58 protein-coding genes, 1 rRNA gene and 1 riboswitch (1 of these 60 only partly in view) are annotated in these 57,671 nt (G+C 45.7%); of the genes, 3 read left to right on the top strand and 56 right to left on the bottom strand.

The features are described from left to right. From AC787_RS16805 to AC787_RS16705, 22 genes are all read right to left on the bottom strand, one after another. Positions 1-7, bottom strand: the 5' end (the start) of a protein-coding gene (locus tag AC787_RS16805; RefSeq protein ID WP_054025831.1) for an ABC transporter permease. The gene continues 956 nt to the left of window position 1, outside the view; the window shows 7 of its 963 coding nt (coding positions 1-7); the start codon lies at positions 5-7; its stop codon lies beyond the left edge, outside the window. A gap of 1 nt (position 8) precedes the next feature. Further along, positions 9-1,091, bottom strand: coding sequence for an ABC transporter permease (locus tag AC787_RS16800; protein ID WP_054025830.1), 1,083 nt, complete (start codon positions 1,089-1,091; stop codon positions 9-11). A gap of 5 nt (positions 1,092-1,096) precedes the next feature. Then, the gene (locus tag AC787_RS16795; protein ID WP_054025829.1) at positions 1,097-2,641 is read right to left on the bottom strand and encodes an ABC transporter ATP-binding protein; all 1,545 of its coding nucleotides are present in this window, start codon (positions 2,639-2,641) and stop codon (positions 1,097-1,099) included. A gap of 163 nt (positions 2,642-2,804) precedes the next feature. Then, complete coding sequence (locus AC787_RS16790; RefSeq protein ID WP_054025828.1) at positions 2,805-3,860, bottom strand: BMP family lipoprotein; 1,056 nt, start codon at positions 3,858-3,860, stop codon at positions 2,805-2,807. A gap of 345 nt (positions 3,861-4,205) precedes the next feature. After that, entirely contained in the window at positions 4,206-6,203 is a 1,998-nt protein-coding gene (gene ftsH, locus AC787_RS16785) for an ATP-dependent zinc metalloprotease FtsH (protein ID WP_054025827.1), read from the bottom strand. A 98-nt stretch (positions 6,204-6,301) separates the two neighbouring features. After that, positions 6,302-6,841: a hypoxanthine phosphoribosyltransferase gene (gene hpt / locus AC787_RS16780; protein WP_054025826.1), complete on the bottom strand. Its 540-nt coding sequence runs from the start codon at positions 6,839-6,841 to the stop codon at positions 6,302-6,304. 50 nt (positions 6,842-6,891) lie between these two features. Further along, positions 6,892-8,304 (bottom strand): tRNA lysidine(34) synthetase TilS, encoded by a 1,413-nt coding sequence (gene tilS, locus AC787_RS16775; RefSeq protein ID WP_054025825.1) that lies wholly within the window; start codon positions 8,302-8,304, stop codon positions 6,892-6,894. A gap of 39 nt (positions 8,305-8,343) precedes the next feature. After that, positions 8,344-9,267, bottom strand: a complete 924-nt coding sequence (locus AC787_RS16770; RefSeq protein ID WP_054025824.1) for a serine/threonine protein kinase — start codon at positions 9,265-9,267, stop codon at positions 8,344-8,346. Beyond that, entirely contained in the window at positions 9,251-9,976 is a 726-nt protein-coding gene (locus tag AC787_RS16765) for a vWA domain-containing protein (protein WP_054025823.1), read from the bottom strand. The genes AC787_RS16770 and AC787_RS16765 overlap by 17 nt, the downstream gene beginning before the upstream one ends. A 696-nt stretch (positions 9,977-10,672) precedes the next feature. Beyond that, positions 10,673-13,165: a stage II sporulation protein E gene (spoIIE, locus tag AC787_RS16760; RefSeq protein WP_054025822.1), complete on the bottom strand. Its 2,493-nt coding sequence runs from the start codon at positions 13,163-13,165 to the stop codon at positions 10,673-10,675. 503 nt (positions 13,166-13,668) lie between these two features. Further along, complete coding sequence (locus AC787_RS16755) at positions 13,669-14,196, bottom strand: S1 domain-containing RNA-binding protein (protein ID WP_054025821.1); 528 nt, start codon at positions 14,194-14,196, stop codon at positions 13,669-13,671. A gap of 148 nt (positions 14,197-14,344) precedes the next feature. After that, on the bottom strand, positions 14,345-14,653 hold the full coding sequence (locus AC787_RS16750; RefSeq protein ID WP_054025820.1) for an FtsB family cell division protein: 309 nt from the start codon (positions 14,651-14,653) through the stop codon (positions 14,345-14,347). A gap of 8 nt (positions 14,654-14,661) precedes the next feature. Then, entirely contained in the window at positions 14,662-15,270 is a 609-nt protein-coding gene (yabQ, locus tag AC787_RS16745) for a spore cortex biosynthesis protein YabQ (protein WP_054025819.1), read from the bottom strand. After that, positions 15,267-15,554: a sporulation protein YabP gene (yabP, locus tag AC787_RS16740; RefSeq protein ID WP_054025818.1), complete on the bottom strand. Its 288-nt coding sequence runs from the start codon at positions 15,552-15,554 to the stop codon at positions 15,267-15,269. The genes yabQ and yabP overlap by 4 nt, the downstream gene beginning before the upstream one ends. Before the next feature lie 170 nt (positions 15,555-15,724). Continuing rightward, positions 15,725-16,468: a hypothetical protein gene (locus AC787_RS16735; RefSeq protein ID WP_054025817.1), complete on the bottom strand. Its 744-nt coding sequence runs from the start codon at positions 16,466-16,468 to the stop codon at positions 15,725-15,727. Between the two features lie 129 nt (positions 16,469-16,597). Then, positions 16,598-16,888 (bottom strand): RNA-binding S4 domain-containing protein, encoded by a 291-nt coding sequence (locus AC787_RS16730; protein ID WP_054025816.1) that lies wholly within the window; start codon positions 16,886-16,888, stop codon positions 16,598-16,600. A gap of 3 nt (positions 16,889-16,891) precedes the next feature. Continuing rightward, entirely contained in the window at positions 16,892-17,164 is a 273-nt protein-coding gene (locus tag AC787_RS16725) for an HU family DNA-binding protein (RefSeq protein WP_053373361.1), read from the bottom strand. A 181-nt stretch (positions 17,165-17,345) separates the two neighbouring features. Beyond that, on the bottom strand, positions 17,346-18,842 hold the full coding sequence (gene mazG, locus AC787_RS16720) for a nucleoside triphosphate pyrophosphohydrolase (protein ID WP_054025815.1): 1,497 nt from the start codon (positions 18,840-18,842) through the stop codon (positions 17,346-17,348). A 366-nt stretch (positions 18,843-19,208) separates the two neighbouring features. Further along, positions 19,209-21,164: a polysaccharide biosynthesis protein gene (locus tag AC787_RS16715; protein ID WP_054025814.1), complete on the bottom strand. Its 1,956-nt coding sequence runs from the start codon at positions 21,162-21,164 to the stop codon at positions 19,209-19,211. A gap of 128 nt (positions 21,165-21,292) precedes the next feature. After that, positions 21,293-21,835 (bottom strand): stage V sporulation protein T, encoded by a 543-nt coding sequence (spoVT, locus tag AC787_RS16710; RefSeq protein WP_054025813.1) that lies wholly within the window; start codon positions 21,833-21,835, stop codon positions 21,293-21,295. A gap of 356 nt (positions 21,836-22,191) precedes the next feature. Then, positions 22,192-22,365 carry a hypothetical protein gene (locus tag AC787_RS34475; RefSeq protein WP_162839313.1) on the bottom strand — a complete coding sequence of 58 codons (174 nt, stop codon included), beginning with the start codon at positions 22,363-22,365 and terminating at the stop codon, positions 22,192-22,194. 12 nt (positions 22,366-22,377) lie between these two features. Then, on the bottom strand, positions 22,378-23,250 hold the full coding sequence (locus AC787_RS16705; RefSeq protein WP_054025812.1) for an SPFH domain-containing protein: 873 nt from the start codon (positions 23,248-23,250) through the stop codon (positions 22,378-22,380). 462 nt (positions 23,251-23,712) lie between these two features. Between AC787_RS16705 and AC787_RS16700 the strand changes: the two genes are divergently transcribed. Next, positions 23,713-24,189, top strand: coding sequence for a DUF4830 domain-containing protein (locus tag AC787_RS16700; protein ID WP_054025811.1), 477 nt, complete (start codon positions 23,713-23,715; stop codon positions 24,187-24,189). Positions 24,190-24,367: 178 nt separating this feature from the next. Here AC787_RS16700 and urtE read toward each other — a convergent pair whose 3' ends face one another. From urtE to AC787_RS16585, 23 genes are all read right to left on the bottom strand, one after another. Beyond that, positions 24,368-25,063: an urea ABC transporter ATP-binding subunit UrtE gene (gene urtE, locus AC787_RS16695; RefSeq protein ID WP_054025810.1), complete on the bottom strand. Its 696-nt coding sequence runs from the start codon at positions 25,061-25,063 to the stop codon at positions 24,368-24,370. Continuing rightward, positions 25,041-25,814: an urea ABC transporter ATP-binding protein UrtD gene (gene urtD, locus AC787_RS16690; RefSeq protein ID WP_054025809.1), complete on the bottom strand. Its 774-nt coding sequence runs from the start codon at positions 25,812-25,814 to the stop codon at positions 25,041-25,043. The genes urtE and urtD overlap by 23 nt, the downstream gene beginning before the upstream one ends. Beyond that, on the bottom strand, positions 25,786-26,868 hold the full coding sequence (gene urtC / locus AC787_RS16685; protein WP_054025808.1) for an urea ABC transporter permease subunit UrtC: 1,083 nt from the start codon (positions 26,866-26,868) through the stop codon (positions 25,786-25,788). Before urtC ends, urtD begins: the two co-directional genes overlap by 29 nt. Before the next feature lie 21 nt (positions 26,869-26,889). After that, complete coding sequence (urtB, locus tag AC787_RS16680; protein WP_054025807.1) at positions 26,890-27,795, bottom strand: urea ABC transporter permease subunit UrtB; 906 nt, start codon at positions 27,793-27,795, stop codon at positions 26,890-26,892. Between the two features lie 125 nt (positions 27,796-27,920). Further along, positions 27,921-29,195: an urea ABC transporter substrate-binding protein gene (gene urtA, locus AC787_RS16675; RefSeq protein WP_054025806.1), complete on the bottom strand. Its 1,275-nt coding sequence runs from the start codon at positions 29,193-29,195 to the stop codon at positions 27,921-27,923. Positions 29,196-29,648: 453 nt separating this feature from the next. After that, positions 29,649-30,722, bottom strand: a complete 1,074-nt coding sequence (locus tag AC787_RS16670; protein ID WP_054025805.1) for a peptidylprolyl isomerase — start codon at positions 30,720-30,722, stop codon at positions 29,649-29,651. 71 nt (positions 30,723-30,793) lie between these two features. Next, positions 30,794-34,321 (bottom strand): transcription-repair coupling factor, encoded by a 3,528-nt coding sequence (mfd, locus tag AC787_RS16665; RefSeq protein ID WP_054025804.1) that lies wholly within the window; start codon positions 34,319-34,321, stop codon positions 30,794-30,796. Between the two features lie 109 nt (positions 34,322-34,430). Beyond that, positions 34,431-34,661 carry an anti-sigma-F factor Fin family protein gene (locus tag AC787_RS16660; protein WP_054025803.1) on the bottom strand — a complete coding sequence of 77 codons (231 nt, stop codon included), beginning with the start codon at positions 34,659-34,661 and terminating at the stop codon, positions 34,431-34,433. A gap of 63 nt (positions 34,662-34,724) precedes the next feature. Further along, positions 34,725-35,285, bottom strand: coding sequence for an aminoacyl-tRNA hydrolase (gene pth / locus AC787_RS16655; protein WP_054025802.1), 561 nt, complete (start codon positions 35,283-35,285; stop codon positions 34,725-34,727). Between the two features lie 205 nt (positions 35,286-35,490). Then, entirely contained in the window at positions 35,491-36,141 is a 651-nt protein-coding gene (locus tag AC787_RS16650) for a 50S ribosomal protein L25 (protein ID WP_054025801.1), read from the bottom strand. A gap of 354 nt (positions 36,142-36,495) precedes the next feature. Continuing rightward, a complete protein-coding gene (gene glmU, locus AC787_RS16645; RefSeq protein ID WP_054025800.1) occupies positions 36,496-37,893 on the bottom strand; it encodes a bifunctional UDP-N-acetylglucosamine diphosphorylase/glucosamine-1-phosphate N-acetyltransferase GlmU in 1,398 nt (465 codons plus the stop codon). Positions 37,894-38,213: 320 nt separating this feature from the next. Further along, positions 38,214-38,495, bottom strand: coding sequence for a septation regulator SpoVG (gene spoVG / locus AC787_RS16640; protein WP_028609566.1), 282 nt, complete (start codon positions 38,493-38,495; stop codon positions 38,214-38,216). Between the two features lie 130 nt (positions 38,496-38,625). Further along, on the bottom strand, positions 38,626-39,024 hold the full coding sequence (locus AC787_RS16635) for a RidA family protein (protein WP_235560998.1): 399 nt from the start codon (positions 39,022-39,024) through the stop codon (positions 38,626-38,628). A 51-nt stretch (positions 39,025-39,075) separates the two neighbouring features. Continuing rightward, positions 39,076-39,903, bottom strand: a complete 828-nt coding sequence (purR, locus tag AC787_RS16630) for a pur operon repressor (protein WP_054025799.1) — start codon at positions 39,901-39,903, stop codon at positions 39,076-39,078. A gap of 83 nt (positions 39,904-39,986) precedes the next feature. Continuing rightward, positions 39,987-40,841, bottom strand: a complete 855-nt coding sequence (gene ispE, locus AC787_RS16625; protein ID WP_054025798.1) for a 4-(cytidine 5'-diphospho)-2-C-methyl-D-erythritol kinase — start codon at positions 40,839-40,841, stop codon at positions 39,987-39,989. 137 nt (positions 40,842-40,978) lie between these two features. Then, complete coding sequence (locus AC787_RS16620) at positions 40,979-41,164, bottom strand: small, acid-soluble spore protein, alpha/beta type (RefSeq protein ID WP_054025797.1); 186 nt, start codon at positions 41,162-41,164, stop codon at positions 40,979-40,981. A gap of 212 nt (positions 41,165-41,376) precedes the next feature. Continuing rightward, on the bottom strand, positions 41,377-41,652 hold the full coding sequence (veg, locus tag AC787_RS16615; protein ID WP_053373389.1) for a biofilm formation stimulator Veg: 276 nt from the start codon (positions 41,650-41,652) through the stop codon (positions 41,377-41,379). 282 nt (positions 41,653-41,934) lie between these two features. Then, a complete protein-coding gene (gene yabG, locus AC787_RS16610) occupies positions 41,935-42,819 on the bottom strand; it encodes a sporulation peptidase YabG (RefSeq protein ID WP_054025796.1) in 885 nt (294 codons plus the stop codon). Between the two features lie 70 nt (positions 42,820-42,889). Continuing rightward, positions 42,890-43,813, bottom strand: a complete 924-nt coding sequence (rsmA, locus tag AC787_RS16605) for a 16S rRNA (adenine(1518)-N(6)/adenine(1519)-N(6))-dimethyltransferase RsmA (RefSeq protein WP_054025795.1) — start codon at positions 43,811-43,813, stop codon at positions 42,890-42,892. A 4-nt stretch (positions 43,814-43,817) separates the two neighbouring features. Continuing rightward, positions 43,818-44,366, bottom strand: coding sequence for a ribonuclease M5 (gene rnmV, locus AC787_RS16600; RefSeq protein WP_054027110.1), 549 nt, complete (start codon positions 44,364-44,366; stop codon positions 43,818-43,820). A 125-nt stretch (positions 44,367-44,491) separates the two neighbouring features. Then, positions 44,492-45,640: a 3D domain-containing protein gene (locus AC787_RS16595; protein WP_054025794.1), complete on the bottom strand. Its 1,149-nt coding sequence runs from the start codon at positions 45,638-45,640 to the stop codon at positions 44,492-44,494. 248 nt (positions 45,641-45,888) lie between these two features. After that, positions 45,889-46,069, bottom strand: a riboswitch (cyclic di-AMP (ydaO/yuaA leader). Positions 46,070-46,253: 184 nt separating this feature from the next. Next, complete coding sequence (locus AC787_RS16590; protein ID WP_054025793.1) at positions 46,254-47,027, bottom strand: TatD family hydrolase; 774 nt, start codon at positions 47,025-47,027, stop codon at positions 46,254-46,256. Between the two features lie 17 nt (positions 47,028-47,044). Beyond that, positions 47,045-48,343, bottom strand: coding sequence for an HD domain-containing protein (locus AC787_RS16585; protein ID WP_054025792.1), 1,299 nt, complete (start codon positions 48,341-48,343; stop codon positions 47,045-47,047). A 271-nt stretch (positions 48,344-48,614) separates the two neighbouring features. Here AC787_RS16585 and AC787_RS16580 point away from each other — a divergent pair, with 271 nt between their 5' ends. After that, positions 48,615-48,869: an AbrB/MazE/SpoVT family DNA-binding domain-containing protein gene (locus AC787_RS16580; protein ID WP_054025791.1), complete on the top strand. Its 255-nt coding sequence runs from the start codon at positions 48,615-48,617 to the stop codon at positions 48,867-48,869. Between the two features lie 131 nt (positions 48,870-49,000). Here the strand turns inward: AC787_RS16580 and rsmI are convergent, their stop codons facing one another. The 10 genes from rsmI to AC787_RS16530 form a co-directional block, all read right to left on the bottom strand. Beyond that, a complete protein-coding gene (rsmI, locus tag AC787_RS16575) occupies positions 49,001-49,882 on the bottom strand; it encodes a 16S rRNA (cytidine(1402)-2'-O)-methyltransferase (RefSeq protein WP_054025790.1) in 882 nt (293 codons plus the stop codon). Next, positions 49,879-50,547: a tRNA1(Val) (adenine(37)-N6)-methyltransferase gene (locus tag AC787_RS16570; protein ID WP_054027109.1), complete on the bottom strand. Its 669-nt coding sequence runs from the start codon at positions 50,545-50,547 to the stop codon at positions 49,879-49,881. The genes rsmI and AC787_RS16570 overlap by 4 nt, the downstream gene beginning before the upstream one ends. Before the next feature lie 127 nt (positions 50,548-50,674). Next, positions 50,675-51,076 carry an initiation-control protein YabA gene (locus AC787_RS16565; RefSeq protein WP_054027108.1) on the bottom strand — a complete coding sequence of 134 codons (402 nt, stop codon included), beginning with the start codon at positions 51,074-51,076 and terminating at the stop codon, positions 50,675-50,677. A 62-nt stretch (positions 51,077-51,138) separates the two neighbouring features. After that, positions 51,139-51,942 carry a stage 0 sporulation family protein gene (locus tag AC787_RS16560; protein ID WP_053373398.1) on the bottom strand — a complete coding sequence of 268 codons (804 nt, stop codon included), beginning with the start codon at positions 51,940-51,942 and terminating at the stop codon, positions 51,139-51,141. 3 nt (positions 51,943-51,945) lie between these two features. After that, positions 51,946-52,923 (bottom strand): DNA polymerase III subunit delta', encoded by a 978-nt coding sequence (holB, locus tag AC787_RS16555; RefSeq protein WP_054025789.1) that lies wholly within the window; start codon positions 52,921-52,923, stop codon positions 51,946-51,948. Between the two features lie 33 nt (positions 52,924-52,956). Continuing rightward, positions 52,957-53,400: a YaaR family protein gene (locus AC787_RS16550; protein ID WP_054025788.1), complete on the bottom strand. Its 444-nt coding sequence runs from the start codon at positions 53,398-53,400 to the stop codon at positions 52,957-52,959. Positions 53,401-53,415: 15 nt separating this feature from the next. Next, a complete protein-coding gene (locus AC787_RS16545; RefSeq protein ID WP_054025787.1) occupies positions 53,416-53,745 on the bottom strand; it encodes a cyclic-di-AMP receptor in 330 nt (109 codons plus the stop codon). A gap of 129 nt (positions 53,746-53,874) precedes the next feature. Further along, complete coding sequence (gene tmk / locus AC787_RS16540) at positions 53,875-54,531, bottom strand: dTMP kinase (protein WP_054025786.1); 657 nt, start codon at positions 54,529-54,531, stop codon at positions 53,875-53,877. A gap of 113 nt (positions 54,532-54,644) precedes the next feature. Continuing rightward, positions 54,645-56,174, bottom strand: coding sequence for an aminotransferase class I/II-fold pyridoxal phosphate-dependent enzyme (locus tag AC787_RS16535; RefSeq protein WP_054025785.1), 1,530 nt, complete (start codon positions 56,172-56,174; stop codon positions 54,645-54,647). A gap of 103 nt (positions 56,175-56,277) precedes the next feature. Further along, positions 56,278-56,469, bottom strand: coding sequence for a sigma factor G inhibitor Gin (locus AC787_RS16530; protein ID WP_054025784.1), 192 nt, complete (start codon positions 56,467-56,469; stop codon positions 56,278-56,280). 232 nt (positions 56,470-56,701) lie between these two features. Here AC787_RS16530 and AC787_RS16525 point away from each other — a divergent pair, with 232 nt between their 5' ends. Then, on the top strand, positions 56,702-57,232 hold the full coding sequence (locus AC787_RS16525; RefSeq protein ID WP_054025783.1) for a hypothetical protein: 531 nt from the start codon (positions 56,702-56,704) through the stop codon (positions 57,230-57,232). Between the two features lie 110 nt (positions 57,233-57,342). On the opposite strand, the gene rrf is transcribed toward AC787_RS16525, so the two are convergent. Further along, positions 57,343-57,459 (bottom strand): 5S ribosomal RNA (gene rrf / locus AC787_RS16520). Positions 57,460-57,671 lie beyond the last annotated feature (212 nt).

The raw sequence follows: 57,671 nt of genomic DNA, 5'->3' as shown, positions 1-57,671 counted from the left end.
CGTTCATCCTACACCGCCTCCTTCCGCTTGCTTGCACGTTTATTTAGAAAAGGCTTCAAGAACCACTTCACCAATCCATGCGAAGCAACGAAGAAAATAACGGCGCCGATTACGATACGTACGACCTCAGGAGGAACACCTGCACCAAAGCTCATACCTGCAGAACCGTAACTAAGTCCACCGAATAGAGCTGCGCCAAGGAACACACCAATCGGTGTGTTGCCGCCAAGCAGCGCTACCGCAATTCCATCGAATCCGTATCCAGGAGAAGCGGCCATAACCGTCTGATTGCCGAAAACGCCTAAAATTTCAAATACGCCGCCCAGACCAGCGAATACACCGCTTATAAACATCGACTTAACCATCGTTACGTTAACGTTCATTCCAGCATATAGCGCTGCATCTGGATTATACCCGACAGCACGCAGCTCATAGCCTTGTTTCGTACGCCATAGTATGAAATAAAACACAACGATGCAAATGAGCGCAACAATCGTTCCCCAGTGCATACGAGCGTTGTCTGTCAATTTGATAAGCCAGTCTATTTTCACCATAGCAGATTCATGAATCGGCATCGATTTCTGCTGGCCTTTCTCAACAAGAAACTTTGCAACGATAAAATTCGAGAGAAATAATGCGATCCAGTTCAGCATAATGGATGAAATAACTTCATTTACTCCGCGCTTCGCTTTTAAGTAACCTGCAATACCTGCCCATAAGCCACCGAATACTGCACCCGTAACCACAGCTAGAGGCGCATGTATATACCAAGGCAAATCAAGCAGCACGCCTACGATCGTCGCGCCAGTCATCCCCATTACAAATTGTCCCTCTACACCGATATTGAAAAGACCGGTACGGAAAGCGAAGGAAACGGCTAAACCTGTGAAAATCAAAGGTGTAATCGCTCGAACCGCTTCTCCCATATTGTAAGGAGTGCTGAACAGCTTATCGATTAAAGAAGAGTACGCTAGAATGGGGTCGTACCCTCCAGCAAGCATGGCAATGGCGCCAACCACAAAACCAAGAATGATCGATACAATAGGAACAAGGATAGACGATTTATTAAATACTTTCTTCAATGTTTCCATATACGCTATCCTCTCCCCTCTGATGCAGGTACGGCTAATTTGTTACCAGCCATCATAAGTCCAAGCTGCTGATCATCTCTTTGCTCAGCATCAACCTCACCCATTAGCTTGCCTTCATACATGACAGCGATCCGATCGGACAATGCGTATAGTTCATCAAGCTCAAATGAAACGAGTAAAATCGCTTTCCCTTCGTTTCGAGCTTGTACTAAACGCTTATGCACAAATTCTATCGCGCCGATGTCGAGGCCGCGAGTTGGCTGCACCGCAATTAGCAAATCCGGGTCCTTATGCAGTTCCCTAGCAATAATAGCCTTCTGCTGGTTGCCTCCAGACAGCTGGCGTGCATGCGTATGAATACCGGATGAGCGAACATCAAACTCATTAACGAGCTTATCAGCCAGCTTGTCCATACTGTTGTAATCAATAAACAAAGAACGGCCAAATTCGGGCTTAAAGTACGTATTCAAAATCATATTTTCGCTAACGGAGAACTCAAGCACTAGCCCGTGCTTATGCCGATCCTCTGGTATATGTCCTACTCCCGCAACCGAAATTTCACGCGGCGAGTTATTAGTCATATTCTTTCCATTCAGCTTAATACTGCCGCCTTCGACCTTGCGCATCCCCGTAATGGCATAAATGAGCTCACTCTGCCCATTGCCATCAACACCGGCTATACCAAATATCTCTCCTGCACGAATATTGAAGCTAGTGCCATCCAGTACATTTTTACCTTGATCACCCTTCATCTGCAACCCATCCACAGATAAAATAATTTCACCAGGCTCGCGCTTCGTCTTCTTCACCTCGAAGGATACGTCCCTGCCGACCATTAACTCAGCAAGCTGCTGCTCATTTGTTTCATCCGTGGTAACTGTCTTGATTACCTTGCCGCGTCTAATAACGGTTACAGCATCAGCAAGAGCCATTACTTCTTTCAATTTATGCGTAATGATAATAATCGATTTTCCTTCAGCAGCCAGGTTTCGAATGATATCGATTAGCTCCTCTATTTCTTGCACCGTTAAAACAGCTGTCGGTTCATCGAAAATAACGATTTCAGCACCACGATACAACGTTTTCAGAATTTCAACACGCTGTTGCATGCCAACTGTAATATCTTTAATTCGCGCCTGAGGATCTACATTCAGACCGTAACGTTCAGATATCATCCGAACCTTCTCATTAGCGAGCTTGTAGTCGATTTTCATTCCTTTGACAGGCTCATTGCCAAGCACAATATTTTCAGCAACGGTAAAAGGCTGTACGAGTTTAAAATGTTGATGTACCATGCCGATGCCAAGGTCAATCGCTTTAGAGGCACCTTCAATGACTGTTTTCTCGCCATTAACCCAAATTTCACCTTCGTCCGGTTGATACAATCCGAACAAAATGTTCATTAAAGTCGATTTACCTGCGCCATTCTCACCAAGAAGCGCATGAATCTGACCTTTCTTTAATTCAAAATTTATGGAATCGTTAGCTACCAACCCGGGAAACCGTTTTGTTATTCCCTTTAACTGTACAGCCGTCAAGCTCCGGTCCATTCCTCATCATCTCCCCGGTATTTACCGCTATAATAAGCATAAAAAATATTTACATTAAAAGCACTTTCTTATCCTAACAAAGAACAAAGACCGGCCGAAGCCGGTCTTGTCTGATTCATCAACAAACGATCCTCAATCAAAGGATACCATTGAATGGAGAAAACTATTCAGTAGGTACTTTAATATCGCCGCTAACGATTTTTGCTTTGTATTTCTCTACTTCAGCAAGAACGTCAGCTGGAACGTTTTTCTTAGATGTTTCTGGCAAGCCTACAGCGTTGTCTTTCAAACCTAGCTCTTGTACTGTTCCGCCAGCCCATGTTCCAGCGATTAGATCTTGGGATACTTTATGAACCGCAGTCTCAACGCCCTTCATCATGGACGTTAGTGTAATTTCATCACCAAACTCAAGTGATTGGTCTTTATCTACGCCGATAACCCAAACGTTTTCACCATTGTCTTTACGTGCTTTACCTTCATTGAACACACCATTACCCGTTGCGCCTGCAGCGTGGAAAATAATATCAGCGCCGCCATCGTACATTGTCGAAGCAGCCAATTTACCAAGGTCAGGTTTACCAAAGTCACCTGCATAGTTCACTTCAACCTTCACATCCGGTTTAACCGCAGCAACGCCTGCTTTAAAGCCTGCTTCGAATTTCTTGATAACCGGAAGCTCCATACCGCCTACGAATCCAACTTTATTTGTTTTTGTCATCAAACCTGCAACAACACCAACAAGGAAAGAGCCTTCGTTCTCAGCGAAAGTAATGGAAGCAACGTTTGGCGCTTCAATTACGCTGTCAATTACAGCTAGCTTAGCATCTGGATTTTCTTTTGCCACTTTGCTTAGTGCATCATTAAACAAGAAACCGATACCCCAAGTAAGGTCATATCCTTCTTTAACAAAGCTGTTCAGGTTCGGCTCCATGTCTGCTTCGCCTTTACTTTCCAAGAACTTCGTCTCCGCACCAGTCTCAGCAGCTACTTTCTGTAGAGCTTCCCATGCGCTTTGGTTAAATGATTTATCGTGGACGCCGCCAACGTCAGTAACCATACCAATTTTTTTGCCTTTTCCAGTACCATCACTCTCAACAGCAGCACCTTCATTTTTGTTCCCGTTCGCGCCGCCCTCGTTATTTTTCTTTGCTCCGCAAGCCGACAACACTAGTGTCAACGCGATCATCATCACAAGCATAAAGCTAAATGTTTTTTTCATGCGTGTTTTCTCCCCTACTTTAGTTTTTGTGTAGCACTGCAACCCCTGTTTACCTTCTTATTCTTGCTGATACTGGCCGCTATTATTTCATTATAGTTACAAAAAAATAAACGTCAATAACACATGTCAATATAATTGACATGAAAAACGTTACCGTCGTTGTTATGTAACATATATGTAATATCTGGCCAATAAAAGACAAGCCTTCATGTAAGTATTTCTATTTTTTAAATGAGGTTTATACACGTATTATAGGCTAAATCCGAACATTAATAAAGAAAAAAATAGTCGCCCGCTACTCTACAAGTAGCCAAGCGACTATCTTTAACAATTAAGCATAAAATACTATTCGTTCTTATCTGGATCTTCTGTTTGATCCCGTTTCTCAAGGTTTGGAGCTTTCGCTTCGTCTTGATCACGAGTTTGGATACGCACTTTCACGTCTCCAACAGTCTCAACAATAGGCTCGGTAGTCGGCTCATTCGTTTCAGCTGTATCCGTAGAAGGACCGCCTTCCAAAGTGCCAGTCTCAACCAAACGTTTGATTTGATCCATTTCAAGCGTCTCTTCGCTAAGAAGCGTTTGAGCAATCAAATGCATTTCCTTGCTCTTCTCTGTCAGTAGCTTCTTCGCACGATCGTAACAGCCCGTAATAATGGATTGCATTTCTTGATCTATCTCGTATGCAATAGCATCGGAATAGTTCTGTTCATGACCAATATCACGTCCAAGGAATACTTGGCCTTGTGAGCTGCCGAACTGCATCGGTCCAAGCTTGTCACTCATACCGTATTCCATAATCATGCTGCGAACGATACCCGTCGCTTGTTTAAAGTCACTGTAAGCACCTGTTCCGATTTCGCCGATAAACAGCTCTTCCGCTACACGGCCTGCAAGCAATCCAGTGATTTTGTCAAGAAGCTCCTGCTTCGTTACAAGCATACGATCTTCTTTCGGCAGCATGATGACGTATCCGCCAGCACGGCCGCGAGGAATAATCGTAACCTTGTGTACCATATCCGCATGCTCCAAGAAGAAGCCTGCAATGGTGTGTCCCGCCTCATGGTAAGCAACAATACGTTTCTCACGATCACTGACAACACGGCTTTTCTTCTCCGTACCGACAATAATCCGATCAATCGCATCATCAACCTCAACCATAGCGATATCTTTCTTATTGCGACGAGCAGCTAGGAGTGCTGCTTCATTAAGTAAGTTCTCTAGATCAGCACCACTGAAACCTGTCGTACGTCTTGCGATGACTTCAAGCTTAACATCCTTCGCAAGCGGCTTATTGCGTGCATGAACTTTAAGCACCGCTTCACGGCCTTTCAAGTCAGGACGATCAACCGTAATTTGACGGTCAAAACGACCCGGACGAAGAAGGGCTGGATCAAGAATATCTGGACGGTTAGTTGCTGCAATAATAATAATGCCTTCGTTAGCACCAAAGCCGTCCATTTCAACGAGCAATTGGTTGAGCGTTTGCTCACGTTCATCATGTCCGCCGCCAAGACCGGCTCCACGTTGACGACCTACCGCATCAATTTCATCGATAAAAATGATACAAGGAGCATTTTTCTTCGCGTTCTCGAACAAGTCACGCACACGAGATGCGCCGACACCTACGAACATCTCAACAAAATCTGAACCAGAAATGCTGAAGAACGGCACGCCTGCTTCCCCTGCTACTGCACGTGCAAGCAAGGTTTTACCTGTACCTGGAGGACCAACAAGCAATACGCCCTTTGGTATACGAGCGCCTACCAAGTTGAATTTCCGCGGGTCCTTCAAGAAGTCTACGACCTCGACGAGCTCTTGCTTCTCCTCGTCAGCGCCAGCGACATCCTCAAATGTTATCCGCTTCTTCTCATTATCATAAAGCCGCGCTTTGCTCTTGCCAAAGTTCATGACTTTGCCGCCGCCGCCTTGAGCTTGGTTCATCAAGAAGAAGAACAGGACAAAGATGATGACAAACGGAATAATGGAGGTAAGGAACGTAAGCCAAATGCTTGGCTGATCCATTTCCTTCGTCTCATAAGCGAATCCATACTGCTTCGACCATTCAGCGATCTTAGGCTCAGCGCTAACGCCAGTCCTTGATACGAATTGATCGTTTTCTGCATCCGCAGGTTTCACTTTATATTTTCCGGAAACAAAATAAGATTGGTTCTCGTACTTAACACTTAACTCTTTAACATTCCCTGATTCAATTGCCTTAACGAGTTCATCGTAACGCAATCCAACGGTTGTGTTATTTTGGCTGCTGATAAATTGAAAAATCCCAACGGTCACCAAAAAGATAATTAAATAAAAACCAGTATTACGGATGATCCGATTCATCCCCAACCTCCTCTCAGACGCTTAAAATATTTTACCATATCATGACTTTCCATAACAATAGAGGTGTACGGAGAAGGGCATGTACGGGTGAATCGCAATTATTTTTGATAAACTTGCGGCTTCAAAATACCAATATAAGGCAGGTTACGATATTGTTCTGCATAATCCAGTCCATAACCGACAACAAACTCATCCGGCAGCGTGAAGCCCTTGTAATCAGCTTCTAAATCAACTGTGCGGCGACCAGGTTTGTCGAACAAGGTTACTACCGTAACAGACTTCGCATTGCGACGCTCTAGAACATCAATCAAATAACTAAGTGTCAGTCCGCTGTCGATAATATCTTCAACAATGAGGACATCGCGGCCTTCGACTGTAACATCGAGGTCTTTAATAATTTTGACAACACCAGATGATTTAGTGGATTGCCCATAGCTGGACACGGCCATAAAATCAATTTCAAGCGGCACCGTAATTTCCTTAACCAAATCAGCCATGAAAATAAACGCGCCTTTCAAAACGCAAATAACGAGCGGATTACGCCCATTAAAATCTTTACTCAGTGTTGCACCTAGTTCCTTAACCTTCTCACCAATTTGCTGCGCGTCGTACAATACTTCTTGAATATCGTTCTGCAAGTGTAAATCCCCCTACGCTTTAACTATATTTATGAGTGTACCAGTGCTTCTTATTCGTTGCCTGCTCTTATGAATAACACGTCTTTTGTATGTGTATCCGTAAGCGCATGACTTGATCTGCGAATGCCCGGAATCCAGAGTAATTTCCCAGCTCCATCAAACAACAATGGATATAGCTCTCTCTTCAGCGGTGCAACTTTCTCGTCAACGAACATATCTTGCACTTTTTTCGAACCATTTAATCCTAAAACCTGAATTCTGTCTCCCGGCTGCCGATTTCGAACAACGAGCGGATACGTTAGTTCCGACGCATCAAAGCAGGCTTCGTAACGCGATGCAGGCTTGCAACTTTCTATCGCTGAAGTATAAGCAAATTCAAATGTCCACCCGCATTGCTCGATCGCCAAGCTAGATTTATCCCTTCCCACCTCGCACAAATAGGCACTCGCTTCTTTGGATACATGCTGCGGAACTTGAATCCATCGCATTCTATCATATTCACGAGCGCAGCAAATGCCGGCACCGGCATCGATTCGCCAAGTTGCAGGCGCATGTGCGGAAGCAGCAAGCCTCATCGTCTCAATCTGCTCAAAAGATATCTTTTCCGTTTCCTTAGAAAGATAACTTAATATTAGTTTAATCAATCTCCTTTGTAAAGCGACGTGGAGACCATGCAAATCGTCGCAGCTTATCGCGCATTCATTGGGGGATAACGTAACGAGCTGCGCAAATAACGCTTCGGTTTGTTTCTCCATCCATTCGTCTTCCGCTCCCGCTACTTCAGCAAGCCGCTGAAGGGATTGGGATATGTGCGGATTATGCTTTGATAAATACGGTAAAATATCTAACCGAATGATATTTCGGAAATAATGGCGTTCCTTGTTACTGCTGTCCGTGCAGTAAGGAATTTGATGCTGTTCGCAGTAACGCAGAAGGTCTGACTTGTTCATACGAAGCAGCGGACGAATAAGTTCCACGTTTTTTTCTCGTCTTTTGCTAAGAATCCCCGCTAGTCCAGTTAAACCTGTTCCTCTTATTACGCGCATAAGAACCGTTTCCGCTTGATCATCTGCGTGATGGGCGAGGGCAATACGCGAGGCTCCATAACGTGATGCGATTTCATGTAAAAAAGCGTATCGCCTCTCGCGTGAAGCAGCCTGTCCATTCATTCGCGTTTCTTCTATATAAGACGGCATATCGAAAGTGACCGTCTCACAAATAACCCCTAACTGCTCCGCAAATTCCTTAACGACAACCAGCTCATGTGCCGACTCTTCTACTCGAAAGCCGTGATTCACATGAGCTGCAGTAATGGAGATTTCATTGCTCTTTGCTACAACTGATAACATATGCAGCAGTGCCATCGAATCCGGACCGCCGGACACCGCTACAACAATACGATCTCCCTTCGACCATAGCCTGCGGTCTACAGCTGTTTTCTCAAGCTCGTTTCGCAGATTCATAGGTTGTACCTCACCTTCATTTCCCGTTGCGTGTTGCCGCTACAGCACATTGCGTATGAGCCAGTAGACCGACGTTCCAAGCAAGACTGCTGAAAGGGCAGCAAGCCCCTTTAACCATCCTGGTGTCGCAGAAGGTCTATGGGTGTCGCGTCTATGCATCAATAAACGCCATGCTGCTGAAGCCTCCCCCGCATCCGAATATTGTCCTGCAAAAGCTTTACGCAGCCAACCGGCAATCGGCTTTAATACTGAACTGGATTCAGCAATCAAGATAAGCTCCTCGGCTGAACGATTTTGCGGCAACAGCTCCACCGTCAACTGATGAAGACGCTTTGGTTCATGCAGCTGTATGCAAAGTACACCAAAAGAAAATAAATCGTATCGCGGGTCAGCAGATCGCGAGCCTTCATTCCAGTAGCCCCGATCATAAATCTCAGTAAATTGGCGAACGGCTTTACCTGCCGTTGTAACCCCTCCGAAATCGACCAGCTCAACATGACCGTAGTCGGCAACAAGCACATTTTCTACCTTCAGGTCGCCAAATACCCACCCTGCTTGATGCAGCTTTGCCAGCTTGCCTAGCAGATTCAAGCCAACTAACGGAAACCACTCCGTGCCTTGCTGCTTTAAGTAATCATCCAGCTTGGAACCAAGCACATAGCGCATAATATAAAAAGGATATTCCTTTCCATCCGGACCGTACAAATCATCCACGTCGAATAAAAAGGATTCCTGCCCGTATTGCTTCTGCTTGGCGATCGACTGCAGCACATTGATCTCCGATTGGAGATCGAGTGCATCTAAACCGAGCTTCATCGCATACCAGCTGCGATCACGCTGTACGAGATATACTTTACCGTTTGCGCCTTCTCCAAGCAACCTCTCTACCCGGTACCGCCCTTGTTTCCACTTGCCAACCACCACCATGCCACGGCGGAGATCAACCTTAAACGACGTAGTCACTCATCATCCCATCCGTTTCGTCTCTGCTCTGTCTACCATAATCGCCTTGACGATAAAAATCAATAACATGCATTATCGCAGGGCCTGTTGGCGTTGTTCCGCCCATTTGCAGTCTCGGGAAGATGGCATGAACGCCATTCAAGTGACTCGTCCAGCCCAAATCCATTAAACAATCGTCCCCATGTCTCGATCCAGGGAAATGAAATACGGAAATTTCGCTTTTCCCCTGTCTAGCTTGCAGGCTGAGCATTAAATCGCGTATCGCCTCTTCCACGGCAGCCAGCTTTGGCTTCATGCTGGCGCTGGCATCGATAAGGAGCGCTACTTGCAAATTCGATGTCTCCCCAAGCTCATCGATTACACGCACAACGTCACCGCGCTTCTCCGGCGACAGCGCTTCGATTGAGCCATTGCCAAGCACCTGCTTCAGTTCCTTCTGAACCGCTAATTGGATCGTCTGCACAACCGTCTTGCGTGTCATCATCTGAACAGTCTGCGAAAGCTGACGCATGTTCACCATTCTGCTTAGCCCGCCGCCTGCACGCGCAATCTCATCAATCTCAGCTGCACCCAGCTCTCCTACATCACCATGATCGAGTACGCCTACTACATTTACTGAAATTCCATCTGATTGCGCATGTGCCGCCGCTATCACTGGACTTAGTCCCACATTAGAGCATCCATCTGTAATCAACAAAATTTGCTTCATAATGATTTACCCTCCTCAAGCGTTTGAGAATCAAACGCAGCATCGTAAGCATAGGCTTAGCGTTTGAGAATCAAACGCAGCTTCGTAAGCATAGGCTTAGCGTTTGAGAATCAAACGCAGCTTCGTAAGCATAGGCTTCGCCTTTTTGCCTTTCTATTAGCTTTGCCTTTTTTGAGAGGGATAAACAGCTAGACTAGTGAAAAATTGATATTTGCGAGCAAGATAAACCAATATTACTTGTATTTATACGACTCACCCGTTTTTCTCACTAAAAAATAAGCATGTTAAGCAGACCAATATGTATAACGATTTCTTTTAAGTTATTACTATGCACTGACGTTGGACATAACTAAACTTCATACGCCCCTGTATCTTTCATCGACCGGAAATGATCGTTGAATGAATGTATGAGAGATTGATGTTTCAAAAATAAAGTTTTCGTTTATGTAATCCTATTAGTGAGATTACCGAATCGTCAGTCAATTCAATAAAGCAAGTCTAAACTTGGTTCCTAAATTAATTTTTATGTAAAAAGAATAGCAATAGCCCGTTCGCCGTCAGCGTGAGTCAGCCGACAGACAAATAGGCTACTGCTTGCCCAAAGAATAACATGGATACTAGCTCACTGTTCAAGTACCCCTCATTCATTGTTTTAATTTTATATACTATCTCACTATCCATGTGTTACTTCTATACTCAGCTCACCGTCCTTGGACGCTCCATACGCGTCACACCTGGGAAACGGAAGGAAGCCCATTCCGGCAAATGTTTATCGATTCGCGCAACAAGCACGGTCATATCATCCAAGATCTCTCCATTATGATGACGCACGACCTTCTCAAGCAGTGCATCCGCCATTTCTTGCGGATCATCCGTCGCCAGTTCGCTAATAATTCGTTTCATCCAGAGCTCCTTATTAACGGCAAGGCCCGGCGCATCATAAATGCCATCGCTCATCATGACCAGCGTATCACCCGATTGCATCTGCATCGACACAAAGTCGACGTCAATATCTTGAAGAATGCCAATCGGCAAATTGTTCGCGGTTATCGGAATGACCTCATTTCCTCGTTTAATAAAGCTTGGCGTTGACCCTATCTTCATAAACGTCGTTTGCGCCGTATAAAGATCAACAATCGCCAAATCGACGGTAGCAAATACTTCATCAGATGAACGTAATAAGAGCACCGAGTTAACCGACTTCACCGCCAGCTTCTCATCCATGCCAGATTGCAGCAGCTGCTGCAGGATCGACAATGCCGCGCTGCTTTCCTGCCGCGCTCGCTCCCCATTACCCATCCCATCGCTAATTGCGACTGCAAACTTACCATTTCCAAGCTCCACCATACTGAAGCTGTCACCAGACAGCAGATCTCCTCCCTTGGCGGCACCCGCTATGCCGGTCTCCACCTCGTACTGCTTGGCCGAACCAAACGCGACTAAAGACGGCTCACCGCTTCTTGTTGGGGAATGCTCCGACTTCACAGCAATATGTTCTCCCAAAATATCACTAAGCAGCGGTGCGATTATTTTCCGGCACTCATCATAGCCCTGTCCAAACGTATGGTACACCTCTATATCCACATTCCCCTCCTCCAAGCTCACAATATCAATCCCTTGTACGGATAATCCCAGTCCTTCCACCGCCTCTCGAATTTGCTCTTCCTGCAGATGAAGCGTTTGCCCCTCCCTTTTAATTTCTTTAGCCAAATCCTCCATTACCTGCGACACGCCCTGCAATTGATCCGCAACAAGCTGACGCGAGTCGCATATTTGCTTCTTCCAGTGCATATTATTTTGATAAAGCTCGTACTGCTGGGTCATATCAACAAGAACCTGCGAGGATTTGACGCAATGCGCCGACCAAGCACGCGGTATTTCCTTAGGGGACGGAACCCGTTTCTCCTCTACAACAGACATCATATCGGTCATCATTTTGTACGTATGAAAAAACTTATCCTCCCAGCAAGCATTTTGCCGATGGCAATTGGCACAGCTGCGCTCAGCAACCGCATTCATAAAATGGCTGATCTCATCCTCCCTTTTTACCGTCGTAACGCTGCTATTGAGCTGGCCAAAGCTCATCGACAGCTGACGGAACACTTCTGAGTACTGCGATACACGGTCCGCTGTCACCTCACGTACCCGCTTCGCATAATCATGCTGCGATTTGGCATGCTCATTCGTACCCGGCACATACCGTGAAATCGTGCGGATCATAATACGCGGTGTTAGCATGAGCAGCGTTGCGGCTGCAACCGACTCCCAAGTCGAGCTCATAACATCAGCCTGACTTCCTACATATATGGATAAAATCGATGTTCCAAGCAACATTCCGAATGCCGCTGCCATTTTGCCGCCATCACGCAGCAGACCAGCCAGCAAGCCCGCAAATGCGAGTAAGCTCATTTGAACGACTGCACCAAAGTCAGCCAAGCTTAGAATGAGTCCTGCAACCACACCGACCGAAGCGCCAAGCGGTGCACCACCTGCTAAAGCAAAGAGCAGCAGCATATAACGTGACATCACATGCTCTACTGACATTCCGTAAAACACCCATCCCACAGCCCCCGTCATAACCGAGGCGAGTAAAATCATTAAACAAATAATTTCCTCATTTTTGAGAGAAGCTGATTTCTTGGTCATCGTGAGCACCGGTATAGCTTGTATGAAAACTAATGTGAGTACAAAACCGAGTGCAGCCTCTACCACTACGAGCATGAAATTGTACCAGCTTAGCTCGTCCCCTATAAATATGCTGAACATCTGTACCATCAGCGTTGATGCGAACACAAGAATTGGCGCCGATGACAGCTCAGCCTTCTCGTAGGTTTCCAAACCCTTCAGAAACAGAAATAGTACGGCAATCTCCATTGCAATCCACATCGGTGCAGGATCAGCTGCCAGCCAGCTGCCGGCCACTAAGGATATCGCTACCCACGGGTAAATATCCCTTCTCATAAAGTAAATAACGGCGAAATAAGCAATGGCAAACGGCATCAGCGACTCGAGTATAACCGCTCTTCCGAGCAAGAAAGCTACTCCTACAAGTAGAAACGTCCACTTTTTGGCTAATATGACTTGAATGAACCGCCGTGCAGCCGCCCATTCCCGACCTTTCTGCAACATCGTCTGAGCTAGACCTATCCGTTTCATACCTGGAAGCACAACCGTGTTCTCCTTTTCCATGAGCAGACACCACCATTCCGAATGTAATGTGTTTTTCATTATAGGAGGTTGTCCGCATAAAGTTTGTCAGTTAAAGCAACTGATCTGTAAATTTTTTCCGACAAAAATAAATGCCATTGCGGTCATTGTCAATTCACTGTCAAACATATACCGCGTATAGGATTGCCTGGCCTTTTGCATAGTCTGAGTACAATTGTATGACAACAAAATATGTGCCGCGAGCTTTCGAAATGATGGCGAATCGGCGTTATAATGTGTCGGGAATGATGGAGGATTAGAGAAAAGTATTTTTTTTACGCTTCTGCGCGCTTTACAAACGACATTGACCGTGACAATTAGAGGCAAGTCCAATCATTCACCAGCATATACGTAGGCTTAGCGTCCTGCTTCGACAGCAACTTGTATACGCTTACAAAAAATCGCGAGGAATACACCTCAGCTGGACGCAAAAAAAGCAGAACCGGTTAGGTTCTGCTTCTTGTATAATGTTATGACGATTCAGCTTATACTCGCTTGGCACCGCGTCCGCCGCGTTTGCCCTCCGTATTCTTCTTCAAAGAGGAGATGCGCTCTTCGCTGTCTTTCAGGAACCGTGACACTTTATCCTCGAATGACGGTTTACCGTATGCCGGTCTGCCAGCCGATTGCTTGTTGAAGGGACGTCCGCCGCCGCCGCCGCCACCACCACCGCCACCGCGGTTGAAACGTTCGCCACCACCACCACTACCGCCAGTGCTTCCACCGCCGCCTCCGCTATGACGCTCGCGTTGTTGTGGCGCTGGTTGGCCTTCTGGCCGGTCAATGGCTTGCTTAATGGAAAGCCCGATCTTTCCGTCTTTGTCCACGTTGATCACTTTGACTTTCACGACATCGTCGATCTTCAGGTGATCCTTCACGTCTTTGACGTAATTATCAGCAATTTCCGAAATGTGAACAAGACCAGTGACACCTCCCGACAAGTCGACAAATGCCCCAAAATGCGTAATGCCTGTCACTTTTCCTTCTAACTTAGCGCCCACTTCAATTGCCATAAAATAAAATGTTCCTCCCTAAAAGTTATGCGAAGCAAAACTGAATTCATAAGCATATGCTAAAAGTTTTGCGAAAACGCTATTAACGTGATTATAACCGAACCGTTCAAGTAAGGTCAACAGACGTTCACCCGAATTAACGCCCTAATTAGTCACTGAAAATTTGCTGCGCGCCCTTCTTCACCATGCCCTGCTCTTTTGTTGCTAGCTGTTCGATATATTCTGGGTCGTTTAATCGTTCAATTTGACGTTTAAGCTCATCGGTTTCTTTGGTGGTAACGTCAAGCATCTCTTGAATTGTAGTTAGCTTTAGACCTGTTGCGTTCTTCTGCTGCATTTGGCCAAAAATCGTATACCCCGCCCAGCCCATAAATAGCACGATGAACATCATCCATAGTTTGAACCGGCGTTTTGTGCCAGCATTCCCTGGCGTTTTATTCTCAGATGCTTTTGCCATGAGCGGTGTTACCTCCTAAACCATTTGCCCCACAATCGAGCTATTCGTTGTCCAAATCCTCTCAGCCTCTCAGCTAATTGCCATTTGACAGCGTAGCGCGACAGCCAGCGTCCGAGGGGACGAATGACTGGACCTGCCATCCAAACAAACAATTTCCAAAATGGACGGACTAATTGTATCACAATTTTTAAAGTGAAAATAGTGAGCGCAGACCCAAATGCCAAAATTACCTTTACCAATTTATAGAGTAATAAAATCGGCTTAACAATAAGGATGTCCAAGCATTTTAGCACAATTTGGATTAGTTTTCGTACTGCTCCAATGATCCATTTTACGACATGAATAACGATTCTGCTAAAAACGAAATAATAGATTACCATCCCAATAGCCAGTCCGATAAAAACGTACGCTCGCACCTCGCCATTGTTGCTAGCGTACAGCACCCGAAAGACGATCAATGCTGCTGCCATCCAGTAGACTACATCAAGCACCGGGAGCCACCAACGCGGGAGCTTGAGCTCATTCGTTACGACTCGGTAGCCGTCGAATACCGTTCCCATGCCAAGGCCTGATAATAGCATGACCGCCATCGTTAACCATTGCATATCAAGCGTCACTTAAATAACTTCCCGAACAGCCCTTTGGATTTAGAGGAGGAATTGTTGCCGTCCATATAGGCGAGCGAATGGACGAGTCCTTCGATAGTTACCATTCCCTGTTCAAGGCTAAGAAGCTTCATATGCAAATTTTGGCCCTTAACCTCCAAGAAGCCAAGCTCTGTTTCGAGTAAAAACTCTTCGCTGTCAAAGCTCTCCACGTTTACGACTCCGGTAAGCTCCAGCAGCTTGCGATTTAGCATTTTGACTTCCTGACGCTTCTGCCCCTTGCCTTGGTCAACCATAGACTCGTCCTCCGCTTCGTTAACATGTCTTGGCGTAAACGGCTACAGCCGATCTAGTGCGGCGCAGCATACGTTTCGCGGTCAAATATAAGAAGGGCATAGGCGTGAAGCTTATCCTGTCTTATATGTTAAGACTAGCTTATGGGGCGTGGACGAGAAATAGAACCAACCTAATCTGCTTGATCAGTAGAATTCAACGCGTCGTTGTTCCATTCTGTATTCACCTGTAGAAAGACAAGCAAAAGCACTATGGTTATCAACTGGCTGAACAAGCCTAAGCATAGATCAAATATCGTAGCGGTTATCCATGACTGATTTACAAAGAGAGAGAAAATAAAGACCAATATGCTTGTAAACACAATGAACACGGAATATCCGCCAATTGCGTAACCAACAAACCTGAAATAACGCCCGCGTGCCAAATCACGGCTAACCGTCATCGGATTAATCCGCGACGTATCTGCAATAGAAACAACAATCGGCATCAGCATCAGCCATACCGCGAACAAGAGACCAGGCACAACAAACATTACAATTCCTGCAACGATAATGACGCTATGTAGAAAGTTGTACGCGATCATGCGCGGCCATTTGCGAAGGCCCCACAGAATGGGTAACATGATTCCCCCGCTTACTCCGGTCATTCTCGCAAGTATGTAGTATATAACCATCGGCGTGATGACACATAAGAAAAACAAACTCACCATATTGTCCGTGCTGTTGGCCTCGAAAAAAAGGAGACTGTCTTCCTGTTCAAAAAAATAATAGTTTTTGATCGCCTCAACCGGAATCGTTATCATCGCTACTAAAATTAGAATAGGTATTATATTTTTGAAATAGAGAGCACACGCATGCCCTAGCAAGGATAAACCTTTTCGCCGATACTCGGGAATGGGCAGCTGCAGATGATTCATAGACTAGTCCTCCGAGTATATAAACCTTTTTTATGATGTTGAAACAGGAAATTTCGTGGAATTTAGAATGGCTTATTGGGCAAAAAAAAAGACTGCCTGCAAGTATTATGCTTGTAGGCAGTCTTGTTGTTATTGCGGTACTTCCCAGTCGAGCGTGTTCTCGCGCTGGCGTTGCTCTTCTTTCACCAAGGTATACAGCTCTCCGGCTTCATCCTTACGAGTCGTTTCCGCAATTCGCTCAACGCGAATGGTTACGATTTTTTGACCGTATTGGATTTGGAGCTCATCACCGACTTTGACGGCACTGCTTGCTTTCGCTTCGCGGCCGTTGATCCATACGCGACCTTGCTCCGATACATCCTTCGCAACGGTACGGCGTTTGATCAGCCGGGATACCTTAAGAAATTTATCTAATCGCATAAATTATTGGATAGCTTCTTTCAACTTGTTGCCTGCTTTGAATGCAGGAACTTTTGCTTCAGAGATTTCGATTGGAGCGCCTGTTTGCGGGTTGCGTCCAGTGCGTCCAGCACGTTTGCGAGTTTCAAAAGTACCGAAGCCGATCAATTGTACTTTATCGCCACCAGCAAGTGCATCTGTTACTTCGCCCAAGAAGCCGTTAAGAACTGCTTCTACGTCACGTTTAGTCAAACCACTTTTTTCTGCAATGTTGTTGATCAAGTCTGTTTTGTTCATTATAAAATTCCTCCTAATTTTTAACCATTATTTGTGGTCGACGCTTGTGGCGCCGCCTTTGCTTCCCATTTTTACTCTCACGAAGAATACTTATTCTGCCTTGTAGCAAATAAATCCTGCCGCTATTTGAAATTTTTTTGCGATTGTTGCGGAAAAAAGGCGATTCATGACGAATTGAAAGCTAGGATTGACGCTTTGCCTCTTCCCACCAACGATCCATTTCTGTTAAATCAGTCTGGTCAAAATTTTTACCGCTTATACGAAGCTGTTCCTCAATATAATCAAATCTACTGCGGAATTTTTTGTTCGTGCGGGAAAGCGCCTCTTCCGGATCAGCATGGATGAAGCGTGAGGCATTGACGACCGCAAACAGCAAATCACCTAGCTCAGAGGCCTGCTCCTCTTCCGATTGTGAGGCTATCGCTTCGCGCAGCTCTGCGAGCTCCTCTTCAATCTTGGCAAGCACAGGGCCAAGCTCGTCCCAATCAAAGCCTACCTTAGCCGCTTTTTTCTGAAGCTTATAGGCTTTCATGAGTGCTGGCAGGTCTGGTGGAATGCCATCAAGCGCCGATGTGCGAGACACATCGGTTCCTTTCATCCGTTTCTCCTCGGCCTTCATTTGCTCCCAGTTGACTAACGCCTCTTCCGAATTGCTCGCATCTACTTCACCAAATACATGCGGATGACGGAAAATAAGCTTCTCGTTAAGTGATTGTATCACATCATAGATGGAAAATGCGCCAGTCTCTTCTTCCATTTGGCTATGAAGCATCACTTGCAGGATAACGTCGCCGAATTCCTCCTGCATGCCATCCGGATCATCATTATCGATAGCTTCAAGCGCTTCATAGAGCTCTTCGATAAAGTTTTTGCGAATGGACTGATGCGTCTGCTCCTGGTCCCATGGACAACCTTCAGGGCTGCGAAGAATAGATACAATTTCATGCAACCGATCAAAGGAACGATTGCGGAGCGCTGCATCATCCGATCGCGGAACCCATATCAGCGACAAATTGCCATAGCCAGGCGTGCGATCAAGCTCGTATAGCGGAACGCGAATGATCTGCTGCTGAGAAGCAACACCAAGAGCATGCCCTACCACAACCTCGTAATCATCGGGATAACGCTCCATAAGCGCAAGCTTAACATCAGATGCCGTGAAGGCATCATACACCTGTCCAATCAGAGTGTGCAACTGGGGCTGCAATAAAGATGGCTGTAGTTCAGCTGCATCCAGCAGCGCGAAGCCCTCTATTGGATCCATTCCTAGACTGATAAAAGCTTGATCAAGGAAGCTCTCACCGCCGATAATTTGCAGCTCAATGCCTGCTTCCGAACATTGCTCACGCAGCAGCTGAACCGTACGTTCAGCCACCATGGGATGGCCGGGCACCGCATAAATAATAGGCTCGTCCACGCTTGTGCTCATGCTCTTTGCTTCAGCAATTAGTGTCGCGGCAATCGCCTTGTATACCTCTGGAAATGAGTCATGCTGCTCATACAAAGTATCAAATGAGGTATATTCCATACCGATTTCTAGAAGCATCGACATCGCAGGATGATCGGCTGTTCGAACAAAGATTTTCTTCGCTGCTTGCAGCCTACGCCATACGCCAAGCGTCATTTGGTCAGGATCGCCTGAGCCGAGTCCAACGACAGTAAGATACGGGGTTGCCATAGTAATAAGCCTCCTTAACTATTCATTCGTATTGTGGTCCAAATTTGATGGAGTAGCTATAATGCCAGCCTCATGCAAAATAAATCTGTATTAGCAAACCTTGTTTTCCTTATGGGAAGCAACGCGAGTTCGCATATGTAATAATCATGAGAAATCATTCGTTTATTTTTCTTCGAAAAGTAATAATGGACCAATTTTACATAAACATCAATATTGCCGTAAAAAATACTTATTTTTATAAATGTTTTGAGTACATAATATATTTCCATATTATTCATTGCGCTAAGCATATCATACGGAATCTATTTTCCTCAAAATGACCAATACAACAACATGCCGTGCGCTCTTCGCCGCCAACTTGCGGCGCTATTGCTCGTCTTTCGCTGGCGGAATAAGCCGCCAGCGCTGCAAACGGGCGGCCAGCACAGCGCCGCCCGGCAACGCGCGCAATTCGCGCGCGCTAATAGCGCCGCCGCGCAAAGCTGCGGCGCCAAAGGCGCAAGCGCCGACGGCAACGCACGTCAGCGCAAGCGCAGTTGCTGCCGCCCGAGGCGGCAGCCCGCCAAGCGCGGCGCTCAGCGCTCGCTCGGCGACAACAAGCGCCGCGGCCATGACCGCGAGCGCAAAGACCGTGCCCGCCGCCGCGCGCCCAAGCGATGGCTGGCGCCCTTCTTCTCGCCCACTCCCATCCCCTCGCTCATCCCCAAAAACACCGTACGGCGCCTCAACCGCTCGCCCACTCGGCTTCACTCGCCCTTTTCCCACCGGTACATTCATTCCTGCTCGGCTACCAACCAGTGAGGCTCCAGCTCCCGCAGCTGTATACCGCACGGCAATTAACCCGAGCAAAGCAGCCACGCTTAGCGCCGCGACACCTGCAATAGCTGCTCCTTCAATGCCATACAGAGGCACAAGCACAGCGTTAATCACGCCTTTAAGGAGCGCCGCAACTAGCAGCAAAATAGCTGGAATACGCACGGCGCCTAACCCTTGAAGTACAGGGGCTGTTACGGCATTCACACTGCCCGCAAGGGCAGTGCAGCCAACCAAAGCGAAAGCAATTGTGCCTTTGGTATCCGAGTACAGCATCATATTGAGCGGCTCCGCAAGCAGCGCCAAACCGATGGCTGCCGCCGCGCCGATTGCCCATGCCGCCCGCTCCGCAAGCGAGAGCTGAACCCGAAGCTGTCCATATGCACCCCGCATGCGAGCTAACGCTATGCTTGGTACAAGTGCTGCCGCCGCCGCTCCGGATACCATAACGACAAGCTGTACAAGTGGCTGCGCTCGGCTATATATACCAAACAATGTCATTGCCGCTGCTTCCGAGGCACCGCCTTCCTGCAATAAACGAGGAACCATAAAGGCATCCACAACACCAAGAACAGGAACGACAACCGCCCCAAGCGCGACGGGCAGTGCAATAACGGCAAGCTTTCTCATCTCTGCTCGTATTGCTCCTGCCATTCGGTTAAGCCGCTCACTGCTGCGCCTGCGCCATAAATATATGGCAAGCAGCAGGAGCGACGCGCAAGCTCCGAATGCCGATCCGCTCATCACGCCAGATGCCACAGATGCATCTGTCCAGCCAGCAGACATGCTTAAAGCAAGCACAAGCAGCATGATGCCTACACGAATCATCTGCTCCACAACTTGCGAGGCAGCGGACAAACCCATTCGTCCGATTCCCTGCACATAACCCCTTAACGCAGCAACGAATGGAGCAAGCAGCAGCGCAAACGAGACCGATCTTATTGCACCAGCCGTCTCCGCATCGCCAATCCAACCTGCCACTTGATTCGCTCCACCCCACATCAAGCCAAAAGAAATGATACCCGTCACACCAAGCAGCAGAAGTGCTGCGTATAACGTTCGCCTAACGCCTTCTGCATCATCTCCCTTGCGCAGCCTTTCCGCAATGAGGAGCGATACAGCTGTAGGCAACCCTGCAGTAGCCAGAACAGCAGCCAGCTGATAAAACGGATACACGGCATTGTATATGCCAAATACGCGGTCTCCGGCTAGATTTTGCAGCGGTATTTTTTGAAAAACGCCAATCAGCTTAGACAACAATGCCGCACCCGCCATGAGCGCAACACCATTCATAAGCTGCTGTTTCGAACTGCGTTCTACCTGAACCCGTCCTTCAACTGGCCATTCTGCCTCTGTAACCTGTTGATGCCCAGCATCCGTTTGCTGAACGATTGCTGACCCTTCAGCATAAGTTCGGGGCGCTTCGACCGCTCCCACGCTCGCTTTTCGCTTGCCCGCCTGCCCTAGCATTTCCGCCGATTGCCCTCTTTCCCCCGGCTTGCGGTTCATCCCGTTCACTCCTGCCTATCACACGATTTCTATTGGTATCTATTATACCTCACAATCGTAAACGTTGAAAAAGCTTCCCCAATCGAGTTTTCTCTCGATCAAAGAAGCTGTCATAACCTTGTTTCTTACTATTGCTCCATCTGTTTTGCCAAAAAGCCCGCAGCCGTCTCAGCCATCTTCGTTTCCATTGTAGACATTTTTACGGACTCATCCTTACTGAGCAGAACGACAGTTCCAATCGGATCGCCACCCGCAATGATCGGCGCAATAACGAAGGAGCTGTACGTTTCCTGCGTATCCTTCACAATTTCAAAGGCACCGCCGTTTGCTTCAGCAAGCGTCTTGCGATTTTCCATACAGCTCTCCAGAACAGTGCCCACCTGCTTATCAAGCAACTCTTTCTTGGATGCTCCAGCTACTGCAATTATGGTATCCCGGTCCGTGATCAATGTAACATGATTTGTTCCCTCAAATAACGATTCTGCATATTCCTTAGCAAAGTCACCAAGCTCACCGATAGGAGAATATTTTTTCAAAATAACTTCGCCATCACGATCTACAAATATTTCTAGAGGGTCTCCCTCGCGAATACGCAGTGTACGGCGGATCTCCTTCGGAATCACGACACGCCCGAGATCATCGATGCGACGTACAATTCCAGTTGCTTTCATTTCTTGTTGCCCCGCTTTCCTAGAGGATTTTGAATTGACTGGATTCTTGCAGCTTTTTTATAACGAAGAAGAAACTTCCTTCAAAAGATTTTGAATCTGACCATAGTATTCATCCGCTCCCAATTTCTTATGCACGGACTACAGTTCAAGCCAAACGTTCCATCTCTTTGTGAAAAAGGCTGTCGGTACATCGTCCAGCCTTCGTTTTTACGCATCCCCAAGCTCGTTTTCAGCATTCCCCATTTCTCCCTTTTGCTTGCATGAGAAACAAATGCTTTTCAATTGTTTATCGAATAAAAAAGGCAGTTATCGATCTTAATCGATAACCGCCCTTGCCTGTATATCATTTACCTGCATTATTGTCCTTCTTGGTTCGTTTTTTTGAGCCTGCCTGCTTTGCCGAGCGCTTCTCTGAGCAAAAACTCAATGTGCCCGTTGACGCTGCGGAATTCGTCTGCGGCCCATTGCTCAAGAGCACGATGGATATCGGGATCCAAACGAAGCGGAAATGCTTTCTTTTCTTTTGCCATAATAATTAGCCTCTAGCCGTACAGCGTTCCCGTATTAATAACTGGAGTCGCAGCGCGATCAGATACAATCGCCACCATTAAATTGTTCACCATCGCCGCTCTCCGTTCGGCATCCAAGGTGATCCCGTTTTCCTCTAGCTGCCGCAGTGCCATATCCACCATACCAACTGCACCTTCAACAATTTTGGAACGCGCCGCTACAATTGCAATCGCTTGCTGCCGTTGAAGCATCGCACTAGCAATTTCCTGAGCATAAGCCAGATGAGTCAAGCGAGTCTCAAGCACCTTCACACCGGCTACTGCAAGACGGTTTTGCAGTTCATTGCCAAGCTCTGCCGCTACCTCATCCGCATTCCCTCTCAGTGAGGAAGCCGCGTCCGCAGAGAAAACATCGTAAGGATATTGCGCGGCAATGTGCCGTATCGCCGTCTCGCTTTGAATTTCTACGAATCGCTCATAATTATCAACATCGAAGCTTGCTCTCGCTGTATCCATTACTTTAAATACAACAACTGCTCCAATCTCTACCGGATTTCCTTCAGCATCATTGACCTTAAGCGTCTGACTGTTGAAATTGCGTACTTTCAGTGAAATATTGACCTTATTCGTAAGCGGAAGCACCATCCAAAGACCACTTTCTAGAACAGATCCCATATACGTTCCGAAGAACGTAACCACCTTCGCCTCATTCGGTTGCACGATAGTAAGAGAGGACAGACAAATGACTGACAGCAGAACTAGAAAGGCACCAACACCGATAATAAATGCAGACCCGCTGTCCTTTGACGCTTCAGATATAGTTAGAAAAACGCCGCCAGCAGCAGCAACTACCGAAAATAGCAATGCCATGTATCCGCTCACATACCAGGCCTTTTTCTCGTTCATAAACCCCACTCCTTCATCATTTCGCTATATTATTTTGATATAAATATGATATCACTTTTTACATATATAAGCAATTGTTTCTTTTACTTTTGCAACAAAAGAGGATGCAGCTTCGTCACAAAAAGCAACCAATGCAATTATGAGCTTCCCTGTCCCTCACCACCGCATTTACCCCATTAACTACTGTCACAAGTCGGCGCATTTTTTCTACGTTGCAGTTTGTGCAATAGAAACCTCACATGGGGGCGTCTAACGCAAGCCACGTTGTAGTTTTGCAATAGAATGGAAGGAGATTCATGGATAAAACCCATCAAGCCGTAATTCTATTGCAGAAAGTGCAATAGAAGCCGGACAACGCAGCTTAAAAAGCTCATTCCATTGCACAAACTGCAACGGAAGTTGGTTAGAGCTGCTCTACAAAGCGCGATAATGCACAAGTTGATATAAGAAGGGGTGAATGCATTGAAGTATTTATTTATCTTAGCGCTGCTTTCCTTTTCCATTGGTTGTTCAGAACAATCCCATGCACCGACAGAGCAAGCAGTCTCTCAGAGCTATCTTGAGAAAAAAGGATATCAAGTTGTTGAAAAAGGGGGTCAAGTTAGTAGCTACGAGCTAACCGAAAAGAAATTATCAGTCCTACCCTATATGATGTACTGGGGGTTGCAATCCGTTGATCCTTCCGATTATGTTGGAAAAACGATTCATATACAGAAATTTATCGTAACCAATCATCCTCTCCTCGAAGAAAACGTCGATGTTTATGTATATTTGGCTGATGGCCAGCCTATAGGAGGAACTTCGTTTCCTAACGGAGATATATCGGACGGTGGTTACTGGTCGATAGACGGCAAAACATTAGAAGAGGTTCAGGGCAAATCTTTTCAAGACTGGCGTGAAGTCTGGGCCAAAAAATATACACCCACTTCCCAAAACTAAACATAAGACATTCCATATACAGGGGAATTTACATGGAAATAAAGGAAGACATTTATGGAATCATAGAAAACCTTCGCAACATAGATGCCATTCGGCAGGAAACAGCTATAACAAGGCAAAAGCAAGAAGCGCCCTCTCATGAAGGCGCTTTTTGCTTATTATTCCGTACAGTATCGCTTTATACCGTCAAATATTTGCGAATGACTTCGTCGTCCAGCGACTCCAAGCCGCCTTCCCACGCAATGGCCCCTTTTTCCAGCACGTAGAAGTAGTCTCCCACACTCTTCACAAAATCCAAGCTTTGCTCCACCAGCAAAATAGCCGTTTTGCCGTCTGCTTTGATCGATCGAATAACATCCCTTATATCATCAACGATGGAGGGCTGTATGCCCTCGCAAGGCTCATCAAGCAGCAGTACTTGGGGCTTCGAGGCTAACGCCCTCGCGAAAGCGAGCTGTTGCTGCTGTCCACCGCTGAGATCACCGCCGCGGCGTGTATACATCGTTGGAAGCACAGGGAATTTCGCAATAGCCTCCTCTGGAATAGATGATATTTTTGACCTTGAAGCCTCAAGGCCAAGCAGCAAATTCTCATAAACCGATATTTGGGCAAATATTTCACGTCCCTGTGGCACATAGCCGATTCCGCTTTTTGCCCGCAGTCCCGGCGCCTTTCTCGTTAAATCCGAGCCATTATAGGATACAGAGCCTTCTCGCGCCTTCAGCAGTCCCATTATGCTTTTCATCAGCGTTGTCTTGCCAACCCCATTTCGTCCGAGGAGACATACAACCTGCCCTTGCTTCACCTTCAGCGACACATCGCGCAAAATAATACTTTCGCCATAACCGGCCTCAAGCTGTTGAACGGCTAACATCGGCATCCCGCCTTTTCCCCAAGTACACTTCTGCTACGCGATCATCTCGCTGAATTTCTTCCATTGAACCTTCCTTCAGCAATTTCCCTTCATGCATGACCGTGACCTTGCTCGCAAAATTACGAACAAATTCCATATCATGCTCCACCACAACAATGGATCGCTTGCGAGCTATTTGGTGGAGCAGCTCGCCTGTCTTATCCGTTTCCTTATCGGTCATCCCCGCCACCGGTTCATCGAGCAATAATATTTCCGGCTCCTGGAGCAGCATCATGCCAATCTCAAGCCACTGTTTCTCCCCATGCGACAAACCGCCCGCCCGCCATTTTGCTTTTTTCTGCAGGCCAATCATAACGAGCTGCCCGTCAATTCTTGCCCGTTCCTCCTCCGCCATCTTTGCAAATAACGTAGCGAATACGGTACGCTTCTGGCGCATCGCGATTTCCAAATTTTCCGCAACCGTCATCGAAGGGAATATAGAAGGAGCTTGGAATTTGCGACCGATGCCTAGCTCAGCGATTTGATGCTCTTTCTTTTTCGTTATATCCACCTTGCCGAAAGTGACACGCCCCGCCGTAGGCCTTACTTTTCCACAAATCACATCAAGAATTGTCGTTTTGCCAGCTCCATTTGGGCCAATGAGGAAACGAAGCTCACCCTTCTCAAGCTTCAAGTTCATGCCTTGAACCGCTTTAAAGCCGTCAAACTCAACCGTCACATCATCACACAGCAGGATTGCGGACTCCTTCATGCTTCGGCTCCCTCCCTTTTTTGCGGAATTTCAATTGACTAACTAAACCAGCGACACCCTTCGGCATAAATACGACGACGACTACGAACAGCAACCCCATAAAGAATAACCAACTCTGCGGATATGCCGTACTGAATTCACTTTTAGCCCAGTTCATGAGTATTGCGCCAAGCGCTGCTCCGACAAGCGTCCCCCGTCCGCCAATGGCTACCCAAAGGACCATTTCAATAGAAGGTACAATCCCGAGCATCGATGGAGAAATAATACCGACGTGGAGCACGAACAGCATCCCCGCTATTCCTGCAATTCCGGCTGAAATTGTAAAAACGACCATTTGATATATTGCCGGATTATAGCCAATAAACCGAACGCGGTTTTCACCATCGCGAATAGCGCGGAGCACCTTGCCGAAGCGGCTGCCGATTACGTAACGACAAAAGACGAATATGGCAATGAGCGCAACGACGGTAATATAGTAGAGCACACGCTTCGTCTCAGGTGAACCTATAGAGAAGCCAAGCACAGTAGAGTAACCCGTAATCCCATTTGTACCGCCTGTGAAAGCTTGCTGACCAATGAGCAGTGTCGTCGTAATGATAACGAGCGCTTGCGTCAAAATAGTGAAGTACACGCCGCGAATTCGATTGCGGAACGTGACATAACCAAGTACTAGCGCGAGCAGCGCAGGTATGGCAATCCCCATCGCAACCGCGAACCAGAAGCTTTGGAACGGCTGCCAGAATAGAGGCAGCTCCTTAAGACCACTCCAGCCCATGAAATCCGGCGGTCTTCCCCCGCTTGCTTCGAGCTTCAAATACATAGCCATGGCATAGGCGCCTAGCCCAAAGAAAATACCATGCCCTAAGCTTAAAATACCGGTGTAGCCCCATATCAGATCAAGCCCTAATGCCACTATCGCAAAGGCTAGAAATTTCGCTAACAAATTGAGCCGAAAATCACTTACGAATAGCGGAGCTGAGAAGAGCGCTGCTGCCGCAGCCGCATACCCGATTAAGATCCAAATTCGTTGAGGAGTAAATTTTTGCAAGCGCATGTGCGTCCCACCTTTCTTATCCTAGTCGAGCGAACGCGAACGCATGGCAACGAGTCCCATAGGCTTCCATTGGAGGAAAGCAACTATACAGACAAACACAAGCACCTTGCCAAGCGAGGCATTCGTCCAATACTCAAACAAAGTATTAAACATCCCAATTCCAGCTGCCCCAAGCACCGTTCCAACCAGCTTGCCGACTCCGCCAAGCACGACGACCATAAAGGCATCAACGATATAATAAGTGCCAAGAGATGGCCCGATAGGACCAAGCAGAGTGAGCGCGCAGCCGGCAATGCCGGCAATACCGGAGCCGATAGCGAAGGTCATCGCGTCAACCCGTCTTGTGGAAACGCCAAGGCATGCGGCCATATCGCGATTTTGCATAACCGCTCGCATTCTTCTTCCTTCATGGCTGCGGTATATATAGAAATACATAGCAACTAGACAAGCAATGACGAGTCCGATAATAAATAACCTTTTGTAAGGAAGCAAGGTTCCATCCATAATCTTTAAACCGCCATTTAGCCACGCAGGACTTGTAACCGCAACGTTTGGTGCACCAAATATTGATCTTGCAAGCTGCTGCAGCACGAGACCAACACCCCAAGTGGCGAGCAAGCTATCGAGCGGCCGTCCATATAGAAAGCGGATCAGCGACATTTCGAGAATGAAGCCAATGATAAAGGCTACGATAAAGCTAACCGGAACAGCTAACACAAAGTACCAATCAAACATCGATTTCGGTAAATAATCGTGGAATACATTTTGCGTCAAATAAGTGGAATATGCCCCTATCATAATAAGCTCGCCATGCGCCATATTGATGACCTTCATCAGACCGAATGTAATAGCGAGCCCCAAGGCAACCAGCAATAATATTGAGCTGATGCTTAAACCATTAAATAGCTGCAGCAGAAACACTTCCATATGACCGCTCCTCTCTAGCGTAACGGCTGTCGCCTTCCTCTGTGGCAATAACAGAAGGGAGCATTCGAAGCGACCGAATACTCCCCCATAAATTGCTGCGTATTAGACGATCGCTTGCTTATGAATTATTCCGTCGGTTGAATGCTTGCTGCCCAATCGTAGCCCTTCAGGTATGGATCTGGTTTAACTGCTTCACCTGAATTCCACAATTCCTTGAATTGGCCATCAGCTTGCACTTCTCCGATACGAACCGTTTTGTAAATATGCTGTGTAGCGCCATCAATCTTCACTTTACCCTCTGGAGCATCCCACTCCAGCTCTTTTGCAGCTTCTTTCACTTTTTCTACGTCCGTAGAGCCTGCTTTCTCGACAGCCGCTGCCCATAAGTAAACCGCTGTATAGCCGGCTTCGATAGGGTCCGCAGTTACGCGTTCATCGCCGTATTTCTTTTTATAGTTTTCGACGAAGGTTTTATTTGCTGGCGTATCCGTTGTTTGATAGTAGTTCCACGCCGCCAAATGTCCTTCCAGCACATCAACACCAATACCACGAATCTCTTCCTCTGCAACAGATACAGACAATGTAGTCAAATCCTTTGCCGTAATGCCCGCATCTTTCAATTGCTTGAAGAAAGCAACGTTGCTGTCACCATTCAGCGTGTTATATACGACATCAGGTTTAGCTTCTTTGATCTTGCTGATCAGCGTGCTGTAGTCCGTGTGGCCAAGCGGTGTGTATTCTTCACCAACTAATTCGCCGCCTTCAGCCTTCAACTGTTCTTTAATAACGAGGTTTGCTGTACGAGGAAATACATAGTCTGAACCGAGTAAGTAAAATTTCTTGCCGCGGTTTTCAAGCAGCCATGATACAGATGGAACGATTTGTTGGTTCGTTGTAGCACCTGTATAAAAAATATTCGGAGAAGATTCAAGACCTTCATATTGCACTGGATACCAGAGCAGGCCATTTAACTCTTCGAATACCGGCTTCATTGCTTTCCGGCTTGCGGAAGTCCATCCCCCAAATACGGTAGCCACTTTATCTTCTGAGATAAGCTTGCGAGCCTTCTCAGCAAAGGTCGGCCAATCTGAAGCGCCATCCTCAAGCACAGGAACAATTTTTTTACCTAAAACGCCACCCGCTGCATTAATTTCATCAATGGCCATCATTTCAGCATCGATAACTGATACCTCACTGATCGCCATGGTGCCGCTCTGCGAGTGCAATATTCCTACTTTAATTTCCCCTTCTGCTCCCGCTCCGGCATTGGAAGCATTTGTCGGCTTATCTGTTTCCCCATTCGTAGATGCTGGTTTGTTGTTGTTAGCGCCACAACCTGCCAATACGATCGTTAACGCCACAAACATAAGGCCAAATGAATAAAACATTCTCTTTTTCATCTTCCCACTCCCCATCGCTTGATATTTGTCTCTATTTTTCCGAACATTAGCTTGGAATTAACTTCCATTGTTCGTGCTTTTATTATAGATTGGCAGTTAAGTTAATGTCAATATAGTTAACATTAATTTTTAAACGGATGTACTTTGACTTTTAATTGGTCATTTAGGGGTGTTTTCTTTTCTTTCGTGTTAGGTATATTGACTCTTGATAGTTCGACTGTTTCTATTATGTTATTTAAATTATTTTTATGATAGTTTTAATGACATTAATAAAATTAAAAAAACCCAGCCTAAGGCATACGCCTCAAGATGGGTTTAACTCTTTTAAAGCCATAAAACGGTCATGAACATATAGTCTGCGGAATCCTGCAATCAATCCTTACTCTGCATATTTTCAGACAAAGACCCCTTAACCAACGAATGGTTAAAGGGTCTGAGATGTTCGTCTTATACTTATTTCGTTGCTGGTGCTTCTGTAGCCGGCGCATCTGTAGCTGGCGTTTCATCCCCAGCTGGAGCATCGCTGGCAGGAGCATCGCTAGCAGGAGTCTCTTCTTCCGCTTTAGGAAGCTTAATGACGATTTCTTGCTTAGGAAGCTCGTCTGTCATGTATTTGTTCATATGCTCAGAGGCAACTGCACCTCTTACAGCTTCTTTATCTGTTTCGCTTAATTTATCAAATGCTGGCGTATCACGCTTCTCAACAAGAATGACGTGGTAGCCAAATTCTGTTTGTACTGGATCGCCGATAACACCAATTTCTTGTTTGTAGGCAGCTTGTTTGAATTCCTCTACCCATTGACCGTTCTTCTTGTCCGCATATAAACCGCCTGCATCCTTCGAGCCTGGATCGTCGGAGTATTCTTTGGCAAGAGCTGCCCAGTCTCCGCCTGCTGCCAGCTTGTCTTTCACTTCTTTAGCGCGAGCCAAGGCTTCCGCATCCGTACGAAGCTCTTTCTCCTCTTGCGTAGCTGGATCTGTCGTTTTTGTTGCTACCAAGATTTGACGAACAGAAACGGTTGCATAGTTAATACCATTCTTTTCATACTCGGTTTTCATTTCTTCCTCAGTTACTTGAGAATTCATACGAGCCACAAGCTTAGAGGTCATAAGCAAATAATTTTCCATATCTTTTTCTTTTAATTTCTTAGCATCTACAGCAGCTTTCAACTCCGCATCTTGGGAAAGCGCCGCTTTATACTGTTTCATTTGTTCTTTTACTTCTTTTTCAGCCTTTTTAATGTCTTCCTTAGAAGCCTGGCCGCTTATTATTTTGTAGGAAATATACTGCTGGAGCAGCTGCTCCTTAAATTGCGGAATTTCAATAACTTGCGCATACGCAGGCTGCATAACCGTAAATACATCCAAATACTTATTGAATTCCTTGTCTGTCACATTGCCACCCTTATAGGTTGCAACTTCTGTTTCCTTCGCACCGCCGCATGCCGCCATCGTCATGACCAGCACTACTGCCATGATAAGCAGCGCACCTTTGCGCCATGCCGATTTGCGTGAACTGTGTAACATGTTGAATCCCCTTTCATATTGAGAACTTGTTAATATTGTATCAGAAAAGGGGCGTATAAAGCGAATCTTGTCTATGGTGTCGCATCTTGCAATTCGTCTTTATAAAGGAGAACATCCTTGTACGCTTGCAAAAATTGTTCAATCATATGAATTTTCTGCTCCATATTCAATCCCTTGCCACGCAGCAAAATACTTGGGTTTGGCTCTTGCTCGCTTCCCTGCTTAAAACGGTTTTCATGCTTCAGACAAAGCTGGTCCACCTTCTTACGGTCAATTCTCCGCTTCTCGCTAGCTGCGTAACGAAGCAGCAGATCATCACCTTTGCCACTGAGCTGCTCAATACCGTACATCGTGCCATATACTTTTAATCTAGCCACTGCTAGCAGATTGCTTACCGCTTGCGGTAAATCGCCAAAACGATCCACAAGCTCATCGATTACATCATCCGCTTCTTCAAACGTTCGAATAGCAGCCACCTTTTTATAAATCTCAATTTTTTGGATGCTGTCATAAATGTAATCGGAAGGCAAATAAGCATCGATGCTAATATCAATAAGCATGCTAACAGGCTTTTCTTCTTTGATTTCTTCGCCGCTCATCTCCGCTTTACGCTTCGCTATCTCATCGGCAAGCATTTGCGAATACATGTCGAAGCCTACCGAAGCAATAAAGCCATGCTGCTCAGCTCCAAGCAAGTTGCCCGCTCCTCGAATCGAAAGATCGCGCATCGCGATTTTGAAGCCTGAGCCGAGCTCAGTAAATTCTTTGATGGATTGCAGACGTTTCTCCGCAACCTCCGTAAGCACTTTATCCCGTTGATACGTAAAATAAGCGTATGCAATGCGATTCGAACGCCCGACTCGGCCGCGCAGCTGATAGAGCTGCGAGAGCCCCATTTTATCAGCATCATGCACAATGAGCGTATTAACGTTCGGAATATCAACGCCAGTCTCAATAATGCTGGTACTTACCAGAACATCTGATTCTCCATCAAGGAAATCGAGAATAGTCTTCTCTAGTTCCTGCTCCGACATTTGCCCGTGACCGACCGCAACTCTAGCACCCGGTACAAGCGCATTGATCTGCTCCGCCATTTGGTAGATGCCTTGAACCCGATTATACAAGTAATAGACCTGGCCTCCGCGTGCCAGCTCGCGCTCTATCGACTCCCGCACGAGGGACGGGCTATATTCCACCACATACGTTTGCACAGGGAACCGATTCTCCGGCGGCGTTTCAATAACCGATAAGTCCCGCACGCCAAGCATCGACATATGAAGCGTTCTTGGAATCGGAGTAGCAGTCAACGTAAGCACGTCGACATTCGTTTTAAGCTTCTTCAGCTTTTCCTTATGCGACACGCCAAAGCGCTGTTCCTCATCCACGATCAGCAGACCGAGCGATTTGAAAATTATATCCTGCGACAGCAGTCGATGCGTACCAATAACCACATCTACCGTTCCCGCCTTCAATCCCTTCATCGTTTCATTCTGTTCCTTGCGAGAACGGAAACGGCTAAGTACCTGCACGTTAATTGGATAACCCGCAAAACGCTCACGGAAAGTCTCATAATGCTGCTGCGCCAAAATAGTCGTTGGTACAAGCACCGCTACCTGTTTGCTGTCCATTGCTGATTTGAAGGCAGCACGAATGGCAACCTCGGTTTTTCCATAACCGACGTCTCCGCATAACAGCCGATCCATCGGCTGGCTCTTCTCCATGTCCTTCTTAATCTCTTCGATTGCTCTAAGCTGATCACGCGTCTCGTCATACGGGAACATCGCTTCAAACTCATTCTGATACGAGGTATCTTGTCCGAAAGCGTATCCTGGTGCCGTCTGCCGCGCTGCATATAGCTTGATCAAGTCATCGGCAATATCCTGAACGGATGCTTTTACCTTGCTCTTCGCCCGCGTCCATTCACTGCCTCCAAGTTTATTGACCTTGGGTTCTCTGTCTTCATTGCCGACATACTTCTGAATCATATCCACTTGCTCGATCGGAACAGACAACTTATCGCCGCCGGCATAGAGAATATGCAAATAATCTTTATGAATCCCGGCTATTTCAAGCGTACCGATACCTACATACTTACCTATACCATGATTATGGTGAACGACATAATCGCCGACCTTGAGCTCCGTATAACTCTTGATACGCTCGGCATTGTCTACTTTTTTATCCATTTTCCGCGCTTTGCGCTGCTTTTGCGAGAACATCTCGCCTTCAGTAATCACAACAAGATGAGAAGAAGGCAGCTCAAATCCGGACTGCAAATTCCCCTCTAGCAGAGTAGGCATCTCAATGCTATAGTCGTCAAGAACTCGGCGCATGCGCTCCATGCGCTCCGAGTTGCCAGCCAGCATCATTACCGTCGCACCCGTCTTGCGCCAACGTTCCATCTCTGCCTTCAGCACATTCATTTGACCATGAAAATTTTGCATCGAGCGGCTCGTCATGTTCAATATATTTTGTGGCTGTGAATGCGGTATTTGCCTTAAGAATAAGGACAGGAACAATGTTGGGAACGGACGATGATGCAAAATCTCTTCTGTATCGCGAGCCAGTACAAGGCCTTGCAGCGACTTACCGTTCTGCAGCAAATGCATGGACCATTCTGCTTCGTCCCGCTCCAGCTGCTTAGCTGTCTCTATTAAACGCGTCGGCTCGTCTAGTATGAGCAGTGTGTCTTCTGGCATATAGTCAAGAATCGTTTGACGCTCAGGATATAACAACGAAATATATTTATAAATTTCTGGAAAATAAACATGCTCGCGCAGCCTTTCAATCTCTCCGCCCATCTCCGAGCGAAGTCGTTCCTTGGCCGTGCGATCCGTCATCTTGTCGAGCTGCTTCTCTAGCAACCGCTGCGCATGATTAGCAGCGACCTCCATGCGATGCCCGTCTGCGAGCAGTTCTTGGCAAGGCGGAACCACATAGGATTCCAAACGGTCCAAAGAACGTTGATCTGCTGGATCAAAGGCACGTATGGAATCAACATCATCGCCAAACCATTCGATCCGGTACGCTTGTGAAGCCGTTAGAGGATAGAAATCGACAATCCCGCCGCGCACGCTCATATCGCCGCGCAATTCTACTCGGTCAGCTCTCGTATAACCTAGAGCAGTCATCTGGCGCAGAAAAGCATCAATCGGCAACGATTGACCAACATGAACCGCCACCTGCGCTTCAGCCATGACACTGCTTATAGGCAAATAACGCCGAACCCCAGAGAAGGGCACGACAACAATCCCGCGATAGCCTTTGGACAGCTTGATCAGCACATCCATTCGCTGCGCAAGCGTCTCAGGACTCGAGATCGCCGCTTCTGCAGCTACTAGCTCATTGGCGGGATATAATAATACACTTTCTGGTGAAAGACATTCCTGCAAGTCCTCTGCAATCTTCTGCGCAGAGAACATGTTATGCGTCACAACAAGCATCGGACGTTCTACATTTTCCTGCAGAGCTGCGATGAGCACTTGCCTGGAAGAGCCTGCGAGACCAGATATCATCTGTTCACGCATACCTTTACGAATACCGGATATAACGGACTGAACGTCCGTATCCGCGGCAAAAGCATTAATTAAAGCTTTCAACTTTTGCGACACCCCGTTTCTTTACGCAATCGGAGAGTGATACGATCGCTCCCTGTACATTGAAAATAAGCCTCAGCCATCCGCTAAGGCTCATACTATTCACTTTCCGTCATTGAAGAGGATTAGCTACCAAATGAAGCTCTGGGTTCGCGTCAATCGCCTCGCGGCAATAATCGCAAACTACTTTTACCGTTACATCCCCATTTGGGTCATACGCTATTATATCGCTGCGTTCTTCGGGGGTCAAGAAATGGAAGCCCAATTGGTGCTCCGTAATGTCTGATCCGCTTAGCGACCCTATCGATGTTCTGCAATGCCGACAAATATAGTTTACTGCCATATGTATGCCTCCTGAAGGGTAGTTATATCCTTCAGTATGCCCTCATAATCATTTTCTAACAGATTATCGGTTAAACTTTGCCATTGTCTCTTCGAATGGCGCCTTCAATCTGAACTCAATGGCATCGCATGCATCAGCAATCATAGCTGACAATTTATCATGCTCACTCTTCGGAAACGTAGACAGCACATAGTCAGCAATGTTCATGCCTGGCTGCGGGCGTGAGATGCCCATCCGGACGCGATCGAACGTCTGCGTGCCCAAATGCTGAATCAAGGATTTGATTCCATTATGACCTCCCGCACTGCCTTGATAGCGAAGCCGAAGCTTGCCAATCTCGGTATCCAGGTCATCATAAACGATTACACCGTCCTGTACCTCAGCTTTAAAATAATCCAAAAATGAACGTACGGACTCTCCAGACAAATTCATATATGTCATCGGCTTAATAAGGACAACTTTTGTGCCTTGTACGTTGCCTTCTCCGATTAATGCCTTACATTTATTTTGCGTTACATTAATTCCCCAGCGCCTCGCAAGCTCATCAACGACCATAAATCCGACATTATGCCGGGTTCCTTGATAAGCAGCACCAGGATTACCAAGTCCTGCAATCCACTTCATTGCTCACTCCACTCCTTTACGGACAAATGTAACATAATCTATTACAAGCGTAAACATCAGAAGCTTCCCTGCGGCAGTAAGCCCGTGCTGAAATACCTGTTATCCCAAAAAAGCAAACAACGCCGCCCTAGATAAGGACGGCGCCTGATAAAGCTCTATACTGCTTTGTATAAACGATAACTTATACAATCATATATATAAAAAACTAGAGGCTCTTAACGCCTTCAAGCTGCGCTTCCTTGGAGCGTGACTCCGCCTCTGTAAGCTCCACCGCCGCAGCCGCAGCTTCTTCCTCTGTAAGCTCTTTTTGCGGTGCAAGTATCGTCGCGACTACCTGCTCAGGCTCAGCAAGTAATTCAACGCCGCTTGGCAGCTTCAAATCGCTTACGAGTATGCTGCCGCCTATTTCTAGTGTAGATATATCGACTGTTACTGCATCAGGGATATTACCCGGCAGACATTGCACTTCAAGCTCATGCAAAATCAACTGCAAGATACCGCCCTCGCGCACACCTTGGGAATCGCCTTCTGCATGAATGCGAACATTCGCCCGGACATTCTCGTTCATATTGATTTGATGGAAATCAACGTGCAGCACTTGTCTACTCAGAGAATCACGTTGAACCTCTGCGACCATAACGGAGGTTTTTCCATGGGACGGAATATTAATTTCAAGCACCGCATTCGGCTGAGAACGCAGCAAAGCCTGCAGTTCCTTACTATCCACCGTTACCTGCGCCGCATCGCTCAACTGTTTTCCATAAATAACACCCGGAATCTTCCCTTGGAGCCGCAATTGGCGCAACTCACCTTTCGTCGTGCCAGTTCGTTGATCCGCGTTCATAGCTATCGCCATATTGATTACCTCCTAAAAGTTTTGTGAAGCAAAACTTACTTCGTAAGCATTCGCTTAGTTTTTGTGAAGCAAAAACTTGCTTCGTAAGCATTCGCTTAGTTTTGTGAAGCAAGAACCTGCTTCGCATGTGATTTCCCTATAACTTACCCACCTCAGCCAAAAATTAAACTTTAAAAAGATTAATTTAGACTCTAGCTTCTCGAGAGCCCATTCAGCTTCTCTCAATTGTTAAGCTAAGCTGCAAGAATGGACTCAGAAGCTCAGACAAATAAAAATGCAAAAAAAGATGCAGCAACGAATTCATCCTCTGAATTCGTCACTGCATCCTTTATCCTATATATCAACCATTTTGTATTATGATTGTTTCTTTTCTTTTTTTGCTTTGGCACGACCGCGGATTTTATCAGCATAACCTGATTTGTTCACCTGACGCTCACGTGCGATCGCAAGGTCCCCAGCTGGCACATCATGCGTAACCGTAGAGCCGGCAACGACATAGGCTCCATCACCAATTTTCAGAGGAGCAATCAAATTGACGTTGCTGCCGATAAAGGCATTGTCACCGATTTCCGTTACAAATTTATTGTAACCGTCATAATTGACCGTTATTGCCCCGCAGCCGATATTAACGTCTTTGCCGACCTTGGCGTCGCCAACGTAGCTTAGATGCGATACCTTGCTGCCATCATCAAGCGATGCATTTTTTAACTCCACGAAGTCGCCGACCTTGCAGCCAACGCCCAGCTTCGAGCCTGGACGCAAATTAGCGTAAGGTCCTACAGCGCTTGTGTCACCGATAATGGATTCGGAAACGACGGAATATTTTATCGCTACGCCATTGCCGATCGTACTGTCCGCAATATCAGCTTGAGGACCAATAATGCAATCTTCTCCGATAATTGTTGATCCACGAAGAACTGTCCCTGGGTATATGACTGTGTCAGACCCGATCTGAACACCTGCTTCAATATAAGTGGAGGACGCATCAATTAGAGTGACGCCGCCAAGCAGATGATTGCGGTTAATCCGATCCCGCATGAAACGCTCTGCCTCAGCAAGCGCTACGCGGTCATTCACACCTATTGCTTCAGCCACATCTGTCGTGCAGTAGCCTTGAACGGATTCACCCGCTTCACGGAATATTCCGATGACATCTGTCAAATAATATTCACCCTGTGCGTTATTGCTCGTTACTTTGGAAAGTGCAGTGAACAGCTTCTCATTGTCGAAACAATACGTACCCGTATTAATTTCTTTGGCAGCCGCTTCTTCAGCCGAGCAGTCCTTCTGTTCAACAATGCGCTGTACCGTTCCATCTTCACCACGAATTACGCGGCCATAACCGGTAGGATCTTCAAAAGCAGCTGTCAGCACCGTTGCAGCAGCTCCACTCGAATGATGAAGCTCAAGCATCGCTTTAATCGTCGACGCTTGCACAAGCGGAGTATCACCGCAAATAACAATAGTCGTGCCCTTCTCTCCGCCGAGCAGCGCTTCCGCTTGCAGCACCGCATGACCAGTACCCAGCTGTTGCTCCTGCAAGACGTATTCAGCGCCATCGCCCAAATACGATTTAACCTTTTCTGCACCGTGGCCCACTATAACGACTGCACGCTCCGCAGCCGCTTCCTTCACAACATCAAGCACATGGCCCACCATCGGCTTGCCGCATACTGGATGTAACACCTTATATAACTTCGATTTCATACGCTTGCCCTGTCCCGCAGCAAGCACAATCGCCATAACTTTCAAATGAAAGACCCCCTAGACCTGCAATAAATTATTATTTTAGTATAGCTTTTGGAATAGTAAAAACACAGTGCTATCTTCATCAGCCCACGCTGAAAGCCGCATTGAATTAAGAAGGATATCCTATTCCATTATACGAATATGTTGCTCGATTTCCAAGTGTATGGAATTACGGTCTGTCATTCCCCGCTTAAATCCTTTCATTTCATCGTAAAAAGATAAGCAGCCAGCTAACACAAGCCTATTAATCTTTTACCGTAAAAAAAGAGAAGAGAGCCATGGCTCTCTTCTCCGATCAACCCCAAAAACATAAAATGCAGTGCTTAAGCTCCTTCTTCAATCGCAACTTCTTCTGCTGCGCGCTCGTATTCAGCTAGAACAGCAGCCTGGATTTTCTCCCGGGTGGTTGAAGAGATCGGATGAGCGATATCCCGAAATTCTCCATCCGGAGTACGTTTGCTTGGCATTGCAACGAACATACCATTGTTTCCATCGATGACACGAATATCGTGAACAACGAATTCATTATCAATTGTAATGGATGCGATTGCCTTCATACGCCCTTCGGAATTTACACGGCGGAGTCTGACATCAGTAATTTGCACTTGTGTTCACCACCTTTGTCTATGAGAGACTTGGTGTATACTTCCACGTTTTTGTGCCAATTCCTTCTACATTTTTGGTAAAATCATACTCAATTTAAAATATTTTTTTTAATTTGAATCTTTTTCGTTTTCATTCGACAATTGTCGATGCAATGACCTCTATTTCGACAAGAACATCCTTTGGCAGCCTTGCGACCTCAACGGCCGATCGAGCCGGTTTATGCTCTCCGAAATAAGATGAATAGATGCCATTTACCGTAGCAAATTGATTCATATCTTTCATAAATACGGTCGCTTTTACGACATCCTGAAAGCTGGCACCTGCAGCATCAAGCACGGCCTCCAAATTTCGAAACACCTGATGCGTTTGTTCCTCAATGCCGCCATCAACAAGCTGCCCAGCCGCATCGAGTGGAATTTGTCCTGAAGTGAACAATAATCCTCCGAGTTTAATCGCTTGCGAATATGGTCCGATTGCTGCAGGAGCTTTGTCCGTAGCAATCACTTGCATTTGTTGCTTTGTTGTCATGATGGTCCCAGCCTTCCTAACAAGATGTGATAAGCTTTCATTTACACGTATCTATCCTTTAAAATAGTTCCCTGGAATAACCGTCGTTTGCTTTGTCTTCATATCAACAGCTGTAAGCTTAGCTAGCGACACATAATCCTCAAGAAGCCGTTCCTCAAGTTCCACCTCGCCTGACTCAACAAATACACCAACGCCTGCGACGGTAGCCTTGAATTCGAACAGCAAATCCATCATACCTTGGATCGTTCCGCCAGCCTTCATAAAGTCGTCAATAATTAGAACGCGTGATTGCTCCTTAAGCGCTCTTCGTGCTAATGACATCGTCTGAATACGTTTGGTTGATCCGGATACATAGTTGATACTCACTGCAGAGCCTTCAGTTACCTTATTGTCTCGCCGCACAATAACAACCGGAATATTCAAGCACGCAGCAGTTGCGTAAGCTAGAGGTATTCCTTTTGTTTCAACGGTCATAATGACATCGATCTTCCGGTCTGCGAACGCAGTTGCAAACATTCTGCCGACATCCGCAAGAAGCTCTGGTTGGCCTAACATATCCGTTATATACAAATAACCGCCGGGAAGAACCCTTTCAGGCTGCTCTAACTGGCGGCATATGCTTGTCATAATGGTAAGAGCCGTCGTATCTTGCATCTTAGGCGTATATCTTACTCCGCCTGCTGCTCCTGCAAGTGTATGAAGCTCGCCGATACCTTCTTCCTCAAACACTTCTTTAATGATCGCCAGGTCCTCACTTATTGAAGACTTTGCCGATTGATATCGATCAGCAAATGCTGTCAGTGAAATTAACGTGTGGGGTCGACTTAACAGGTATTGGGTCATCTCAACCAACCGCGAGCTCCGTTTCAACTTTTTCAAACACATCTCCCCCCACCTAAATCCGAATATTATAATGTAAATATAACATTTTTATACGGATTTAATCAAGGAGAACGTCAGCCTTATGTGAGCATTCTTACCACATAGACCTCTTTGCAGAAACCGCGGAGCCCATTATAAATACGAGGAAGCTTGGCTTCCTTCGACACAAGGCCGAATACAGTAGGTCCACTACCAGACATAAGGACGCCATCAGCGCCAAGACGAATCATACTTTCCTTCAACTGCATAACTTCTGGATGTACATCCAACGTAACTTTTTCGAGTACATTGCCAAGCCCTTCGCATATATCGGCAAAAGAGCCGCGCTCAAGCGCACTAACCATATTAGAGATGGATGGATGCTCTTTAAGCTCATTTGCGCGGAATCTGCCGTATACGTCAGCCGTCGAGACATTGATTGGCGGCTTCGCAAGCACGACCCAGCATTGCGGAGGATTAGCGATATGCTCAAGCTTCTCGCCACGCCCTCTTGCGATCGCTGTGCCACCCGTTACACAGAACGGAACGTCAGAGCCAAGCTCCGCGCCTAGACTGCACAGCTCGTCCTCAGGGATCTGGAGCTTCCATAAGCGGTTTAGCCCGCGCAGAGCAGCAGCAGCATCACTGCTTCCGCCTGCGAGTCCCGCAGCGACGGGTATCTTTTTGTCTAAATGAATATAAACGCCTTGCCTAACATCATAACGGTCTTTAATAAGCCTAGCCGCCTGGAAAGCTAGGTTCTTCTCATCTAACGGTATGTATCCAACTTGGCTTGAAATAATGATCGTATCTCTAGGAAGCTCTTCCATTTCAAGTCGGTCTGCAAGGTCAACCATCGTCATAATCATTTCGACTTCATGGTAGCCGTCATCACGCTTGCGGAGTACATCGAGCAATAAATTAATTTTAGCAGGAGCTTTTTCATAAATTTTCATCTGATAAGTTCACCCGTTCGTTCGTAAGCTTAAGCATCATTATATCAAACCAACGCAATAAAAGCTAAGAGATGACAATCGAATGTTTTTCGACTGTCATTTACTTAGCTTTTTCATGTATAAATGCCAGCTTTCACTTAAGGCTGATTTGTTTTTGCAGCTGCTTGCTCAGCAATCTGTATCGCGCGTTTCACCATATTTCCTGCGTCCTTCGCACGTATGCTTCCCCAGCCTTCTTGCTGTACCGTATCGTAAAAACCAAGATCCTTAGCCAGTTCATATTTCAATTCTTCAGACATTACTCCGCGTCTTCTGCGACCCATTCCATTACCTCCATATTCGAATTTATGTTAATCCAATCAAAATATACGGCTGTTACTATTGCACAGGTAGTATGCTTCAAATTAGAGGGAAACATACGAAGATGGCAAGGGTCTCCTTTTCTTAGCAAAGGAACACGGACCTCTCTTTGTGAAAATAAAAAAAAAGCGCAGATGCTATCTGCGCTAACATGCCTCACTAGGCGATATATATTCTATTGTTGCAAATGGGCGATACGGACTTGACCTTCATCATTGCATACGGTCACTTCCACCGACTCGGTCAGTATGTCCGCATAACTGTAAGAGACACGCTTAAATGCATGTTGCTCTTCATCCAGTTTTACAATGAAAACAGAAGGGTAGGTTTCTTCCAACGTACCGGTTCGTTCGATGGTCTTTCGTCGTCCACCGTTCGCTCGAAGACGGATTTTGGAGCCAACATGAGCTTCCAAGCTGCGTTTAATATCCAATAGCGCATTTTTTGCCATTGTCCACTACCACCTCTTTCCTTGTCCATTATAACCAAAAGGAGGTGGGTTGTCAAACAAAGCAAAATATTATATCAGTCGGTATATTTACTTGTCAACGGTGATTTCACCCATTTTTTAAAAAACCATACATAACCATTCAAAAAATATACATAATAAGAAGTTGATTCAATTAAAATGTATCATTTAATGCTTATTAGTGGCGAAATGGACAGGTTCTACCGTACTATTTTCATACTAAAAACAGCCGCAATTTATTCTTTAAGTTCTGACTATTGCCCGTTACTGCTTTAAAACAGAAGTGGATGCCGTTATTTGAGGTTTTGGCAAACCAACACGGAAACGTCCCATTGTCTCAATACCGCCCACACCGTCAATACCGCTTATCGTACCATGAATGACATCAGCTAAGTTTATCGTGTCTTTAATGGATGTATAGCTTGCTTTAATCGCTATATAAACAGGATCGAGCGCATGAATCAATATTCGTCCTGGCGAGCTTGCAAAATTTGAGCCCACTTGCAGCAAAGCTTCAAAATGGGATTGGCAAGCACCTGCAATAACGATCAACCCGTCACGGTTCCTCTCATATTCCCTGGCAACACGAACGGCATTAACGAAATGTTGTGAATTTTTATAGCTGCTTAAACTATAAAGATCCATTGGCACACGGCTTTTCAATACGCCGTCATGACCCGTTATTACGACAATATCCGGTTGAATTTGTGGCAGCAGACGGTACAGCACATCAGCCATCTGAGACTCATGCACATGGAGACCGTGTGATGGAACTTGCATCGTATTGTACAACTGCATGCTCTTCTTCAAATAATTACTATCACCATCAAGGTGAAGTACTTTTCCTGGTACCTCAAAAAATGGTTGACTCTGCTGCAGCGCATGCCGAATATGCTCCTCGTTCTCAACCGCTTGGCGTTCACGTTCAGAATGCATACGTCTTAATGAATCATTCACTTTAATTCGAACTTGTTGCACCGCACTTGTCGTTTCTGGATCGCGTATGACCGACAGGTCAGGAATCGGAGCATCCGCAAGCAATCGGTAATCCGTGCCTTTCAGAACGGCAGTATGTGTACGAATAGCCTCAACCTTGAATAGCACGTCACCGCCATACGATTTGCGGACGACCAGGTCCCCTTGCTTCATGGGTAAATCACCTCTTCGTCTATCCTATGGGCAGAGCGTGCGAATGGTGAGTATTTTATGATGAAATGGCCTAGCTCTTCCAGCCGGCCGCTAGCATGCTGCGGCTAATCCGCGCAAATTCCTCAAGCGACAATGTCTCACCGCGTCTTATCGGGTCAATGTCATTGCTTAAAAGCATTTCTGTTAATGCCTCGCGGCGCTCCTTGCCTACAAAAGCAGTTAAATTATTCGCCAGTGTCTTGCGTCGTTGTGCGAAGCTAGCTTGTACCACTCTAAAGAAATGGTCCTCATCAGGCACATCAACAGCAGGCTTATCACGCAGTGATAGCTTAATAACTGCCGAATCCACATTAGGCTGCGGTATAAACACCGTATGGGGCACCATGCAGACGACCTTAGGCACACAGTAATATTGTACAGCTACACTGAGGCTTCCATATTCCTTGCCGCCTGGTTTGGCTGCCATCCGCTCCGCCACTTCCTTCTGAATCATGACGACGATATGCTCAAGCGGCAACTTCTCTTCAAGCAGCTTCATTAGAATTGGAGTTGTCACATAATAAGGCAAGTTGGCGACAACACTTACACCTGTTACGCCCGCAAACTGCTCTTCGAACAGCTGCTTCAAATCAAGCTTAAGCACATCCCCGTGAATGACAGTTGTATGCTCCTCGCCCTCCAGCACGTCCTTCAAAATCGGAATGAGCCTGTTGTCGATTTCGACAGCTGTCACCTTTCCAGCTGCTTTTGCAAGCCGCTGTGTGAGTGCACCGATACCAGGACCGATTTCAAGTGCGCCTTTTGTTTCATCAAGCTCAGCAGCCGCTACGATGTTATTCAAAATATTTTGGTCGATCAGAAAGTTTTGTCCTAAACTCTTTTTGAAGGAGAAGCCATATTTCGCAATAATTTCTTTGGTGCGTTTGGGCGTAGCCACCTCTATCGCGGATGGTTTTACCGTTTCTTTGCTAAGCTCACTCTGCTCTTGACTCATTCAGCTATCCCTCCAGTTCCTTTTCCATTTGACGGAAAGCTTCCGTAAACTCTGCCTTGGATATTCGAAAGCTTGTACAGCGCTTATAGAACTGCTTGCCATTCGCATAACCAATTCCAAGCAGCTTGCCTATAACTAAGCGGCGATTAGACGCATCAGGATGTACAATCAGTCCTGCATCCATTAAGTCGTCCCAGCTAATCTCTCCCGCTTCATCCGCCGACTCTGTACGGAGCTCTGCGAGTGCTGCGCGAATCGCTTCGGGACTCGCATTTTCGATGCCGATATCTCCTTTGTACAAAGCCTTCTCCTGTGGCAAAAAGGCATGCTTGCACCCTGGTGCGTGGCGTGCGACAATTTTGCGAATGCGTTCACCTGCATGGTCAGGATCAGTAAAAATAATGACGCCGCGACGCTCATTTGCCAGCGCTATTCTTTTCAGTACATCCTCACCGATAGCGGAACCATTCGTCTCTATGGTATCTGCATCTACCGCCCTTTTTATTGCAACGGTATCGTCTTTACCTTCAACGACAATGATCTCTTTGATCACCAAGATCATTCCCTTCTACATAAACTGTATTAGACCCACAAACATGCAAAAAGAAGAGGCAGTGCCTCTCCTTATGATGGCATATTTAATTGATTATTGCGATAAGATGATGGTAACCCGATCATTTAGCTTGAGGTAGGTTTATTCGGCCCCAGCACATATACGGTGATGCCTTTTTTTCTGCCGAACTTGTTGGCAATCTTCGTACTATCAAAGTATACGTCGATTTTGTTGCCTTTAACCGCACTACCTTTATCCTCAGCACGGCGGAAACCGATTCCTTCAATATAGACCCACCAACCGATGGGAATAATCTTCGGATCAACAGCTATAGTCCGTCCCTCTTTCACACGAGCACCTGATGATGTAATCCCATACTGCGGATGATTTTCATCTTTGCCTGTTGAAGAGAAGCCTGCGGAATAAGCAGTCAATGTGACATTTTTAAGTACTTTTCTCGCCTTAAACGTTACGCCGCTCTTCGTAAGCGAAGTACTATTCGGGCTCTTGTTTGAGAGAACAGATACTTTAGGCTCTTCCTTTTTCGTTCCGATGGCGACAACCTGATTAACCGCTGCTGTCTCAACAACCTTGTTGACCATCTTCTTAGATATTAGAATTCCGTCCTCGTACTGCTTCTCGATACTCTCTACGATAAGACCTTCCTTGCCGGGTTGAACGAGCTTTTGCTTGCCCGCTTCCAGCGTTGGATCGTTCTTCTTCACGATAGAGAATGGCATTGCACGTTCTGTCTCCGATACCTTCTTATCAACGCGAACGACCGTTACAGTCAATTCCGAATCCAAAGCGGTATGAAGCGGAGGTATTACTTTATCTTGACCACGAACTGGAATATGTAATTCCTCGATCGCTGCCTGCACTGTTCTCTCTGTCGTATATACAGTAGAGGTCTTGCCATCTGCTTTCACAATTACCGGTATCGCATGAGTTACCTCTATACGATCTCCGTCCTTTATTGCCGCGTTAAGCGGTATGGACACCTCATCATGTGGTCCAATTGCGATAGCTTGTTCATCCAGTAGGCGTTGCAGGACCCATTGCTTCGTTTCCACAATGGTTTCTTGTCCGTTCACTACTACGGAGACGCTTTTGACAGCCGTTCCGTACAACAACACCAAAAACATGAAAGTCATAGCGATTGAGATAGTAGCACTCAAAAGAATCAAACGCAAGTTTTCACGCTTCCATCGCAATGCGAAAGACATGCTGGATGATCGTTTCCCATGGGTGTCCTTAACCTGGAGTATTCCCACTTCATCGGTCCTCCTTCATAGCCCCGCCGCCAAGTGTTACGCATGATACAACTGACGCGACTATAGTATATTGGCGTGCAAGCACGCAATCCAGTACTGCTATCGATCCTCCCACCCCCATCTTTAATCCCTATGTCGACAAATTCCCGATTATTCGAAAATAAAAAGAAGCCGTCGACAGAGGATCTGTTTCGTGGCTTCCCGGTTAAATGATTCACTGGGATACTGAAAAATGGATGCACGAGGTTGATCACTCTCTATAACGCTTGCGAGGTTAGCTGACGGATTCGGGCAAGAGAGTCGCCCTATTCGTTACACAATGCTCATGGCAATGGCTTCGAAATTCACCCCTGAAGAATTCAAAATACGGTATCAAAAACCGTACATGGTTCCCCCGCTCTCCGAATGGAGATTAAGCGTAAACTGGAAATCCAATACAAAATTTTATTGCTCTGAGATGAATCATACCTTCATACGAGGTCAATTGTAAAGATACGATAAAAGACGATTTAAGCGAAAAAGCAGGATAAAGCAGGAAAAAATAAGCGATTATCGCTATAAAAATTAGTTTTTACGCGATAAAGGTCTCTATTTCTCTTGATATCTCTCGTTTTTAGACAATACCAAAACATCTTCTGCCATTTTCGGTCGTAATTACGCCTATTTCTTCTACCGTTTTGCCTAATATTTCAGCTGCTGTCTCTGCAACCAGAGAGACGTAGGAGGACTCATTTCGCTTCCCTCTGAACGGATGAGGTGTCAAATATGGAGCATCGGTTTCGATCAAAATTCGGTCGATTGGAACCTGCTTAAGCACCTCTTTTGGCACCCTTGCATTTTTGAAAGTGACGGGTCCTCCAAACGATATGTAGAAGTTCATATCTAGACATTGTTTAGCCGTTTCCCAGCTGCCGGAGAAGCAATGCATGACACCGCCAACCTCTGCTGCATTCTCTTCTTGCAGAATACGGATGATATCTTCATGAGCATCCCTATTATGAATGACAATTGGTTTGCCTACTTTACGCGCAAGACGAATTTGCTCTCGAAAAACCCTTTGTTGCACATCTTTTGGTGAAGTATCCCAATGATAATCAAGACCGATTTCACCGATAGCGACAACCTTCTCATGCAAGCATAGACGTTCAATCCATTCTAAATCCTCCGGTAGCATGTCTATACTGTCAACGGGATGCCAACCTACAGCCGCATAAATAAAATCATAATTCTCTGCAAGCGCCATCGTTGTTGGAATCGTTTCACGGTTAAAGCCAATATTGACAAGCATATGCACGCCTGCATCCTTCGCACGCTGAATGACTTCGTCGCGATCCTCATCAAATTTTTCTGAGTCTAAGTGGGTATGTGTATCAAAAAGTAATGTCATGTTGATGTCATGCTCCTTCAATCGAGTTTGAAAAGCTTTCGCATTGAATCAGGTAACCGGTGAATATTTTCTTTAAGCGGCTCTTCTGGATAATAAAGGTGATATTGTCCTTGATGGAGGCCAGTAATAGAACGAACAATGTCGGATTTAGAGGATATTTCACTAATTTCATCTAAACCATCTAACAACAAAATCGGCGCTTTTTCTTTCTTTTCGCCTTCTTTTTTATCAGGTCGATAAACGTCATACGGCAGGTCAAATGGAAAATCAATTTCCATGTGATAATCAGGATTCATTCCTATAGAAGAGAAACATTCACTAATCTCATTTAGCAACCCTTCATCTGGGTTCTCAAGCGTAATGTACTTATATAAATGGCGGTTCAGAAACCGTTCACATAGGTCGCTTAATATCGAATCATGCTCCTCTGCCCATTCTGCGAAAGCAGTCTGAACAAGTGCTTCATCTAACTTCAAATAATCCTGCACCGTCATTGTGTTTTGGAGCAAGCACTTCAGCTGCTTAGGCATCCACTCAAACGAGTAGCCACCCACGTAAATCTCCTGTGCTCTACGAAATATTTGACGTAGGATAATCTCAGAGCTTCTTGTAACAGGATGGAAGTAAATTTGCCAATACATTTGATAACGAGACATCAAATAATGTTCAACTGCGTGCATACCGCTCTCTTTGACTACAATTTGCCCTTTATAAGGACGCAATACGCGCAAAATCCGCTCTAAATCAAATGTACCGTAGTTAACACCTGTAAAATAAGCATCTCGAAGCAAATAATCCATTCGGTCAGCATCCATTTGACTTGAAATCAAGCTAACAACAATAGGCTTTGGATATTTTTTTTGTATGACTGCAGCGACCTGAGCAGGAAACTGCTCCGATACACCACTTAGCACGCGATTGATTTCTGTATCTCCCAGAATGATTTTACATGTCCATTCTTCGTGATCCGTGTCGAATACTTCTTCCAAGGAGTGCGAGAACGGACCATGACCGACATCATGCAATAGAGCTGCACAAAGCGAGACTAGTTTCTCCTCGACAGGCCAGTCAGGATAGCCGTTGCGTTCAAACTGAGAAATTATCTTTCGAGTAATTTCATACACGCCAAGTGAATGCGAAAAACGGCTGTGCTCAGCCCCATGGAAGGTCAAATAGGAGGTTCCCAGCTGACGTATCCGTCGCAACCGCTGAAATTCCTTCGTATTTATCAAATCCCAAATGGTTTGGTCTTGTACATATATATAATGATGCACAGGATCCTTAAAAACTTTCTCCTCGGTCAGCAGTTGTTTCATCGTCTCTCATCTCCTTTGTTCATATTTTCGACACAAAAACTGAGTATCATGTCGAATAGTGTCGTAAATTAGTTTCCAAATTGTCGAAGCTGTTGTATTCTATTACAAGAGTAATATGACCGTACTAACTAGTCAAATACTTATGCATTCAGCTGTCAAGGGAATATTCCCGGTTGACTATTATGGTAAACGTTGGTATTATAGTAATCATAAAAGCAAAAACTATGTCGAACGATGACGAAACGTATTTTGAGAGGGGCAATAATAGATTATGATGAAATCTACTGGTATTGTTCGTAAGGTTGATGAGCTAGGACGCGTCGTTATACCGATCGAATTGCGCCGTACACTTGGAATAGGCGAAAAAGATGCACTTGAAATCTACGTAGATGGCGAGCGCATCATGCTTAAGAAATATGAGCCTGCATGTATCTTCTGTGGCAATGCAGAAAACGTATCCTATTTCAAAGGAAAAATTGTTTGTCATGTTTGTTTGTCAGAAATGCCAACACCTGTGACAAAATAAAAAAAATAAGTTATACTGTACTTATCAACTTGTTAATTCTAACCTTTTTTATACTCCTTGATACCTTCCTGCGCTTGAACCCGGCCAGGAAGGTCTTTTTTTTGTCTACTATTTTAGTTTAGGACAATCGTCTATCTATTTACTTCATTATATACTTCACGCTTAGGCAGTCCTCGATCGAGCGCTACCTTCTTAATGGCTTCCTTACGATCAAATTGCTGCTCATAATGAGCCACATGAGCAGCAAGATCAAGCTCAGACCACCAAATGTCTACCGTTGGCAGTTCACTTGCCCCAACACCCTCTGATCCTTCCACTACAACGCAAAATTCACCTAACGGCGGATGCTCCTCAAACCATGTTATACATTCCGAGATTCGCCCACGAACAGCTTCCTCATGGCGTTTAGTTAGTTCTCTGATACATGCTATTTGGCGATCGCCAAGACATTCCTGAAGTGCATCAAGTGTTTTGTTTATACGATGGGGTGACTCGTAGAAAAGCAGGGTCCCTCTCTGAGCTTGCATATCGAGCAGCCATTTCATTAATGATTTTCGCTCTCGCGGTGGAAAGCCTGCAAACAAAAATCGATCAGTTGGCAATCCCGATATAATAAGCGCAGACAATGCTGCATTCGCTCCTGGAATAGGAATAACAGATATCCCATTTTCAATTGCGTCCTTCACGAGATCCGCACCTGGATCAGAAATAGCAGGAAGGCCCGCATCACTAACTAAAGCGATTGATTGCCCTTCCAGAAGCAATCTGATCAGTTCAGGGCCGCTAGCTTGCTTATTATGCTCATGATAGCTCACAATACGAGTTCCAATCTCGAAATGTGTAAGCAGCTTCCGTGTTTGCCTCGTATCCTCAGCAGCAATAAGCTGCACTTCCTTCAACGTTCGAATGGCACGGAAAGTCATATCTTCCAAATTGCCAATTGGTGTTGCGACTAAATAAAGGCTCCCAACATTTTCATTGGAAGCATCGGCAAAACTTTTTTGTATATTCAAACGATCTGCACCCCATTCTCATATACCATAATTGGTGGAAGAAGCTTGATGTCAGGTTTCCCATCGCGCATTGCTTCTATTAATACCATGTTAGCTTCTGCTTTTGCATGAGGATGAACAAATTGAATCCGTTTTGGTTCAAGCCTCCATTTACGCATCGTTTCCACGATATCAAGCAGGCGCGACGGCCGATGAACCATCGACACCTTGCCGCCTGGTCGCACCAGCCTAGAACATGCTTCTGCTACATCATCAAGCGTACAGTGAATCTCATGCCTTGCAATCGCATAATGTTCATTTTCATTTTGTTCCCCAGCTGTTATTGGCATATAAGGCGGATTTACAGTTATCGCATCATATACCCCATTGCCCGCAATCTTAGGGTACAATTTCAAATCCTGCTCTATAACGTTTATTTGCTCCGTCAGCTTATTCAGCATTACGCTTCTTCTAGCCATATCCGCCAACCTCGGTTGAATCTCAACAGCATCGATTTGCGCATTCGTTCTCGTAGTAAGAAGCATCGGTATAACACCATTACCCGTACATAAATCAGCAATTCGTCCATGCTTTGGCACACTTGCGAACCGCGACAGTAATACAGCATCAAGTGAAAAACTAAATACTTCCCGGCTTTGTATAATTTTCAAACCTGATTCTGTCATAAGATCATCAAGACGTTCATTTTCTGCTAAGATTATTTGTTCCGACACGATTGAGGCCGCTCCTTGATTATATATTTAATAAAAATACCGCCCTTTGCGGCAAGGGCGGCATGTCGTACGGATTCCACTATTTATTAAGAAAGGATAGACAGAATAAACAGTCACCTTCCGTCCGCAAATGCCCGTAATAAACGTTGCATATGTGGAATCCTTCATGATACAACCGGGTTAAGTTATCATGGCCTTCACCAATTGCTGCTCCCGCTTCCGCGAATGCATTGCCAGTGATGACCTGTTCCTCTTTACTTGCATCCGGTTTAATTCCCTTGGCTGGAGCTTTAACAACTTCATGCTCTAGCTCAGCCTCTCTCTTAAACAACTGACGCAGCTGGTTGTTCTCCTCACTTAGACGCTTATTATCCTCGAGCAGCTCTTTTACCTTCTGCTTCAAATCCGTAAGCTCTTTGTGGAACACACCTACTTGGTTATCCAACTCGTCCATTTTCGCAAAAATATTGTTCTTCTCCAAGTTCCCACCCCAGAGCTTCAAGCGTGAGTGTAACCTCACCCGTGAGAATCGCACTCTGCCGCTTATTTGATGACGACATCATCCATCGACAGTTCTTTCGGTTTACCTGGTGTATCAAATAATTGCACATACACACTTTTGGTGGATGTATTAATACCAGTTACCTTACCTTCACCATATGAGGTGACTACGAATTTACCAATTGCCGGTAGTTCTTCTCGAATGCTTTCGTAATTGTCATGCTCATATTTCAGACAGCACATAAGACGTCCGCATAATCCTGAAATTTTTGTCGGATTAAGCGATAGGTTCTGATCCTTGGCCATCTTGATCGATACGGGCTCAAAATCACCCAGCCATGAGGAGCAGCAAAGCACTCGTCCACATGGACCAATACCACCGAGCATCTTTGCTTCGTCCCGAACCCCGATTTGTCTGAGTTCAATCCGAGTTCGAAATACGCTGGCTAAATCTTTTACTAGCTCACGAAAGTCGACCCGGCCTTCTGCCGTAAAATAAAAAATAATCTTGTTGCGGTCAAACGTGAACTCAACGTCAACTAACTTCATTCGAAGCTGATGACCTTTAATCTTTTCAAGACAAGTGGAGAACGCATTTTTGGCTGCGGCGCGGTTTTCTTCGACAACTTTTGCATCCACATCGCTTGCAATACGTATCACTTTCTTAAGAGGAAGAACAACATCCGATTCACCGACTTGCTTCTGTCCCACCACCACTTTACCGTATTCGATTCCGCGTGCTGTTTCAACAATAACATGTTGCTCCTTATCCACGGGATGTTCAACCGGATCAAAGTAATAGATCTTGCCCGCTTTCTTGAAGCGGACGCCGATGACATTATACAAGAATTAGCCCTCCTGTAGGTTTACCAATAGTTGCTCAAATGCGAGCTGAGGTGTAACATTCGCTCGCATACGCTTACTCGCTTCTAACGTATGCTCAATGCAGGATACCCAACCTGCAAATGAACGATTAAATGCATGCTTACTTATCCAATCCAACTGATCTATAAAAACGATGTTGTCCTGCCTGCCGGCCTGGAACTGTATCAAATCTTTAAACCATATAACTAATAACGACAACAGCAATTGTGTATGCTCCACTAAATCCGTTTTGAATAGCTGTTGTCCAGCAGTGATCATCGCCGCGGTGAATCGGGTCAAACTCTCCTTGCCTAATTGTATCACTAGGCTTCTGATTTCTGCAAACTGATTCTGCTGGAGAAATTGTCTAGCACCGTCCAAACCTGATGTTAATTGAACAACAGTTCGGGCCAAAATAGACGGCGCTCCCTCAGCAATAAGTGTTTGCAGCATAATCTCAGGTGACATAGGCAGAAAGGGCACCCACTGCGTACGTGAGCGAATAGTAGGAAGAACAGCTTGTCCATTATCAGTAATCAGAATAGCTACAACTGGCGACAACGGTTCTTCCAGAAATTTCAACAAACTATTCGCAGCTTGCTGCGTCATTTTGTCAGCTTGTTCAATCATATATACTTTTCGCTTCGTACCGCTATTACGATAAGAAAAGTCCCGCTGCAGCTCGCGAATTTGGTCGATTTTTATGGACTGGCCATCAGGTGCAATAATTGTTAAGTCTGTCTGATTGCCATGTTCAAACTTTCTGCACTCCAAGCATTCTCCGCATGCAGCGGCAATACCTGCCGTACAAAACAACGCCTTCGCAAATTCGCGAGCCATCGCCATTCTTCCCGTACCTGAGGGTCCGTTGAATAAATAGGCATGAGAAATTTTACCGCTCTGCAAAGCATAAGTCAGAATCCGTTGTGCTTTCCATTGCCCCGGAATATTATCGAAGCTCATAGCCGTTCCTTACCTTTCCCTGCTCTCTTATCATCAAAACAATAAATTAATAAGAAGACCTCGTATCTCTCCGATCCTGTTGAGCAAGTCAATTCTTCCTTGCTCACTGTCGAGTAAATCCTCAGCCATGGAGACGAGTGTCTCATCTATCTCATCCAGCAGTTTATATCGTTTAATTCGTCCTCTACGATCGAAGCCTTTGACTTCCTTCAGCACAACGCCGCGTCTGATGGTGTCCTCCAAAAACTGCTTGATCATTTGACGATAAATTTTCAATTCACGGACAGTCATCACTCTAGCAAGACGATCACCCTGTCTATGAATGTCCTGCAGCTTCTGTTGAAGCTGCTCTTGCGTACGGTCAGCATCCTGCTGAACCATCACATCCGCGAAGCTTCTTGGCTGTATCTGTTTGTTTGACGCTTCGTTGTTTGTACGGTTTTGGCCTAACGGCCGGAAGCCTTGATCAATTTTCACCTATATCACGCCCATTCAGAAATGCTCAAATCGTTCAACAGGCATTACGAATACCGCTGCTCCCCCAACCTGTACTTCAACAGGGAAAGGAATATAGGAATCCGTCGATCCACCCATTGGTGATACAGGAGTAACCAATTGATCTCTCACTTTGCAATTTGCATTAATGACTTGCAGCACCTCATGTACTCTCTCATCCTCAATACCAATCATAAAGGTAGTATTGCCTGCTCTTAGAAATCCACCTGTACTTGCAAGCTTTGTTGCTCTAAACCCTTCACGCACAAGCGCATTTGACAGTCGGTTGCTATCCTTATCTTGAATAACCGCGATTACTAATTTCATCTTCATTCCCCCTTGACTACTATTAGAATAGGTTATTGAAAACTTGCGATTTAAACCTGCAAAATGTTCATTCATCCGTTATTGCCTTGATAACAAAAAGCCATTAATACAAAGAAATATGTCTATACTTTAAAGTTTGACATCGGTTGCAAAAAATCCTGCAAATCGATCATCAATTGCTGATAAAACGTCAGCAAACACCAAATCTGAACTATTTTCGGCATTTACAAGCACGATTCGTTCAGGATTTTGCTCCAGCAGCTTCATATACCCTTCTCTTACCTTCTCATGGAAGGACTGTTTCTCAAGGTCTAAGCGATTGATTTCTCTCTCTGACGCTTGTGCGATACGTCCGAGTCCTACTTCCGGAGACACATCCATGTAGATCGTCAGATCAGGCATAACTTCTTTAATTGCAAATTGATTGATGGCCCAGACCTCATCCATTCCAAGTCCACGCGCATAACCTTGATAAGCCAAGCTGCTGTCGACGAACCGGTCACAAATGACAATTTCGCCTTGCTCCAGTGCTGGAACAACCTTTTCCACCAAATGCTGTCTTCTAGCAGCCGCGTAAAGCAGTGCTTCTGTTCTGGCATCCATTGCAGTATTATCACGATCCAATATAACAGCACGAATCTGTTCTGCAATCGGAATGCCACCCGGTTCTCTCGTCGTAGTGATCGATTTTCCCCTTTGAAGCATCATATTCATTATCTGTTCAATCAGTGTCGATTTGCCGGCTCCCTCGCCGCCTTCTATGGTAATGAAAATACCTTTTCTCAAACCAAGGCTTCTCCTAACGTTATGTTAACTATACTTTCTTCTATATTAACAAAGCGGTACTCCTTGTACAATCAAGATTTACTTCATCTTCAAAATCAATCTGCTATTCCAGCTTATTCACGGTATATAGATATAGTTTTCATCGCCCCATCAGCGGCTCCTTGAAACTTCGCACCCATCGCAGCAAGTTGTAGTATATGTTCAATTAACTGTGCGGTGATCCTTTCTCCGGGATATAAAATTGCGATACCTGGCGGATAAGGTGTGACCATCTCTGCCGATATATGATGTACAGCATCTTGCAGCTGTATTCGCTCACTTGATTTGTTCTTAAACCTAGATCTCGCAAACGAAACAGGCTCCGATATCGCTCCGCTTTTGTGACTGGATTTCATTGAAACTACTTGTACAGCACTTCCCTTACTTTCAACCGTCATCTGATCACTATAGTTTTCACTTATAGCGTCATGGGACTCAAGGGGCTCAATAGCCTCTTGAAGCCTTCTCATATCCTCCAATGAAGTTTGAATGCCGAGTACAAGCACTATGTACCGCGGATCTGCCATCTCTGCAAAAATGCCGTATTGCTCTAAATGCTTCAGAAGCCCATATCCCGTTCGCTTTCCACTAGAATCGTATAACACCAGTCGCAGCGGATCTGAACGCATCTTTGAATCGCTGCTAGCGTCTATTTTCATTTCGCGTATTACGGATGAGTGATGATGCAACCATTGACGGAAGAACGCTGCTGACTCGAGGCTTTGTTTAAAAAGACTTGTGCCCATAACATCAATCATTGCTCGGGAAATATCTATTGAAGCCAAGATCGGAAACGAAGGACTTGAGCTTTGAATCATCGCTAAAGACTGACGTAACATAACCCTTGGTATTCTGTTTCCTTGTATGTGAAGAAGAGCCCCCATCGTCAATGTCGGTAATGTCTTATGTGCAGACTGTACGACTGCATCTGCTCCCTCTGACAATGCCGTTTCTGGAAATGATGGATCCATGCCATAATGAGCTCCGTGAGCTTCATCAATAAAAATAGGCTTATCATGCTGATGAACGACGTCCACATATGACGCGAGCTTCACACTAATTCCGTAATAGTTTGGATTAGACAAAAAGACAGCTTTTGCATTAGGAAATTGAATAAGAGCGTCTTCCAATTGCTGCACAGACGGTATCGTCGCTAACCCCGATATCGGTTCAATCTGAGGGGAGAGGAAGACTGCTCTGGCACCTGCGAGCTTTAATCCATTTATAATCGATTTATGTACGTTCCGCTGCACGATAACAATATCATCTGGATCGCATGTGGCAAGCAACAGCGCCATATTTCCAGAGGTGCTTCCCCCTACCAAAAAATAGGTCTCCTCTGATCCAAAGGTTTTTGCAGCCAAATGCTGTGCTTCTTTAATAGAAGCTTCAGGATGATGCAAATCATCGGTTGATGAAATTTCAGTTACATCTAGCTGCATTATTTTATAAAAATAATCGATTAAATCATATTTTGATTGGTCATTCCACAAATGTTGCTTAAGTGCTTGTCCCCCATGATGTCCAGGAACGTGAAACCGGGCGGGTTCTCTTCGGGCATGATTCACAAGCGCTTCAAATAACGGAGCAATAAAGGGCTTCATTGTTCATTTACAATCCTCTCAAGTAAACATTAATTCCTATACCTATTATATAATACTCGATAAATTCTACAAAAAAAGAGCAGCTTCTGTAATCAGAAACCACTCATGCATTTTTCTCCAAAAATATTTGCTTCATTTGATGAATGAAAAATGGGTATTTGGCATCCTTAACGTCTGTTCGTATCATTTCCGCTTCACAGCTATCACAGATAAAGCCGGTAACAATTCGTATACCCTGACCTTCAGCCTTTTGTTCATTACAAATAATACACTGATACTCGCGATTATCGTCCATAACAATCCCCGCTTTCTGATCGTCCCTATTTAGCTATTATTATGACACATAGTCTATCTATTTATACTTGTTTCATAGCGCATTTCAAATATTTATATATCGTATGCCCTGTATGGGCTAATGGTTACAGCATCTGTAAAAATGTTTCATAAAGCTATGGACAAATTGCTAATGAATACCGATATAGTTAACGAGAGTTACAGTATCTCTGAGAAAGAAAGGACTTGCAAACATGCGTCAGAAATTATCCGAACAACAAAATGCTACTATTTATCAATATCAGCTTGTAAAACGAAAAATCATTCGTCCCGAGCTTATTCAGAGCCATTTGCTCATCTCAGCCGTATTATTGGCCTTCCAAATGCTTATGTATGAAATGGATGGTCTATTTTCATGGTTATTCGGCTTCGTTGTCGTACAAATCATTCATATTGCGATCATATTGCTTACCTTTATTCGAGTTGACGAAGCAGCAGACCGGCAATGGGTGTGGCGCATTACACCGCCATGGATTGGATTTAAACCAGCTAATGATATTAAGCTGTTCCTTTTTCGCCGAGTTCATCGTCATATGTTCTGGATCGGCCTTTGTGCCATTGCACTTTTATATCCATGGATTAAAGAATCTTTGATGATTAGCATTGTTAGTTGGCACTTGTGGCTGCTAATTCCACGCATGCTTCTCTCCCTCTCTTTCCGTAAGGAGCAGAAGGACGGTGTTCTTAGGCTCCAGTCTAGAGAAGCATCTTATTATCACCGATAACAAAAAGGCCTTAGAAGCGCATACAGAGCGTTCTAAGGCCTTTATTTATGATTGAAATTATAATTACGGAAACAAAAAACCTATCGCATAACATGCGATAGGTCTCTCGTGCTTGGCGACGTCCTACTCTCCCAAGACCCTGCGGTCTAAGTACCATTGGCGCTGGAGGGCTTAACGGTCGTGTTCGGTATGGGAACGCGTGGTTCCCCTCCGCCATCGCCACCAAACTGGATTTTTCGATGAATCTCCATCCTGAGTTTCCTCAGAAAAGATCCAACCAAAGTCCTTCAAGGTGTTTACGCCCTGAAAACTGGATACGAAAGATTAGGCTTGCTGAAGCCTTCATGCTGCTGTCTACCGGATGTATGGGTCACGGTAAACGTGTTTAGGATAAGCCCTCGACCGATTAGTATTCGTCAGCTACACACATTGCTGTGCT

This window comes from Bacillus sp. FJAT-28004 (genome assembly GCF_001280845.1).
Taxonomy (GTDB): domain Bacteria; phylum Bacillota; class Bacilli; order Paenibacillales; family Paenibacillaceae; genus Pristimantibacillus.
Note: the sequence above shows the minus strand (reverse complement) of the source record. Positions and strands in the feature narration are given on the sequence as shown.

What these genes read in the sequence shown, in the direction of transcription:
- AC787_RS16800 (WP_054025830.1), bottom strand. Translation starts at nt 1,091, where the DNA reads ATGGAAACATTGAAGAAAGTATTTAATAAATCGTCTATCCTTGTTCCT.
- AC787_RS16795 (WP_054025829.1), bottom strand. Translation starts at nt 2,641, where the DNA reads ATGGACCGGAGCTTGACGGCTGTACAGTTAAAGGGAATAACAAAACGG.
- AC787_RS16790 (WP_054025828.1), bottom strand. Translation starts at nt 3,860, where the DNA reads ATGAAAAAAACATTTAGCTTTATGCTTGTGATGATGATCGCGTTGACA.
- ftsH (WP_054025827.1), bottom strand. Translation starts at nt 6,203, where the DNA reads ATGAATCGGATCATCCGTAATACTGGTTTTTATTTAATTATCTTTTTG.
- tilS (WP_054025825.1), bottom strand. Translation starts at nt 8,304, where the DNA reads ATGAATCTGCGAAACGAGCTTGAGAAAACAGCTGTAGACCGCAGGCTA.
- AC787_RS16765 (WP_054025823.1), bottom strand. Translation starts at nt 9,976, where the DNA reads ATGAAGCAAATTTTGTTGATTACAGATGGATGCTCTAATGTGGGACTA.
- spoIIE (WP_054025822.1), bottom strand. Translation starts at nt 13,165, where the DNA reads ATGGAAAAGGAGAACACGGTTGTGCTTCCAGGTATGAAACGGATAGGT.
- AC787_RS16755 (WP_054025821.1), bottom strand. Translation starts at nt 14,196, where the DNA reads ATGGCAATTGAAGTGGGCGCTAAGTTAGAAGGAAAAGTGACAGGCATT.
- AC787_RS16750 (WP_054025820.1), bottom strand. Translation starts at nt 14,653, where the DNA reads ATGGCAAAAGCATCTGAGAATAAAACGCCAGGGAATGCTGGCACAAAA.
- yabP (WP_054025818.1), bottom strand. Translation starts at nt 15,554, where the DNA reads ATGGTTGACCAAGGCAAGGGGCAGAAGCGTCAGGAAGTCAAAATGCTA.
- AC787_RS16735 (WP_054025817.1), bottom strand. Translation starts at nt 16,468, where the DNA reads ATGAATCATCTGCAGCTGCCCATTCCCGAGTATCGGCGAAAAGGTTTA.
- AC787_RS16730 (WP_054025816.1), bottom strand. Translation starts at nt 16,888, where the DNA reads ATGCGATTAGATAAATTTCTTAAGGTATCCCGGCTGATCAAACGCCGT.
- AC787_RS16725 (WP_053373361.1), bottom strand. Translation starts at nt 17,164, where the DNA reads ATGAACAAAACAGACTTGATCAACAACATTGCAGAAAAAAGTGGTTTG.
- mazG (WP_054025815.1), bottom strand. Translation starts at nt 18,842, where the DNA reads ATGGCAACCCCGTATCTTACTGTCGTTGGACTCGGCTCAGGCGATCCT.
- AC787_RS16715 (WP_054025814.1), bottom strand. Translation starts at nt 21,164, where the DNA reads ATGAACCGCAAGCCGGGGGAAAGAGGGCAATCGGCGGAAATGCTAGGG.
- spoVT (WP_054025813.1), bottom strand. Translation starts at nt 21,835, where the DNA reads ATGAAAGCAACTGGAATTGTACGTCGCATCGATGATCTCGGGCGTGTC.
- AC787_RS34475 (WP_162839313.1), bottom strand. Translation starts at nt 22,365, where the DNA reads ATGGCAAAAGAAAAGAAAGCATTTCCGCTTCGTTTGGATCCCGATATC.
- AC787_RS16705 (WP_054025812.1), bottom strand. Translation starts at nt 23,250, where the DNA reads ATGAACGAGAAAAAGGCCTGGTATGTGAGCGGATACATGGCATTGCTA.
- urtE (WP_054025810.1), bottom strand. Translation starts at nt 25,063, where the DNA reads ATGTTAGCCGTTCAACAGCTTGAGGCCGGTTATGGCGAAAGTATTATT.
- urtD (WP_054025809.1), bottom strand. Translation starts at nt 25,814, where the DNA reads ATGAAGGAGTCCGCAATCCTGCTGTGTGATGATGTGACGGTTGAGTTT.
- urtC (WP_054025808.1), bottom strand. Translation starts at nt 26,868, where the DNA reads ATGCGCTTGCAAAAATTTACTCCTCAACGAATTTGGATCTTAATCGGG.
- urtB (WP_054025807.1), bottom strand. Translation starts at nt 27,795, where the DNA reads ATGGAAGTGTTTCTGCTGCAGCTATTTAATGGTTTAAGCATCAGCTCA.
- urtA (WP_054025806.1), bottom strand. Translation starts at nt 29,195, where the DNA reads ATGAAAAAGAGAATGTTTTATTCATTTGGCCTTATGTTTGTGGCGTTA.
- AC787_RS16670 (WP_054025805.1), bottom strand. Translation starts at nt 30,722, where the DNA reads ATGTTACACAGTTCACGCAAATCGGCATGGCGCAAAGGTGCGCTGCTT.
- AC787_RS16660 (WP_054025803.1), bottom strand. Translation starts at nt 34,661, where the DNA reads ATGGCAGTAAACTATATTTGTCGGCATTGCAGAACATCGATAGGGTCG.
- pth (WP_054025802.1), bottom strand. Translation starts at nt 35,285, where the DNA reads ATGAAGTGGATTGCAGGACTTGGTAATCCTGGTGCTGCTTATCAAGGA.
- AC787_RS16650 (WP_054025801.1), bottom strand. Translation starts at nt 36,141, where the DNA reads ATGGCGATAGCTATGAACGCGGATCAACGAACTGGCACGACGAAAGGT.
- AC787_RS16635 (WP_235560998.1), bottom strand. Translation starts at nt 39,024, where the DNA reads ATGACAACAAAGCAACAAATGCAAGTGATTGCTACGGACAAAGCTCCT.
- ispE (WP_054025798.1), bottom strand. Translation starts at nt 40,841, where the DNA reads ATGAAAATTTATGAAAAAGCTCCTGCTAAAATTAATTTATTGCTCGAT.
- AC787_RS16620 (WP_054025797.1), bottom strand. Translation starts at nt 41,164, where the DNA reads ATGGGTCGCAGAAGACGCGGAGTAATGTCTGAAGAATTGAAATATGAA.
- veg (WP_053373389.1), bottom strand. Translation starts at nt 41,652, where the DNA reads ATGGCAAAAAATGCGCTATTGGATATTAAACGCAGCTTGGAAGCTCAT.
- yabG (WP_054025796.1), bottom strand. Translation starts at nt 42,819, where the DNA reads ATGAAGCAAGGGGACCTGGTCGTCCGCAAATCGTATGGCGGTGACGTG.
- rsmA (WP_054025795.1), bottom strand. Translation starts at nt 43,813, where the DNA reads ATGAGTCAAGAGCAGAGTGAGCTTAGCAAAGAAACGGTAAAACCATCC.
- AC787_RS16590 (WP_054025793.1), bottom strand. Translation starts at nt 47,027, where the DNA reads ATGACATTACTTTTTGATACACATACCCACTTAGACTCAGAAAAATTT.
- AC787_RS16585 (WP_054025792.1), bottom strand. Translation starts at nt 48,343, where the DNA reads ATGAAACAACTGCTGACCGAGGAGAAAGTTTTTAAGGATCCTGTGCAT.
- AC787_RS16580 (WP_054025791.1), top strand. Translation starts at nt 48,615, where the DNA reads ATGATGAAATCTACTGGTATTGTTCGTAAGGTTGATGAGCTAGGACGC.
- AC787_RS16570 (WP_054027109.1), bottom strand. Translation starts at nt 50,547, where the DNA reads ATGACAGAATCAGGTTTGAAAATTATACAAAGCCGGGAAGTATTTAGT.
- holB (WP_054025789.1), bottom strand. Translation starts at nt 52,923, where the DNA reads ATGAGCTTCGATAATATTCCGGGGCAATGGAAAGCACAACGGATTCTG.
- AC787_RS16545 (WP_054025787.1), bottom strand. Translation starts at nt 53,745, where the DNA reads ATGAAATTAGTAATCGCGGTTATTCAAGATAAGGATAGCAACCGACTG.
- AC787_RS16535 (WP_054025785.1), bottom strand. Translation starts at nt 56,174, where the DNA reads ATGAAGCCCTTTATTGCTCCGTTATTTGAAGCGCTTGTGAATCATGCC.
- AC787_RS16530 (WP_054025784.1), bottom strand. Translation starts at nt 56,469, where the DNA reads ATGGACGATAATCGCGAGTATCAGTGTATTATTTGTAATGAACAAAAG.
- AC787_RS16525 (WP_054025783.1), top strand. Translation starts at nt 56,702, where the DNA reads ATGCGTCAGAAATTATCCGAACAACAAAATGCTACTATTTATCAATAT.